The 57,671-nt window shown below is 67.4% G+C and carries 49 protein-coding genes and 1 pseudogene (1 of these 50 running past the window's edge); 22 read left to right on the forward strand and 28 right to left on the reverse strand.

Features of this window, described 5'->3' with window-relative positions; all coding sequences use genetic code 11:
* Positions 1-2 carry a 2-nt sliver of a CidA/LrgA family protein gene (locus BME24068_RS16305; RefSeq protein ID WP_096508618.1) on the reverse strand. Its footprint begins 370 nt before the window's first position, so only 2 of the gene's 372 nt are visible here; its start codon straddles the left edge of the window (only 2 of its three bases are visible, at positions 1-2); the stop codon falls past the left edge of the window.
* A 300-nt stretch (positions 3-302) separates the two neighbouring features.
* Here BME24068_RS16305 and BME24068_RS16310 point away from each other — a divergent pair, with 300 nt between their 5' ends.
* From BME24068_RS16310 to BME24068_RS16320, 3 genes are all read left to right on the forward strand, one after another.
* A complete protein-coding gene (locus BME24068_RS16310; protein WP_174926667.1) occupies positions 303-2,147 on the forward strand; it encodes an ABC transporter ATP-binding protein in 1,845 nt (614 codons plus the stop codon).
* 54 nt (positions 2,148-2,201) lie between these two features.
* Complete coding sequence (locus BME24068_RS16315) at positions 2,202-2,714, forward strand: DUF4262 domain-containing protein (protein ID WP_096508574.1); 513 nt, start codon at positions 2,202-2,204, stop codon at positions 2,712-2,714.
* Between the two features lie 145 nt (positions 2,715-2,859).
* On the forward strand, positions 2,860-4,032 hold the full coding sequence (locus BME24068_RS16320; protein WP_174926668.1) for a porin: 1,173 nt from the start codon (positions 2,860-2,862) through the stop codon (positions 4,030-4,032).
* A gap of 78 nt (positions 4,033-4,110) precedes the next feature.
* Here BME24068_RS16320 and BME24068_RS16325 read toward each other — a convergent pair whose 3' ends face one another.
* The 4 genes from BME24068_RS16325 to BME24068_RS16340 all read right to left on the reverse strand — a co-directional run bounded on the left by BME24068_RS16325 (position 4,111) and on the right by BME24068_RS16340 (position 7,061).
* Positions 4,111-4,557 (reverse strand): hypothetical protein, encoded by a 447-nt coding sequence (locus tag BME24068_RS16325; protein ID WP_096508617.1) that lies wholly within the window; start codon positions 4,555-4,557, stop codon positions 4,111-4,113.
* Positions 4,558-4,715: 158 nt separating this feature from the next.
* A complete protein-coding gene (locus BME24068_RS16330) occupies positions 4,716-5,183 on the reverse strand; it encodes a sodium:proline symporter (protein WP_096508572.1) in 468 nt (155 codons plus the stop codon).
* Between the two features lie 61 nt (positions 5,184-5,244).
* On the reverse strand, positions 5,245-5,901 hold the full coding sequence (locus tag BME24068_RS16335) for a nitroreductase (RefSeq protein ID WP_096508571.1): 657 nt from the start codon (positions 5,899-5,901) through the stop codon (positions 5,245-5,247).
* A gap of 170 nt (positions 5,902-6,071) precedes the next feature.
* Positions 6,072-7,061: a LysR substrate-binding domain-containing protein gene (locus BME24068_RS16340; RefSeq protein WP_115531480.1), complete on the reverse strand. Its 990-nt coding sequence runs from the start codon at positions 7,059-7,061 to the stop codon at positions 6,072-6,074.
* Positions 7,062-7,118: 57 nt separating this feature from the next.
* Here BME24068_RS16340 and BME24068_RS16345 point away from each other — a divergent pair, with 57 nt between their 5' ends.
* The 3 genes from BME24068_RS16345 to BME24068_RS16355 all read left to right on the forward strand — a co-directional run bounded on the left by BME24068_RS16345 (position 7,119) and on the right by BME24068_RS16355 (position 10,175).
* Positions 7,119-8,018, forward strand: coding sequence for a DMT family transporter (locus BME24068_RS16345; protein WP_115531481.1), 900 nt, complete (start codon positions 7,119-7,121; stop codon positions 8,016-8,018).
* A gap of 609 nt (positions 8,019-8,627) precedes the next feature.
* On the forward strand, positions 8,628-9,782 hold the full coding sequence (locus BME24068_RS16350; protein ID WP_096508062.1) for a branched-chain amino acid ABC transporter substrate-binding protein: 1,155 nt from the start codon (positions 8,628-8,630) through the stop codon (positions 9,780-9,782).
* Between the two features lie 87 nt (positions 9,783-9,869).
* Positions 9,870-10,175 (forward strand): XRE family transcriptional regulator, encoded by a 306-nt coding sequence (locus BME24068_RS16355; RefSeq protein WP_174926669.1) that lies wholly within the window; start codon positions 9,870-9,872, stop codon positions 10,173-10,175.
* A 454-nt stretch (positions 10,176-10,629) separates the two neighbouring features.
* On the opposite strand, the gene BME24068_RS16360 is transcribed toward BME24068_RS16355, so the two are convergent.
* The 6 genes from BME24068_RS16360 to ydiJ form a co-directional block, all read right to left on the reverse strand.
* Entirely contained in the window at positions 10,630-11,406 is a 777-nt protein-coding gene (locus BME24068_RS16360; RefSeq protein ID WP_174926670.1) for an IclR family transcriptional regulator, read from the reverse strand.
* Positions 11,407-11,451: 45 nt separating this feature from the next.
* Entirely contained in the window at positions 11,452-13,065 is a 1,614-nt protein-coding gene (locus BME24068_RS16365; RefSeq protein WP_096508059.1) for a GMC family oxidoreductase, read from the reverse strand.
* A 6-nt stretch (positions 13,066-13,071) separates the two neighbouring features.
* Positions 13,072-14,322: a mandelate racemase/muconate lactonizing enzyme family protein gene (locus BME24068_RS16370; protein WP_096508058.1), complete on the reverse strand. Its 1,251-nt coding sequence runs from the start codon at positions 14,320-14,322 to the stop codon at positions 13,072-13,074.
* 52 nt (positions 14,323-14,374) lie between these two features.
* Positions 14,375-15,679: an MFS transporter gene (locus BME24068_RS16375; protein ID WP_096508057.1), complete on the reverse strand. Its 1,305-nt coding sequence runs from the start codon at positions 15,677-15,679 to the stop codon at positions 14,375-14,377.
* A 212-nt stretch (positions 15,680-15,891) separates the two neighbouring features.
* The gene (gene aldA / locus BME24068_RS16380) at positions 15,892-17,316 is read right to left on the reverse strand and encodes an aldehyde dehydrogenase (RefSeq protein ID WP_174926671.1); all 1,425 of its coding nucleotides are present in this window, start codon (positions 17,314-17,316) and stop codon (positions 15,892-15,894) included.
* A 303-nt stretch (positions 17,317-17,619) separates the two neighbouring features.
* On the reverse strand, positions 17,620-20,676 hold the full coding sequence (gene ydiJ, locus BME24068_RS16385; RefSeq protein ID WP_174926672.1) for a D-2-hydroxyglutarate dehydrogenase YdiJ: 3,057 nt from the start codon (positions 20,674-20,676) through the stop codon (positions 17,620-17,622).
* A gap of 152 nt (positions 20,677-20,828) precedes the next feature.
* On the opposite strand from ydiJ, the gene BME24068_RS16390 reads away from it, so the two are divergent.
* A complete protein-coding gene (locus BME24068_RS16390; RefSeq protein WP_174926673.1) occupies positions 20,829-21,719 on the forward strand; it encodes a LysR substrate-binding domain-containing protein in 891 nt (296 codons plus the stop codon).
* 43 nt (positions 21,720-21,762) lie between these two features.
* On the opposite strand, the gene BME24068_RS16395 is transcribed toward BME24068_RS16390, so the two are convergent.
* Positions 21,763-22,614 carry a LysR substrate-binding domain-containing protein gene (locus BME24068_RS16395; RefSeq protein WP_174926674.1) on the reverse strand — a complete coding sequence of 284 codons (852 nt, stop codon included), beginning with the start codon at positions 22,612-22,614 and terminating at the stop codon, positions 21,763-21,765.
* A 106-nt stretch (positions 22,615-22,720) separates the two neighbouring features.
* Here BME24068_RS16395 and BME24068_RS16400 point away from each other — a divergent pair, with 106 nt between their 5' ends.
* A complete protein-coding gene (locus BME24068_RS16400; RefSeq protein WP_174926675.1) occupies positions 22,721-23,368 on the forward strand; it encodes a LysE family translocator in 648 nt (215 codons plus the stop codon).
* A 179-nt stretch (positions 23,369-23,547) separates the two neighbouring features.
* Here BME24068_RS16400 and sfnG read toward each other — a convergent pair whose 3' ends face one another.
* Positions 23,548-24,651: a dimethylsulfone monooxygenase SfnG gene (gene sfnG, locus BME24068_RS16405; RefSeq protein WP_096508051.1), complete on the reverse strand. Its 1,104-nt coding sequence runs from the start codon at positions 24,649-24,651 to the stop codon at positions 23,548-23,550.
* 35 nt (positions 24,652-24,686) lie between these two features.
* Complete coding sequence (msuE, locus tag BME24068_RS16410; RefSeq protein ID WP_174926676.1) at positions 24,687-25,247, reverse strand: FMN reductase; 561 nt, start codon at positions 25,245-25,247, stop codon at positions 24,687-24,689.
* A 539-nt stretch (positions 25,248-25,786) separates the two neighbouring features.
* On the opposite strand from msuE, the pseudogene BME24068_RS16420 reads away from it, so the two are divergent.
* Positions 25,787-26,133: pseudogene (locus BME24068_RS16420) on the forward strand (sigma-54-dependent Fis family transcriptional regulator); the annotation flags it as partial.
* 682 nt (positions 26,134-26,815) lie between these two features.
* Positions 26,816-28,525 (forward strand): dihydroxyacetone kinase family protein, encoded by a 1,710-nt coding sequence (locus tag BME24068_RS16425; RefSeq protein ID WP_174926679.1) that lies wholly within the window; start codon positions 26,816-26,818, stop codon positions 28,523-28,525.
* A gap of 83 nt (positions 28,526-28,608) precedes the next feature.
* Here BME24068_RS16425 and BME24068_RS16430 read toward each other — a convergent pair whose 3' ends face one another.
* From BME24068_RS16430 to BME24068_RS16445, 4 genes are all read right to left on the reverse strand, one after another.
* Positions 28,609-29,928 carry an MFS transporter gene (locus tag BME24068_RS16430; RefSeq protein WP_174926680.1) on the reverse strand — a complete coding sequence of 440 codons (1,320 nt, stop codon included), beginning with the start codon at positions 29,926-29,928 and terminating at the stop codon, positions 28,609-28,611.
* A gap of 85 nt (positions 29,929-30,013) precedes the next feature.
* Positions 30,014-30,901: an isocitrate lyase/PEP mutase family protein gene (locus BME24068_RS16435; RefSeq protein ID WP_174926681.1), complete on the reverse strand. Its 888-nt coding sequence runs from the start codon at positions 30,899-30,901 to the stop codon at positions 30,014-30,016.
* A 7-nt stretch (positions 30,902-30,908) separates the two neighbouring features.
* Positions 30,909-31,799 (reverse strand): amidohydrolase family protein, encoded by an 891-nt coding sequence (locus BME24068_RS16440; protein WP_174926682.1) that lies wholly within the window; start codon positions 31,797-31,799, stop codon positions 30,909-30,911.
* A gap of 129 nt (positions 31,800-31,928) precedes the next feature.
* Entirely contained in the window at positions 31,929-33,269 is a 1,341-nt protein-coding gene (locus BME24068_RS16445; RefSeq protein ID WP_239007683.1) for an MFS transporter, read from the reverse strand.
* Positions 33,270-33,379: 110 nt separating this feature from the next.
* Here BME24068_RS16445 and BME24068_RS16450 point away from each other — a divergent pair, with 110 nt between their 5' ends.
* The 4 genes from BME24068_RS16450 to BME24068_RS16465 all read left to right on the forward strand — a co-directional run bounded on the left by BME24068_RS16450 (position 33,380) and on the right by BME24068_RS16465 (position 37,663).
* On the forward strand, positions 33,380-34,276 hold the full coding sequence (locus BME24068_RS16450) for a LysR family transcriptional regulator (RefSeq protein ID WP_174926684.1): 897 nt from the start codon (positions 33,380-33,382) through the stop codon (positions 34,274-34,276).
* Between the two features lie 162 nt (positions 34,277-34,438).
* Positions 34,439-35,824 (forward strand): MFS transporter, encoded by a 1,386-nt coding sequence (locus BME24068_RS16455; RefSeq protein ID WP_174926685.1) that lies wholly within the window; start codon positions 34,439-34,441, stop codon positions 35,822-35,824.
* A gap of 289 nt (positions 35,825-36,113) precedes the next feature.
* Entirely contained in the window at positions 36,114-36,728 is a 615-nt protein-coding gene (locus tag BME24068_RS16460) for a hypothetical protein (RefSeq protein WP_174926686.1), read from the forward strand.
* Positions 36,729-36,967: 239 nt separating this feature from the next.
* On the forward strand, positions 36,968-37,663 hold the full coding sequence (locus tag BME24068_RS16465; protein ID WP_174926687.1) for a hypothetical protein: 696 nt from the start codon (positions 36,968-36,970) through the stop codon (positions 37,661-37,663).
* Positions 37,664-37,850: 187 nt separating this feature from the next.
* Here the strand turns inward: BME24068_RS16465 and BME24068_RS16470 are convergent, their stop codons facing one another.
* The 8 genes from BME24068_RS16470 to ehuR all read right to left on the reverse strand — a co-directional run bounded on the left by BME24068_RS16470 (position 37,851) and on the right by ehuR (position 47,108).
* Positions 37,851-39,245 (reverse strand): aspartate aminotransferase family protein, encoded by a 1,395-nt coding sequence (locus BME24068_RS16470; protein WP_174926688.1) that lies wholly within the window; start codon positions 39,243-39,245, stop codon positions 37,851-37,853.
* 20 nt (positions 39,246-39,265) lie between these two features.
* Positions 39,266-40,744, reverse strand: coding sequence for an NAD-dependent succinate-semialdehyde dehydrogenase (locus BME24068_RS16475; protein ID WP_174926689.1), 1,479 nt, complete (start codon positions 40,742-40,744; stop codon positions 39,266-39,268).
* Between the two features lie 123 nt (positions 40,745-40,867).
* Complete coding sequence (locus BME24068_RS16480; RefSeq protein ID WP_174926690.1) at positions 40,868-41,338, reverse strand: Lrp/AsnC family transcriptional regulator; 471 nt, start codon at positions 41,336-41,338, stop codon at positions 40,868-40,870.
* Between the two features lie 13 nt (positions 41,339-41,351).
* Complete coding sequence (gene doeB, locus BME24068_RS16485; protein WP_174926691.1) at positions 41,352-42,389, reverse strand: N(2)-acetyl-L-2,4-diaminobutanoate deacetylase DoeB; 1,038 nt, start codon at positions 42,387-42,389, stop codon at positions 41,352-41,354.
* A gap of 4 nt (positions 42,390-42,393) precedes the next feature.
* Positions 42,394-43,602 (reverse strand): ectoine hydrolase DoeA, encoded by a 1,209-nt coding sequence (doeA, locus tag BME24068_RS16490; RefSeq protein WP_174926692.1) that lies wholly within the window; start codon positions 43,600-43,602, stop codon positions 42,394-42,396.
* A 10-nt stretch (positions 43,603-43,612) separates the two neighbouring features.
* A complete protein-coding gene (locus BME24068_RS16495; protein ID WP_174926693.1) occupies positions 43,613-44,617 on the reverse strand; it encodes a cyclodeaminase in 1,005 nt (334 codons plus the stop codon).
* Position 44,618: 1 nt separating this feature from the next.
* Positions 44,619-45,590, reverse strand: coding sequence for a hydroxyectoine utilization dehydratase EutB (gene eutB, locus BME24068_RS16500; RefSeq protein ID WP_174926694.1), 972 nt, complete (start codon positions 45,588-45,590; stop codon positions 44,619-44,621).
* Positions 45,591-45,695: 105 nt separating this feature from the next.
* A complete protein-coding gene (gene ehuR, locus BME24068_RS16505; protein ID WP_174926695.1) occupies positions 45,696-47,108 on the reverse strand; it encodes a MocR-like ectoine utilization transcription factor EhuR in 1,413 nt (470 codons plus the stop codon).
* A 375-nt stretch (positions 47,109-47,483) separates the two neighbouring features.
* Between ehuR and BME24068_RS16510 the strand changes: the two genes are divergently transcribed.
* The 8 genes from BME24068_RS16510 (at position 47,484) to BME24068_RS16545 (ending at position 54,658) form a co-directional block, all read left to right on the forward strand.
* Entirely contained in the window at positions 47,484-47,963 is a 480-nt protein-coding gene (locus BME24068_RS16510) for a MarR family winged helix-turn-helix transcriptional regulator (protein WP_174926696.1), read from the forward strand.
* Positions 47,960-50,092, forward strand: coding sequence for an FUSC family protein (locus BME24068_RS16515; protein ID WP_174926697.1), 2,133 nt, complete (start codon positions 47,960-47,962; stop codon positions 50,090-50,092). Before BME24068_RS16510 ends, BME24068_RS16515 begins: the two co-directional genes overlap by 4 nt.
* Before the next feature lie 34 nt (positions 50,093-50,126).
* Positions 50,127-50,345, forward strand: a complete 219-nt coding sequence (locus tag BME24068_RS16520; RefSeq protein WP_096508024.1) for a DUF1656 domain-containing protein — start codon at positions 50,127-50,129, stop codon at positions 50,343-50,345.
* Complete coding sequence (locus BME24068_RS16525) at positions 50,342-51,304, forward strand: efflux RND transporter periplasmic adaptor subunit (protein WP_174926698.1); 963 nt, start codon at positions 50,342-50,344, stop codon at positions 51,302-51,304. The genes BME24068_RS16520 and BME24068_RS16525 overlap by 4 nt, the downstream gene beginning before the upstream one ends.
* Entirely contained in the window at positions 51,301-52,803 is a 1,503-nt protein-coding gene (locus BME24068_RS16530) for an efflux transporter outer membrane subunit (protein WP_174926699.1), read from the forward strand. The genes BME24068_RS16525 and BME24068_RS16530 overlap by 4 nt, the downstream gene beginning before the upstream one ends.
* Before the next feature lie 270 nt (positions 52,804-53,073).
* Positions 53,074-53,499 (forward strand): TOBE domain-containing protein, encoded by a 426-nt coding sequence (locus tag BME24068_RS16535; RefSeq protein WP_174926700.1) that lies wholly within the window; start codon positions 53,074-53,076, stop codon positions 53,497-53,499.
* Positions 53,500-53,585: 86 nt separating this feature from the next.
* Positions 53,586-54,176, forward strand: coding sequence for a nitrogen fixation protein NifQ (locus BME24068_RS16540; RefSeq protein ID WP_174926701.1), 591 nt, complete (start codon positions 53,586-53,588; stop codon positions 54,174-54,176).
* Between the two features lie 116 nt (positions 54,177-54,292).
* Positions 54,293-54,658 (forward strand): bleomycin resistance protein, encoded by a 366-nt coding sequence (locus BME24068_RS16545; protein ID WP_096508019.1) that lies wholly within the window; start codon positions 54,293-54,295, stop codon positions 54,656-54,658.
* A gap of 116 nt (positions 54,659-54,774) precedes the next feature.
* Here BME24068_RS16545 and BME24068_RS16550 read toward each other — a convergent pair whose 3' ends face one another.
* Both BME24068_RS16550 and BME24068_RS16555 read right to left on the reverse strand, forming a co-directional pair.
* The gene (locus BME24068_RS16550) at positions 54,775-55,836 is read right to left on the reverse strand and encodes a DMT family transporter (RefSeq protein WP_174926702.1); all 1,062 of its coding nucleotides are present in this window, start codon (positions 55,834-55,836) and stop codon (positions 54,775-54,777) included.
* Between the two features lie 659 nt (positions 55,837-56,495).
* The gene (locus tag BME24068_RS16555; protein ID WP_174926730.1) at positions 56,496-57,158 is read right to left on the reverse strand and encodes a ProQ/FinO family protein; all 663 of its coding nucleotides are present in this window, start codon (positions 57,156-57,158) and stop codon (positions 56,496-56,498) included.
* Positions 57,159-57,671: the final 513 nt, after the last annotated feature.

The following is a 57,671-nucleotide window of genomic DNA, read 5'->3' on the forward strand; positions in this document are numbered from 1 at the left end:
ATGAACCGCTTCTCCCGAACGTGGCCGCGCGGGTCGGGCAGCCGCGCGGCCGATGAGCCGGCGGCATGCGACGCCGGCGTGGACGATACGCGCGATCGTACCAACAATAGGGGCGGCGCGGCTGTGGCGGCGTCCGGCGCGGCCATTCGGGCAACCGGCATGCAGCCGAAACGAATCGATGCGACACTCGCAGCCGAACCGCGCGAGATCGCCGAGCCGCACCGGCACATCTCGCGCCGCTTCGCGAACACACGCAAGACCGGCCGGCCCGATAGCCCATGCCGCATCAAGGAGAAGTTTCAATGTATTCGTGGTTTGAACGGCGCCTGCCGACATTCCCGCTCGAAGATCCCGCCACGCCGCCAAAGGGATTCTTTTCGTTCGTCTGGGCGTGCACGAAAGGCGCGCGCAGCTGGATCCTGCTGATCGCGCTGACGTCGGCCGCGCTCGCCGGATACGAGGCCGCGCTGTTCGCGATGATGGGGCGCGTGGTCGACTGGCTGTCGTCGTCGACGCCGGCCGATTTCGGCGGCCGCCACTTCGGCACGCTCGCCGGCTTCGCGGCGATCCTCGCCGGCAGCGCGCTGCTGATCGTGCTGCACACGATGGTCAAGCACCAGGTGCTCGCGATCAACTTCCCGATGCGGCTGCGCTGGCTGTTTCACCGGCTGATGCTCGACCAGAGCCTGTCGTTCTACGCGAACGAGTTCGCGGGTCGCGTGACGACCAAGATCATGCAGACCGCGCTCGCGGTGCGCGACGCGCTGTTCATGTCGGTCGACGTCGTGATCGGCGTCGCCGCGTACCTGATCGGCATTCTCGCGCTCGCGGCCAGCTTCGACTGGCGGCTGATGATTCCGCTCGTGCTGTGGGCGCTCGGCTACGGCGTCGCCTGCGCGTTCTTCGTGCCGCGCCTCGGCCGTGTCGGCAGCCAGCAGGCGGATGCGCGCGCGCTGATGACGGGCCGCATCACCGACGCGTATTCGAACATCACGACGGTGAAACTGTTCTCGCATACGCGGCGCGAAGCCGATCATGCGCGGCGTGCGATGGAAGCGTTCAAGGCGACCGGCGACGCGCAGATGCGGCTCGTCAGCGCGTTCGAGATCGTCAATCATCTGCTGTCGACGTTGCTGCTGGTCGGCTCGACCGGCCTTGCGCTCTATCTGTGGATGCACGGCGAGGCGAGCGCGGGCGTCGTCGCGGCCGTGATCGCGATGGCGCTGCGCCTGTCGAGCTATTCGCACTGGATCATGTGGGAAATGACCGAGCTGTTCGAGAACGTCGGCACGATCCAGGACGGCATCAACACGCTGACCAAGGTGCGCAGCGTGGTCGACGCGCCGGACGCGAAGGCGCTCGCCGTGCAGCGCGGCGGCATCGTGTTCGACAATGTGCGCTTCGCGCACGACGACAACGACACGCCGGTGTTCGACGGGCTGAACCTGACGATCCGGCCTGGCGAGCGGATCGGCCTGATCGGCCGCTCCGGCGCCGGCAAGTCGACGCTCGTGAACCTGCTGCTGCGCTTCTACGACGTGGACGACGGCACGATCCGCATCGACGGGCAGGACATCGCGCACGTGACGCAGGACAGCCTGCGCGCCGCGATCGGGATGGTCACGCAGGATACGTCGCTGCTGCACCGGACGATGCGCGAGAACATCCTGTACGGCCGCCCCGACGCGACCGAGCGCGAGATGCACGACGCGGCCGTGCGCGCGGAAGCGTCCGACTTCGTCGAGCGGCTGCGCGACCGGCACGGACGCAGCGGTTACGACGTCGAGGTCGGCGAGCGCGGCGTGAAGCTGTCGGGCGGCCAGCGGCAGCGTGTCGCGATCGCGCGCGTGATGCTCAAGGACGCGCCGATCCTCGTGCTCGACGAAGCGACCAGCGCACTCGACTCCGAAGTCGAAGTGGCGATCCAGCGCAGTCTCGACAGCCTGATGAGCGGCAAGACGGTGATCGCGATCGCGCACCGGCTGTCGACGATCGCGGCGATGGACCGGCTGATCGTGCTCGACGAAGGGCGCATCGTCGAGGAAGGCACGCACGCCGAACTGCTGCAGGCCGGCGGCATCTATGCGGCACTGTGGGCGCATCAGAGCGGCGGGTTCCTCGGCGAGACGGTGGATGCCGTGCAATAGGCGCACGACATCGCCCACTTTCGTATCGACCGAAACGAAATCCACGGAGTCCATATGACCACTCGACCGGATATCGCCACCGCGCTGGACGCACCCGATTCGGTGCTCGCGGAAGACGAGCAGCGATTCGTGAATCAGATTCGCAAGCACGGCTGGTTCCGCACGGAAGTGTTCGCGGAAGGCGGCGAACCGGGTTTCTCGTTCACGACCGGGCTCTGGGTCAACCACGGCTTCCCGGAGATCATCGTGTTTTCGCTGCCGGCGCGCGTCGTTCATGACGTGCTGTGGGACGTCTACCGGATGGTCGCGGCCGGCACGCCGCCGCCGGTCGGAGAAGTCACGGCATCGGTCTACGGCAACGCGAATGCGCTGCTCATGCCGGTGGAAAAGGTGCACTACGAGGATCATCTCGGCTGGAACCGCTGGTTCTACGGCAACGACGACTTCCCGTGCGTTCAGTTGCTGTGGCCCGATCGCGACGGGATTTTTCCCGGCGAGCCGCAAGCGGACGACGCGTTGAACGCCGCGCAGCCGCGCCTGTTCGGATCCCGCAACGATCGCCACTGACGTGCATCGGCCGCCTGAACGTTGCACGCACACCCATCACCGCGCCACCTCATAACGATTCGACAATTTATTGGTTCCCTCGACGATGCGCAGCCCGTATCGTTCACCGACTCGTCAGACCTACCGACCAACGGGGAATCCAACAATGAAACGAATCCGTTCCTTCGCACTGCTCGCGCTGCCGGCCGCGCTCTACACCACCGGCGCGCACGCGCAAAGCAGCGTCACGCTGTACGGCATCGCCGATGCGGGCATCGCGTACGTGCACAACGCACAGAACGCCAACGGCACCAACGCGTCCAGCCTCGTGAAGTTCGGCAGCGGCAACCTGTCGGGCAGCCGCTGGGGCCTGCGCGGCGTCGAGGATCTCGGCGGCGGCCTGTCCGCGCTGTTCCAGCTCGAGAACGGCTTCAACATCGGCACCGGCGCGCTCGGCCAGGGCAATCGCGAATTCGGCCGCAAGGCCATCGTCGGCCTCGGCAGCAGCACGTACGGCACCGTGACGCTCGGCCGCCAGTACGATCCGGTCGTCGATCTCGTGCAGGGCCTCACCGAGGACAACTACTTCGGCGGCGTCTTCGCGACGCCGGGCGACCTCGACAACTACGACAACAGCCTGCGCGTGAGCAACTCGGTGAAGTACACGAGCCCGCTGATCTCCGGCTTCCAGTTCGCCGCGCTGTACGGCTTCGGCGGCGTCGCGGGCGCGACCGGCAACGGCCGCACGTACAGCTTCGGCCTGAGCTACGCGAACGGCCCGCTGTCGCTCGGCGCCGGCTACTTCTTCGCGAACGGCGGCACGACGGTGGCAGGCGGCGTGCGCACGTGGTCGAGCAGTTCGGACACGCTGTTCAACACCGTGATCAACCAGGGCTTCTCGAGCGCGAAGTCGATCCAGATCGTGCGCGTGGCCGGCCAGTACGTGGCCGGGCCGGCCACCTTCGGCCTCGCGTATTCGAACACGCAGTATGGCGCGGACACGCTGTCGGCCTTCACGCAGAACGCGAAGTTCAACAACGGCTCGGCGTTCTTCAACTGGCAGTTCACGTCGGCACTGCGCGCGGGCGTCGGCTACAACTACACGTCGCTGACGGGCCCGAGCTCCGCGCACTACAACCAGGTGAACCTCGGCGCCGACTACGCGCTGTCGAAGCGCACCGACGTGTACGCGCTGTTCGGCTACCAGAAGGCGAGCGGCAACACGCTGAACGCGAGCGGCGCGATCGTGAAGGCCGCGGCTTCGGTCGGCTCGTACGGCGTGAACTCGGGCACCGATACGCAGGAACTCGCGATCGTCGGCATTCGCCACAAGTTCTGACGACACCCGTCGCATCGCGACGACCCGGCGGACGCATGTCGGTGTGTGCGTCCGCCGCCGCGCGCCACGCGCGCAGGTCTAACGCCGTCGCATGCCGCCGACGAAGGCCGGGCCATGGTGAAAACCCGTGCCCATCGGAACGCCGATGCGGCCGTGCCCGACTCCGTCGAAATGGCCGAAGTGATCGAAGTGACGGCGATGGTGGAAGCGGTCGATGAAGACGAAACTCACGCCCGTGCCGACGAAAACCGCCGGCCCCCAGTACCACGGGTCGGCGTACGGATAGGCGGTGTCCGGATACCACACGATGCTGCCATCGAGGCTCTGCTCCATCTGCCAGGTGCCGTCGCTTTGTCGGCACGCCCGGCCAACGACCTGCTGCTCCGTGCCGTCGATTTCCGCTTGCGCGACGACCGCACGGCAACGAACGCTTTCGTCCGGCGGGCCGTCGTATGTTTGCGCCAGCACGCACACCGAACATCCGAGACAGGCGACGCCCATCCCGAACCGAAACACGTTGCACATGATCGGCTCCTGCATGGTTGCCCCCGACCATTCGACCCTTGGCATCACGGACGGCGCCTGGCTTCGTATAGGGTCACCCGACCATGAAACGATAGAACAAGCCGGGTTATTCCAAGGGTCGTGATGCAAAAGAGCGGCGGCGCGGCAACCGCCGACGGTCATGCGCGCGGCGCGCGGCGGACGATGCGGTAAACGGCTGCGGCCATGATCCCGAATACCAGATGGGCGATCAACGTGATCCCGCCGCGGACCTGAACGAACCACGGGAAAATCGCGGTGAATCCGTACAGATTGACGCCGTACAGCACGAGCCCGAACACGCCGCCCACGACGAGCGCGGGCCCGGGCGACAGGCCGCGAATCGTTTTCGCCAGCACGGCCGCATAGGCCAGCGACAGCGCGGCATGCACCAGCGTCGCAACCCCCATGATGACTGGATCGAAGCCGGTGGACGAACCGAGGGCACGGCGGCCCATCGCGATGGCGGCCGTCAGGCGCGCATCGCGCAGCAGGTTGTGAATGGCGTCGTCGCCGACGATCCACCACAGCAGCAATTCGACGACGGTCGAGCCGACCGCCGCGCCGAACGCTGCCCACAGAATCGGAATCGGACCAGTTGGCTTCAATTGCCCTTCACCCTTCACCGTGACGATCGGCGGTGCGTGACGGAGCCGCGGCGGCGCAGTATTACAAAGGCCGGTCGCAATCCGTCCAGTACGCGAACGGATCGCGATGCTTCGGGTAGTGCTCGTCGAGCCACTTCAGCAACGTCGCGCGCGCATTGTCGAGATCGGCCTTCGACGACGACGTCCGCAGCTCGTGCACTTCGACCGATTTTTCCCGATCCATCACGTAGCAGTTCCAGTCGGGGCCATCCAGATCCGGATCGTCGGAGGCCTTCGACGACTTGCTCCACCCGAACCCTTTGCGCGCATCGATGTAATAGCGCGGATGTACTTTCAGATACGACAGTTCGCCGCCCTGCAGGCTGCTTTCCGCGCGCACGATATCGCGCCCGTCGACGACCTGCGTGACTTCCGGCAGGCGGCGCGAACGCCACCCCGAGGGCAGCGTCGCCAGCGCCTGAACGCTGTCGTACGTGCCCCAGTCGAGGCCCCACGCTTCGGCCATGCGCTTCATGAACGCATCCGCGCTCGGATAGCCGCGCAGCTGGATTCGGGTCGACAGCTTGACTTCGTACCGGCCGTCGGCACCCGTCGCATCGTCAGCCGCTTCGAACGGATTGCCCGGACGCGACGCGCGCTGCGCGTCCGCGGGCGCCATGCCCGAAAACAGCTGATCGAGCGCCGCACGCGCTTTCGACGACTTGTCTGGTCTATTCATTACTCATTTCCTGTGCATCCACACGGCTGCAAAAAGTCTCGATTCTCGTTCGTCTCTTGGATCTCGCGCATTGTCTCGCGGATTTCCGCGGTCGCATTGTCGACGATCCGGCGGCCACGGTCGAGCGGCAACCGCATCCGGCGGCTCGTCGAGCCACTCGGTAGCAGACGTCATGCCGCCGGTCCTGCCGTTTCCAGCGCCGCCCGCATCCGCTCCATCAACGCGAGCACTTCCGGTCGATTCTCCCCCTTCGCATGCACGAAGTGATACCGGAGCAACGAATCGACCTCGTGACGGCTCACCCGCACCAGCGCGCTGCGCCCGAGATACGCGTCCGCGAGCGGCGTGCGCGCCAGCGCCACACCGAGCCCCGCTTCGGCCGCCGCGAGCACGAGGTTGTAATCCTCGAAACGGCGATCCTGCGCACGCGGCTTGAACGCGATGCCGAGCGCGTCGAACCACGTGCGCCACCCGGTCACGTCGGAGTCGTGCAGCAACGGCATCTCGAGCAGCGCGGCATCGCCGCCCCGACGGCGCAGTGTAGCCAGTTGCGCGGCGAGCCGCGGATGCGCGACCGGGTACAGCGTCTCGGGCATGAACGGGCGCGTGTCGAGCTGACGCCAGTTGCCGCGCCCGTACCGGATCGACAGGTCCGCTTCGCCGCCGGCGATATCCACGTTGCGCAGGCCGATATGCAGATCGATCTGCAACGCCGGCTCCGCACGCTCGAGCACGTGCTGTCGCTCGAACAGCCACAGCTGCGCGAACGCCGGCACCACGCTCATCCGCACAAGGCGCGGCGTACGCGGCGAGCGCCACTGGTCGGCCGCGCTGTCGATGATCGCGAACGCCTGCTCGATCCGGCCGACGAAGCGCTGCCCGTCCGGCGTCAGGCGCACGCCGCGCGCGTGACGCTCGAACAGCGCGAGGCCCAGCCAGTTCTCGACGGCGGCCACGCGCCGGCTGATTGCGCCGTGCGTGACGCCGGACACCTCGGCGGCCGCGAGAAACGAACCCTGGCGCGCGACCGTGCAGACCGTCTCAAGACTCGCGAGCGGCGGTCTCGGCCCCGGGGCCGAGACCGACAATGCATCCGCAACCTGGCGGAGATGCGCTGCGTCGCCGGCTCGCCGCCGAACCGAGCTGTGAGCCATATTCACACTCGCATGTTGATCTGTGCGCTAGCTTAGCATCTCGCCACGCCGCACCATGGGCGCATGAATACGATTTCCTCTTCGTCGTCGCGCAGCGCGCGACTACCGCTCGTCGCGGCTGGCGCGGTCGCTTTCACGATCCTCTCGTGGGCATCCGCATTCCCGTTCATCCGGATCGGCCTGCACGGGCTCGCCCCGCTGCAGCTCGCGGCCGCGCGCTTCGCGACCGCGGCTGTGCTCGTGATCGCGTGGCTTGCGTGGCGACGGCCGCCAATACCCGCGAAAGGCGATGCGCTGCGCTTTCTCGCGTGCGGCTTCCTCGGCATCGCGCTCTATAACGCGCTACTCAATACCGGCGAGCAGACCGTGTCGGCCGGCGCTGCGAGCTTCATCGTGAACACGCTGCCGATCTTCACGGCGCTGCTCGCCGCGGTGTTCCTGCACGAACGCTTCAATCGCTGGGGCTGGCTCGGATCGCTGGTCAGCCTCGCCGGCATTGCGGTGATCGCGCACGGTCAGCCGGGCGGCCTCGTCCTCGGCTCGGGCAGCACGCTGATACTCGGCGCGGCGCTGTGCTCGGCCAGCTATTTCGTCCTGCAGCGGCGCATGATCCCCGTGTACGGCGCGCTGCCCTGCGCCGCCTACACGCTGCTGGCCGGCGCGCTGCTGCTCACGCCGTGGTTGCCCGGCGCGCTGGCGGCGCTCGGCGGCGCGTCGCGCGATACGGGGTTCGCGGTGCTGGTGCTCGGCGTGTTTCCCGCCGCGCTCGGCTACGCGACGTGGACCTTCGCGCTCGGCCACTTCGGCGCGGCACGCGCCGCCAACTTCCTCTATCTGACGCCGGCGGTCGCGACGGTGTTGTCGATGGCGCTGACGGGCGAGCGGCCCGGTATCGAAACGGTGTGCGGCGGCCTGCTGGCGATTGCGGGCGTGATCTTCGTGGCCTTGCGCGGACGGACCTAGGCGTGCGGCTTCGCTGGCTTGGCCGGAGAGCGATGCCGGCTCGAACGCTCCGGCAGCGGAAAACCGATCAAGGCCCCGCATCTGCAAAGCGGAAATATACACGCTGTGCGGCCCGCCCCGCACCCATTTGCGGATGCTGTCGGACTTGACCGTTAGTTGCATAAACTGCACAACGATCGCACGAACAATCAGGAACTGTGCAGACAAATCAACCGAACAGTTCGCGATTGATTGCATCGCACTGTGCATGGTCATCGACATCGGCCCGGTCGAATAATCGAAGCCATCGACGGTGCAACACGGTGGCGCGCGTGCGCAACGGGCGACGAAACGGCCGCGCCATCGCGTCACATTTGCGCAAGGCCGCGCAATTCGCCGACGCGTGCGGAAACAGGTTCGGATATATTCATACCAATTGCATGTCGTCTGACGAAACGGCCCGCTCGCCCGGGCATGCTCGACGCCGGCGTTTTCGCCGCATTCGACGGCCGGCGACATGCAAGCCGAACCCGTCATGGGTCATGGAGACTCGTCCGGCAAACCGACCGCCTCACAAGGGTTTCCGGCTGGCCGGACGTCAGTAGAAATATCAATCAACGGAGATGGCAGATGGAACGAAGCACTGTCGGCATGCGCTGCAAACCCCTGGTTACCGTCGCACTGGCTGCCGCCGCGTTCGCGGCCGCGTCGGGCGCGATGGCCGACCAGGTCGTGAAGATCGGCAGCGTCGAACCGACGACGGGCGGCATTTCGCACCTCGGCAAGGACAACGAGAACGGTGCGCGCCTCGCAGTCGAGGAAATCAACGCGAAGGGGCTCACGATCGGCGGCCAGAAGATCACGCTGCAACTGGACGCGCAGGATGACGCCGCCGACCCGCGCCAGGCCACGCAGGTTGCGCAGAAGCTCGTCGACGACAAGGTCGTCGCCGTCATCGGCCATCTGAACTCGGGCACGTCGATCCCGGCCTCGAAGATCTACAGCGATGCGGGCATCGTGCAGATCTCGCCGTCGGCCACGAACCCGACCTATACGCAGCAAGGGTTCAAGACCACCTACCGCGTGGTCGCGACCGACGCGCAGCAAGGCCCGGCGCTCGCGAGCTACGCGCAGTCGAAGGGCGTGAAGAGCGTGGCGGTGGTCGACGATTCGACCGCGTACGGCCAGGGTCTCGCGAACGAGTTCGAGAAGAAGGCGAAGGCGCTCGGCCTGAAGGTGCTGTCGCACGACGCGACCAACGACAAGGCCGTCGACTTCCGCGCGATTCTCACGAAGATCAAGGGCGAGAACCCCGACGCGATCATGTACGGCGGCATGGACGCAACCGGCGGCCCGCTCGCGAAGCAGGCGAAGCAGCTGGGCCTGCGCGCGCGGATCCTGTCCGGCGACGGCGTGTGCACCGACTCGCTGGCCGATCTGGCCGGCCCCGCAGCCGACAACGTGCTGTGCTCGCAGGCCGGCGCGGCGCTCGAGAAGATGCCGGGCGGCGCGGCCTTCCTCGCCAAGTACCAGAAGCGCTTCAACCAGGGCATCAAGTTCGATGCGCCGTTCGCGTACGACGCGGTCTACATCGCGGTCGACGCGATGAAGCGCGCGAATTCGACCGATCCGGCGAAGATCCTCGCCGCGATGCCGTCGACGAAGTACGACGGCGTGATCGGCACGACGACGTTCGACTCGAAGGGCGACCTGACGCACGGGATCATCTCGATCTACGGCTACAAGGGCGGCAAGAAGACCTTCCTCGACCAGGTGAAGATGTAACTCCCCGCGACGCCGGCACGACGGGAACGCCGCCCGTCGGCGCCGGCGCCGCGCGGGCCGATGCAAGTTTTGCGGAGAGGAAGCAACATGTGCGCAATGGCGTATGCGGAATTTCAACAGGAGTTGAAGAAAGCGCAGTTGACGGCGCGGGAGTTTGCCCGCCTGATCAGGATGAACGAAAGTTCCATCACCAACTATTCGAGCAAGGGCACGGTTCCGTCGCACCTCGCGGTCATCGCGACGCTGATCGGCGCGCTGGCGGCCCACGAAATCGATTTTCGCAAGGTCATCCGGCGCACGAAGATCGAGCCGAAACGGCCGCGCGGGGTCGGGGCGTTTCCGGCGGCGGGCAACGGCCCTCGTGCCGGGAAAGACGAAGACCCCGAGTCGTAGGCAAGCCGCTGCGGGCGCCGGTGGCCGCGCGCCAGCTCGGGCCCGGATCCATCAGGTCGGGCCACGAGTGCCGGCATAACGCAGCGAAATGCAGCACCACACAGACGGCGCGGCTTGCGCATTCCCCTTATCTGCGTCAGTCAAGACCTGACCTCTCAGTCATCCACCGCGTCGCTTACTTCCCCCGTCCGGTTCGCGCCTCCCGCCCGAATCTTGCCCGCCCCTCCTTGCTCTGCCGGCACCTCGTTGAACCGCCCTTATCCGAAGCGACCGTCTTGATCGACCGTTAGTTGCAACTTTCAGGATCGGGGCGCGCCCGGTATCTTCTCGCAAGACCGGCACGGGGCCTCGCGGCCCGCACGGCGGCCGCCACGCCCGGCGGGCCCGTCCCGGCAAGCGCGGCCTGGGCGCCGTATCTCACTGCCGGTCGCGGCTTCCCCAGGCGGGACGGCCGCTATCCGAGCCGTGCGGAAAGCTGCCACGTCGCCTGGATCAGCGGCGTGACATACGGGCGAATGTCGTGCTGCACGGCAAGGGAAACGCCGATCGCCGCCAGCGGCTCGCCGCGACGATTGAGTACCGGCGCCGCGAGATGGCATACGCCGGAACCCGCTTCCGGGCGGCTCAGCGCATAGCCGACGCGCTTGATCTCCGCGAGCTCATTCATCCACTCCGTGCTACCGGCCGCAGGGGACACGGCTCTCGCGCCCCGCCCCGCCATGAACTCGGCCCAGTAGTGCTGCTGCACGCTGGCGGGCAGCATGCTCATCATCGCCTTGCCGGCCGCGCACTGGTGCAGCGCATCGGACAGGCCCACGTAGACACCGAACGGGTCAGCGAACGGCCACGCGACGTGCGCGACCACGAGTGCATGGGAACCCGCCTGCACGCTCAGGTTCACGCTCTGGTGCAGTTCGTTCTTCAGCACATCGGCGATCGGGTGGAACAGCGGCACGATCGGCTGCTGCAGATAGGCGACGGACGCCATCTGAAAAAGCCGCGCGCCGGCGCAATAGGCTTTCCGACGGCGCAGGTCGCGCACCACCATCCCCCTCTGGAGCAGCGTACCGATGATGCGGTGGCAACTCGTCACCGGGAGATTCACGCGCTCGGCGATCTCGGTCAGCGTGAGCGGCCAGGTCGACTGAACCAGCGTTTCCAGAATGTCCAGCGCCCCGTCCACTGCCGGGGTCCTGGATTTCGCTTCGGGAAGTGGATCGGGTGCATTCATAGGCGATCATTCTATCGGCTTTGCCTTCGTCTCCGTCGAGCCGCTTCAGTCGGCGGCGCTTGCCAGGATCCATGCCGCCGCCCTTTCGGCGACCATCATCGTGGGCGCGTTGATGTTGCCCGACGTGATGTTCGGAAACACCGACGCGTCCACCACCCTCAGGTTCGCGACGCCGTGCACCTGCAGCCGGCTGTTCACGACCGTGCGCTCCACGTCGCGACCCATCGCGCACGATCCGCACAGGTGGTACACCGATCCGCTTTGCTCGCGAAAGAACCGCAGCATGCTCTCGTCGTCGGACACGGCTCCCGCCGGGCGCACTTCTTCCGCCGTCACCTGCCTGAGCCAAGGCGTTGCAGTCAGCTCGCGCACCAGCCGGCTGCCCGCGACGGCCTCGCGGCGATCGTGTTCGGTCGACAGGTAATTCGGATCGATCCGGGGCGCCTCACGCGCGTCGGCACTGGTGAGCTCGACGGAGCCGCGGCTCGTCGGCCGGCACGGCGAGAAAAAGATCGTATAGCCCGAGTACGGCTCGACGCGCGGCATGCCGCCCGACTCCGGCAGCACGTACGAAAGCGGATTGAAGTAGAGCTGCATGTTGGGCACGGGTTCCGCGTCGCTGGTGCGCAGGAAACCGCCGGCCTTCGCCGTCGTCGCGAAGATCCCTTTGCGTCGGAACAGGTACTGGAGCATGGCCCCTGCCTGCCGGGTCAGGCCGCGCACCTCGTCGTTCACAGTCGGACGGGTGGCGCGGAAGTAATACGATGCGCACAGATGGTCCTGCAGATTCCGGCCGACCGCCGGGCTATGGTGGACCACGGGAATCTGATGCCGCATCAGCAGCGCCGCATCCCCGACACCCGAGCACTGCAGCAGTTTCGGCGTCTCCACGGCGCCGGCGGAAAGGATCACCTCGCGGCGCGCGGCAAAGCGCTGACGGTGGCCGCCGATCAGGGCCTCGACGCCGGTCGCCGTGCGCGTGTCGTCGAACAGCACGCGCTCCACGAGCGCATCCGTGTACACCACGACATTCGCGCGCTTCCTGGCGGGATGCAGGTAGGCCGTACACGACGAATCCCGTTGCCCGTCGCGCGTGTTGATGTCGTAGACGCCGACGCCCTCGAGGCGCTCGCCGTTGAAATCGTCGTTGAAGCGATAGCCGAGCAGCGTGCACGCATCGAAGAACGACTCGCAGATCGGATGCACCGGATCGCGCGTGATGCGGATCTTGCCACTGCCGCTGTGCCATTCGGTATCGCCCGCATGGTGGGATTCCAGCCGCTTGAACCAGGGCAGCACATCGCCCCAGCCCCAGCCCGGATTACCCTGGGCGACCCAGTCGTCGAAATCCCGCCGCTGGCCGCGCACGTAGATCATTGCGTTGATCGCACCCGAGCCGCCCAGCACCTTGCCGCGCGGCGTGTAGACGCGCTGCCCCGCCAGCTCCGACTGCGGCGACGTCTGATAACGCCAGTTGTACTTGCGGTGATGAAACAGCTTCGCGAATCCGAGCGGCATGCGCAGCCAGATCGATTTGTCCTCGCCGCCCGCTTCGAGCAGCAGCACCCGGAACCGGCCCGATTCGCTCAGGCGATCGGCGAGGATGCAGCCTGCGGAACCGGCGCCCACGATGATGTAGTCAAAACTTGTCGCCTCCACCGGTGCCTACTCCTTGTCGACTGCGTAGCGCGCCTTCCAGCTGTCCGACGGGCCCGCCTTCACGTCGAACGGCTGCGTGGATACGGTCAGGTGCAGGCGGCGGCTCGTATACGGCATGTGAGCGCGGACGACGTCCATGTCGAGCTCGACGCCGAGGCCCGGCGCCGTCGGCGGAATGATGTAGCCGTCCTCCCATGCGATCGGCTGCTTCAGGATCTCGGCATGGAAGCCTTCCCAGCGCATGATGCTCTCCTGGATCAGGAAATTGGGCGACGCCACGCCGAGCTGGATGCTCGCGGCGGCGCCGATCGGGCCGTTGTAGAGATGCGGGGCGATCTGCGCGTAATGCACTTCGGCCAGGCTCGCGATCTTCTTCGCCTCCAGGATGCCGCCCACGCGGCCGAGATTCATCTGCAGGATCGATGCCGCGTTGTTGCGCAGCACGTCGAAGAATTCGTACTTGGTGGTAAGCCGCTCGCCCGTCGCCACCGGGATGCTGGTTTTCTGCGCAACCCGCGCCATCGCTTCCGACTGGCCCGGCGGAACCGGCTCCTCGAACCACAGCGGGTCGTACGGCTCGATGTAGCGGGCGAGCCGCACGGCAGCCGACGGCGTCATCTGCCCGTGGGTGCCGAAGATCAGGTCGCAGCGGGTGCCGACCGCCTCGCGCAGCCGCCGGCAGAACGTCGCCGACAGTTCCAGCAGGTCGAGGCTGAGCTGGTGGCCGCAGTACGCGGTGTAGGGGCCGGCCGGATCGAACTTGATCGCGGTGAAGCCCTGCTTCACGTATTCCTCGGCGCAGCGCACGGACAGTTCGACATCCTCGTAGTCGTGGCTGTACTCGCCGTCGGCCGTCTTCGGATAAAGGTAGGTATACGAGCGCAGCCGCTCGTTCACCTTGCCGCCGATCAGTTCGTAGACAGGCTTGTTCGCCGCCTTGCCGATGATGTCCCAGCACGCCATCTCGAGGCCGCTCACGATCCCCATCATGCTCGGGTCGGGCCGCTGCGTGAAGCCGCTCGAATAGGCCTCGCGGAAAAAGCGCTCGATGTGGTGCGGATCGTGATTCTCGAGGTAGCGCTGGTAGACGTCGGCGATCGCGGCCTCCATCACGTCCGGATGGAAGCTGGCCGCGTAGACTTCGCCCACCCCCTCGATGCCGCATGCCGTCTTCAGCTTGACGAAGATCCAGTAGCGGCCGCCGATGTACGGGGGCGGCACGGCGACGACATAGGTTTCAAGCGAGGTGATTTTCATGTGATTGCCTAGTAACGTGCGATGGTTGAACCGTCATGCGGGGCAGCACCGGTCAGCGGCCCGGAAAACGGTAATGCGCGGTGCGTTTCTTGAAGACGTACACGAGCCCGCTGCCCGCCAGGCAGCACACGGCGATGTACGTGAAGTAGAGCTGGGTGCCGAACACGCCCGGAAACCGGCGCGAAATCGCCGAGCTGATCATCGGCAGGAACACGTCCGGCGAGAGGCCGACCATCGAAATGATCCCGATCGCCAGCCCGGTCACGCGCGCCGGCACGTGGCAGCGGTCGACGATGGCCCAGTACAGCCCGTGCACCGAATAGGTCATCAGCCCGAGCACGACGATGCAGCCGGCCAGCAGCCACACCGGAACCGATCCGGGCACCAGCACGAACAGCATCCACGCGATCGCGGCCGCGAACATGCCGCCGCCGAGCACGTCGACGTTGGAGAAACGATCGCCGAGAAAGCCGCCGCCGATCGCGCCGATCGGGCGCATCCACAGCTTGATGACCGTCAGTTCGCCGGCGAGCACGGCCGACGCCGAGAAGTGCGCCTGGATATAGCTGGAGAACGAGAACGTGGCCCACAGCAGCTGGTAGCCCGACAGCACGATCAGGCTGACGAGCCAGATTTCCGGTATCCGGATCAGCATGAGAAAGTCGCCGAACGCGGACGGCCCGCCCTGCCGCGCGGCGCCGGATTCGCGGGCCCGGTTGCGGTCGTTCGGCAGAATCAGCCCGGCGAGCACGCCGATGCCGAGGCAGGTATACGCGTACATGTGGATCACCGGGCGCAGCGCGAGCTGCGGCGCGAGACTTGCGTAGTGGGCGAAGATGGCCACCGCGATCGACGCGAGGACGGCCTCGGTGAGGCCGCGTCCGCCGTCGAGGATGCCGAAGAAGCGGCCCTGTTCGCGATCGGTCGCCAGCAGCTTGACGGCGCGCAGGATCGCCGACCAGAACGTCAGCCCGCCGGCAACACCCCAGCCGAGATAGATCCAGCGCAGCATCGACGCGTCGGGATAGGTGGCGAACCACAGGCCGAGCAGGCCCACGGCGCCCAGCGAGAACAGGACCAGCCAGCGCGAGCTCACGCGGTCGGCCAGCCATCCGCTGGGGATATAGGTCACCACATACGCGATGCCGAGTATCGAATAGAGTTCGCCGAGCTGATCGGGCGTGATGTGGAACGCTTGCAGCAGCGTGTTTTCGAAGTTCTGGCGCAGGTACAGCAGCGGATACAGCGCGCCCGCTGCAAGCGTGAGCACGGCCAGCTGAAAATAGCGGACCAGCCTGGAACCGGCGCCGGACGCCTCGGCCAGCGCCCGTTCGGGGGAATCGATTGATACTGTCATGACGTCTCCATTTTTTTTACTGCGTCGTATCCGGTCCGCCGGACCGGTATTGCATGACAACCTCGACAATCTGCGCTACGTCTACGGTGCTTCACTCTCCAATTGATCAGTAGTCCGGAAAACATCGGTTGCTTCCCGGCTCCGGTCCATGCGGCCCGGGCGACGCTGCGTGCAGCACGCCCCGACCGGTGCCTCGATAGGCCGTTACGCGATCAGTACGGCACGACCACCAGCCGCGTCTGCGTGAACGCGAGCATCCCGTGCTGGCCATCGTCGCCGCCGATGCCCGAGCGCTTCCAGCCGCCGTGATGGCCCTGGTACGGATCGTCGGGCACGCGATTCACGTAGCACTCGCCCGCCTCGATCTCGTTCGCGACCCGCATGATCGTGCGGTGGTTCTCGCTGTAGATCATCGACGCCAAGCCGAACTGGTGATCGTTCGCCATCTCCAGCGCGTCGTCGAGCGTCCGGTAGGTCACCACGCCCAGCACCGGCCCGAAGGTTTCTTCCTGGATGATTTCCATGTCCTGGCGGCATCCGGTGAGCAGCGTCGGCGGATAGAAGAAGCCCTTGCCCGCCGGAATCGCCCCACCGCACTCGAGCACCGCGCCGTCGTCGATCGCCCGTTCCACCATCTGGTGAATATGGAGGCGCGCGTTGTCGTGGATCAGCGGCCCCATCCAGTCGTGATGCTGGCTGCGGTCGCCCCACTGGCGCTCCCGCATGCGGTTGCGCAACAGCGCGATCAGCTTCGGGGCGACCTCCTCGTGCACATAGACACGCTCGACCGCGGTACAGAGCTGCCCGCAGTTGGTGGTCTTGGAGCGCACGATATCGGCCGCCGCCTGCTCGAGATTGGCATCCGGCTCGACGATCGCGGGCGTCTTGCCGCCTAGCTCCAGCGCCACTTTCGCGATATTGACCTGCGAATATTCGAGCACCTTGCGGCCGGCACCGACGCTCCCGGTCAGCGTGATCATGCCCACGGCGGGATGGGTGCAGATCTGCTCGGCCACCACATGGCTCATGGCCATGATGTTGACGACGCCGGCCGGGACGTTCGCGTCCTGCACCGCACGCGCGATCTCCAGCGCGGAACACGGCGTGTAGCTGCTGGGCCGGACCACCACCGTGTTGCCGGTGATGAGCGCCGGCGCGAGCTTGCGCATCAGCGTGTAGACCGGTGAATTGAACGGAATCAGGCAGACCACGACGCCGATCGGCTCGCGGAACAGCATCAGGTTCTCGCCCGCGTTGTCGCTCGGGATGATCTCGCCCGTGATGCGGCGCGCCCACTCCGCGTGGTAGCGGGTGACTTCCGCCGCGTACTGGACCTCGGCACGCGCATGCTGCGGACTCTTGCCGGATTCGAGCGCAAGCGCGTGGCCAATGGCATCGGCACGCGCCATCAGCGCATCGGCCAGCCGGTACAGGACTTTCGCGCGTTCGATGGCCGGCAGGCGCCGCCACTTTTTCTGCGCGGCCGCGGCGGCCTGAACGGCCAGGTCCGCGTCTTCCGGGCTGGTGCTGTCGACGGTGGCCACGATGTCGCCGGTGGCCGGATTGCAGACTTCGATCGAAGGCGTTCGGGCCGACTCGTTGAAGTGGTTGTCGGCAAAATTCTGATAGTGGCGCACGTTGACATCCCGGTTCGTTGAGGTCCTCGCGGACCTGCAGAGTTCACCGGGACTATAAGTGCGCGTTTCGGAGGGGGTCAATCGATCCCCATAGGCCGGAATTTTTTTCCATATATGGAAATATGCGCGTCGTGGGTGCGATGCGGTTCATTCCGGACGGCCCCGCGACATGCGGGTTCCTGTCGTGCGCCGGCCTGGCGCACGTGTGCGCGGCAGCAATCCAGCCCGTGCACGACGCTCACGCGTCGCGGCGTGATGCAGCGGCTACCGGGCGGGCGAACCGACGTTTCGTCCGTTCCGCGCTCATCCCTGGCCCGCCCGCACATGATCGAGCAACGCCTGCAACGGATGCCGGACCTGCTTCGACGACAGCCGCTTCACCTGGCTGCGGCATGAATACCCCGTCGCCAGCGCTTCGCCATGTTCTTCCGGCGCATCCACCTGCGCGCGCCACGACTGCGCGTAGATCACCTTCGACGTCGCCAGATTCCGCGCCTCGTGCCCGTACGTCCCCGACATCCCGCAGCACCCGGTCGCCTGCACCTGCAGCCGCAGCCCGCGACGCGCGAACACCTGCGCCCACTGCTTGCCGCTGTCGGGCGCATTGGTCTTCTCGGTGCAGTGCGGCAGCAACCGGTACGACGCCCCGCCCACTTCCGCGTCCGCGCCGGCTTCCGGCAGCGCGTGCAGCAACCACTCCTGCGGCAGCGCGACCTTCGGCACATCGGCGAGCCTCGTCACCTTCAGATACTCCTGACGATACGTGAGCGTCATCGCCGGATCGAGGCCGACGAGCGCGACGCCCGATCGCGCCAGCGCGGCCAGTTGCGTCGCGTTGCGGATCGCCGCTTTCTCGAATGCGCGGAGAAAGCCCTGTACGTGCAGCGCCTTGCCGTTCGGCGCGAGCGGCGCGAGCCACACCTGGAAGCCCGCGCGCGCCGCCAGCTCGATCAGCGTCGCCAGCTGCTCGGTATCGAAATAGCGCGTGAACGTGTCCTGCACGATGACGACGCTGCGTTCGCGTTGCGCATCGGTCAGCGCCGCGAGCGCCTGCGGCTCGGCGGGCCGCACGCGCCACTGGCGAATCACGGCCGCGAGATCGAAGCGGCTCAAGAGCGGACTGTCGACCATGCCGACGTGCCGTTCCAGCAGCGTGCGCACCCAGCCGGCACGCATCAGCCCGTTGTACAGCGCAGGCACGCGCGCCATCCACGGCATCGTGTATTCGAGCGAGCCGATCAGGTAGTCGCGCACCGGCCGCAGATAACGCTGGTGATACAGCTCGAGAAAACGCGAGCGGAACTCGGGCACGTTGACCTTGACCGGGCACTGCCCCGCGCACGATTTGCACGCGAGGCAGCCGGCCATCGCGTCGTACACCTCGTGCGAAAAATCGGCTTCGCCGTTGCGCGCCGCGCGGCTGTTGCGCCAGCGGGTCGCGAGGCCGCTCAGCCACGGCTGCCGCGCGCGCGCCGCGGCGACCACATCCACGCCGGCCTGCCCTTGCAGACGCAACCATTCGCGCATCAGCGACGCACGCCCCTTCGGCGAATGCACGCGTTCGCGGGTCGCCTTCCACGACGGGCACATCGCGTCGTCCGGGTCGAAGTTGTAGCACGCGCCGTTGCCGTTGCAGTGCATCGCCGTGCCGTAGCTCTGCCACACGCGCTCGTCGATCTGCCGGTCGTGGTCGCCGCGCGTGGGCACCTCGTCGATCTTCAGCAGCCGCAGCGTATTGTCCGGCGGCGTCGCGATCTTGCCGGGGTTGAACTGGTTGTGCGGATCGAACGCGGCCTTCAGTTGCTGCAGCGACGGATACAGCTCGCCGAAGAACGCCGGCGCATATTCGGAGCGCACGCCCTTGCCGTGCTCGCCCCATAACAGGCCACCATGGCGCTGCGTGAGCGCGGCCACCGCATCCGACACCGGACGCACCAGCGCCGCCTGCTTCGGGTCCTTCATGTCCAGCGCCGGGCGCACGTGCAGCACGCCCGCGTCGACGTGGCCGAACATCCCGTACTGCAGCCCGTGGCCGTCGAGCAGCGCGCGGAATTCGGCGATGTACGCGGCCAGGTTTTCGGGCGGCACCGCGGTGTCCTCGACGAACGGCTGCGGGCGCGCTTCGCCCTGCACGTTGCCGAGCAAGCCGACCGCGCGCTTGCGCATCGCATACACGCGCTTCACCGCGTCGTCGCCGCTCGCGAGCGTATGGCCGAGCCGCTCGACGCGCGTATCGGTGCGCAGATGATCGACGAACGCGCGCACCCGCGCATCGACGTCTTGCGCGTCGTCGCCGCTGAATTCGATCAGGTTGATGCCGAGCGTCGGACGCGGGTCGTCCTGCGGGAAATACTCGGCGACGCTGCTCCACACGAAGTCCTTCATCGCGAGCATCAGCACCTTCGAGTCGACCGTCTCGATCGACAGCGGTTTCAGTTCGAGCAGCGCGCGCGCATCGCGCAGCGCATCCATGAAGCTCGCGTAGCGCACGTTCACCAGCACCGAATACTTCGGGATCGGCAACACGTTGAGGCGCGCCTCGACGACGAAGCCGAGCGAGCCTTCGGCGCCGCACAGCACGCTGTTCAGGTTGAAGCGGCCGTCCGCCTCGCGCAGGTGCGCGAGATCGTAGCCGGTCAGGCAGCGATTGAGCTTCGGAAATTTCGCATCGATCAGCGCGGCCTTTTCATCGGCGATGCGGCGCGCAGTGCGATACACCTTGCCGATCCGGTCCTGCCGCGCGCAGCGGCGCGCCAGTTCGTCGTCCGCGAGCGCGTCGCTGTGCAGTTGCTCGCCGCCCATCAGCACGAAGTCGAGCGCGAGCACGTGGTCGCGCGTCTTGCCGTACGTGCAGCTGCCCTGCCCGCTCGCGTCGGTGTTGATCATCCCGCCGACCGTCGCGCGGTTCGACGTCGACAGCTCCGGCGCGAAAAATAGGCCGTGCGGCTTCAGCGCGGCATTGAGCTGATCCTTGACGACGCCCGCCTGCACGCGCACCCAGCGCTCGGCGACGTTGATCTCCAGGATCCGGTTCATGTTGCGCGACAGGTCGACGACCACGCCGTCGGTCAGCGACTGCCCGTTGGTGCCGGTGCCGCCGCCGCGCGCGGCTACCGCGACGTCGCGATGCGCGGGTTCGGCGAGCAACCGCGCGACGAGCCGCACGTCGTCCGCATGCGCGGGACAGATCACCGCCTGCGGCAGCCGCTGGTAGATCGAGTTGTCCGTGGCCTGCACGGTCCGGTTCGCGTGATCTGCACGGATGTCCCCGGCGAAGCCGGCGGCCCGGAGGGCAGCGAGAAAATCGCGGTAACGGCTTTCGGGCGGGCTGGCGGGACGGGGCAACGGAGCGATCGACATGGGATAAACGCGAAAGGTAGGTGGAGCCGGTGCGCCGTCAGGTCAGAAACATGAGTTTTGAGCAAGATTCCATACACGCCGGAAATCCAGTATCTTGCTAATCCGCACGAGAAACAAACGAATTCTCCCCCGGCAAAACTTGCATAAAACTCATGAATTATCGTCGTCTGACCCCGTCCATGTCGCTGCTGCTCGTGTTCGAGGCGGCCGCCCGGCACGAGAGCTATACGCGCGCGGCCGATGAGCTGTCGCTGAGCCAGAGCGCGATCAGCCGGCAGGTCCAGACGCTGGAGGATCAGCTCGGCGTGCCGCTGTTCCGGCGCGAGGGCCGCTCCGTGAAGCTGACGGAGGTCGGGCGCCGCTACTTCATCGAGCTGAGCGGCGCGCTGGGGCGCATCCGCGGCGCGACGCTGCAGGCCATGTCGCACCACGCCGGGGCCGGCACGCTGCGGCTGGCCACGTTGCCGACCTTCGGCTCGAAATGGCTGCTGCCGCACCTGCACGACTTCTACGCCGCCCATCCGGGCGTGACCGTGCACCTGCACTCGCGGATCGGCAGCATCGATTTCCATACCGACGATCTCGACGCGGCCATTACCGTCGGCGCGGGCGACTGGCCCGGCCTGCACGCGCACCGGCTGTACAACGAGTTCCTGATCGCGATCGCGAGCCCCGACGCGGACGGCGGCCGCGAGGCCGGTCCGCATGCGCCGGCGTGGGCGGCCGGGCAAACGCTGCTCGGGGTGACGAGCAATCAGCATGCGTGGGCGGAATGGTTCTCGCATTTCGGGCTCGATCATCGCGAGATGCGGATCGGCCCGAGCTTCGAGCTGACGTCGCACCTGATCCAGGCCGTGCGCGCGGGGATGGGGATCGGCCTCGTGCCGAAGGTGCTGGTGGAAGACGAGCTGGGCCGCAACGAGCTCGTGTCGGTCGGCGACGCGATCACGAGCCAGCGCAGCTACTACCTCGTGTATCCGCCGGAAAACGACACGTTGCCGTCGCTGGCGGCATTCAGGGAATGGCTGCTGAAGTCGTGCTGAATCTCGACAGCGGGCAACGCCGCGGCTGCGCGCCGCCGCGCGGTCATGCACGCCATTCGTCGAGAATCTGCTCGGCAAGGTAGTCGCACGGCGGGCGCGCCGACTGCGCGCTGCGCGCCAGCACGACTTCAAGCTCGCCCAGCGGCGGCAGCCCTTCGTTCTGCGACAGCTGGACGAGATGCGCGGGAATGCTGCATCGCGCGAGCGGCGCGACGGCAAGGCCGGCCTCGACCATGCTCAGGAGGCCGAGAAAGCTCGGGCTTTCGTACGACATCCGGTACGGGATGTGCTGCCGGTTCAGCGCCTTGACCGCATGGTCGCGCGCCATGCTGCCGCCGTGCGTGAAGAACGCGACCGGCAACGGCCGCTCCTCCCATACGTTGCGTTTCGCCGAGCCCGTCCACACGATCGGCTCGAGCCGAACCCGTTCGCCGGTCACGCCCTTGATGCGCGTGAGGCAGGCGAGATCGACGGTGTTGTCCTTGAGCATCGGCACGAGCGCGCTGCTCGGCTGGCCGATCACGCGCACTTCCACGCGCGGATGCATCGCGGCGAACTTCCCCAGCACCTGCGGCAGCAGCGACGAGATGTAGTCGTCGGGCACGCCGATCGTCACGCGGCCGCTGATCTCCGGGCGCACGACCGACGCCCACGCCTCGTCGCGCATCGCCAGCATCCGGCGGCCGTACTCGGCGAGCATGCGGCCGTCGTCGGTCGCCGTGACGTTGCGCGTATCGCGGATGAACAGCGGCTTGCCGAGCGCGTCTTCCAGCGCCTTGATCTGCATGCTCACCGCCGACGGCGACCGGTGCACGGCTTGCGCGCCCTGCGCGAACGAACCGGACTCCGTCACGGCCACCACCATCGCCAGCACATCGAGATCGAGCTTTTTCATTTTCCTCAGAAAATCTGATCAATCGATTCAGTTTATCCCGTTTTACTGGGCACCTCCACGGTCGGACAATGAATGCCATCGACGTTCATCGCAGGAAACGACAACCATGCATACCACCGGCTCGCTTTACGGATTTCTGGTCATCGGCGGGATGCTCGCGGTCACGCCGGGGCCGAACATGGTCTACGTGATGTCGCGCTCGATCGCGCAGGGGCGCACCGCCGGGCTGATTTCGCTGGCGGGCGTGATGGTGGGCTACCTGTTCTACATGTTCGGTGCGGCGTTCGGGATCACCACGCTGTTCCTGAGCGTGCCGTACGCGGGCACCGTGCTCGGCGTGGTCGGCGCCGCGTACCTGCTGTACCTCGCGTGGCAGGCGGTCCGCCCCGGCGGCCGTTCGCCGTTCGAGGTGAAGGCGCTGCCGAGCGAGCAGCCGCTGCGGCTGCTCGCGATGGGCGCGACGACCAGCGTGCTCAATCCGAAGCTCGCGATGCTGTTCGTGTCGCTGCTGCCGCAGTTCATCGACTACCGGCAAGGCAGCGTGTTCGGCCAGTCGCTCTTTCTCGGCTCGCTGCTGATCGCCGCGTTCGCGTCGGCCAACGGGATGGTCGCGATTTGCTCGAGCCGCATCGCGAAGTTCCTGCATGGGCGTCCGACGCTGCTGCTGGCGCAGCGCTGGGCGATGGGGATGGTGCTGGGCGGCCTCGGTGTGGAGATGCTCGTCGATGCTGCGCGGATGGCGGGCGCGGCGTGAGGCGCTCCGTGAGGTGCGTCGTGGGGTGCGGCAGAGCGCGGATGACGTGACGCGCGGGTCGCACTGCCCGTCGCGAAGCACCGCTTTGTCGTGGCCAGCGACACGCATCGCCGGCCATCGCGTTCACCCGATCATGCAACCGTTCGCGGTCGCATCGCGTCCCGGCCCGTCGTCGCGCATCAAGCGGCCACCGCCTGCTGCTGCGCCTCGAGTTCGCGCACGAGCGGCAGCACGCGCTTGCCGAAGTACTCGACTTCCTCGATGAAATGCAGGAAACCGGCCAGCACGAGATCGACGCCGATCGCCTTCAGCGCGACGATCCGCTCGGCGATCTGTTGCGGCGTGCCGATCAGGTTCGTGCGGAACCCGTCGTTGTACTGCACCAGATCCTCGAACGTGGATTTCGCCCAGTTGCCCTCGCCTTCCGGCGACGCGCTGCCCGCCTGCTTCACCGCATCGCCGAACGCATGCACGGCCTCGACGTGCGCGTGCCGGATGATGTCGTCGAGCACGGCCCGCGCCTCTTCCTCGGTGTCGCGCGCGATCACGAACGCGTTGACGCCGATCCGCACGCGATGGTTGTTCGCCGCCGCCTTCGCGCGAATGTCGTCGATCTGCGCCTTCAGGTTCTCCGGCGTATTGCCGTTCGTGAAGTACCAGTCCGACACGCTCGCCGCGTTGTCGCGCGCCGCGCGCGAGCTGCCGCCCTGGAAGATCTCCGGATGCGGCTTCTGCACGGGCTTCGGGCTCAGCGTGTAATCGTTGAAGCGGTAGAAGTCGCCCTTGAACGTGAAGTTGTCCTGCGTCCAGATGCCCTTGAGCGCCTGGATGAATTCCTTCGAACGCCGATAGCGCTCGTCGTGTTCGAGCCACGGCTCGCCGATCGCGGTGAACTCGCCCTTGAACCAGCCGCTGACGACGTTGATCGCGATGCGTCCGTTCGAAATATGGTCGATCGTCGCGAGCTGCTTCGCGACCACCGCCGGATGCCACGGCCCCGGCAAGATCGCGGCGAGCACCTTGAGCTTCGTCGTCGCATGCAGCAGCGCCTGGCTGAACGACACCGACTCGTGCTGGTATTCGGCGCCGTAGCCGGCCGTGAAGCGGATCTGGCTCAGCGCGTAGTCGAAGCCGGCCGCCTCGGCCGTGCGCGCGAGCTTCTGGTTGTATTCGAGGCTCCAGTCGGTACGCTGCTCGATCGTGCTGACGACGAGTCCGCCGCTGACGTTCGGCACCCAGTACGCGAATTTGACGCCGTCGGCCGAAGGTTCTTGAATGCTCATGACACTATCCTGATCGAAGGAGAAAACGAAAGGCGTTACGCCGCGACGGCGGGCAGCGCGCGCGGGCGCAGTTGCGGCACCGCGCGATCCACGGCGAGCGCGATGCGCGCGCGCAAGGCGGGATTCGCAATCTCGTAGCGGTCGAAATCGCTTTCGGATGCATACACGCCGATCGGCAGCGTGCGCGCCTGGAAGAAGCTGAACAACGGCCGGAGCTGGTGATCGATCACGAGCGCATGACGCTCGCTGCCGCCGGTGGCGGCGAGCAGCACCGGCACATCGATCAGCGACGCGTGATGCACGAGGTCGAACAGGTGCTTGAAGATGCCGGTGTACGACGCACGATACACGGGGCTCGCGACGACGAGCGCATCGGCCGTCTCGATCGCGCGGATCAGCACCTCGAGATCCGGCGGCACCTGCGTGCGCGTGAGCGCGCCGGCCAGCCGGTTGCCGATCTCGCCGAGTTCGATCCGCTGCGTGTCGATCGGCAGTGCGTCGCCGAGCGCGCCGACGATTGCGTCGGTCAGCGCCAGCGTGCGGGACGGCCGTTGCAGGCCGCCCGATATTGCGACTACGTTGATTGCGTTGCTCATGCCTTGCGTTCCCGTCGTCGAGCCGCGCGTCGCCGCGCCGATACCGTTTCGGGTTTGCAAGGAACGTGCCATTTCCCATGCGGGCAGCAGCGCAAAGTAATCTGCATCACGAAATTTCGACCAATCGCCCGCCTGACGGTGCATCCGGGCCAAATACACGAATCGGGCAAGCGTTCCCGAACGCACATCACATCGATATGCCGCATCGAGATGAACCTGAGCCAACAGCGCTGCTGATGCGGTGCTGCTCGATCAGCAGCATTGCAGCGCGGCTTGCGCGATCGCGACGGCAGCGCGGCTGCCGCATCGAACGCGATGACGTCGAATTCGACGTCATCGCGTCGCTGTCCGGCACCGCTGCATGCTGTGCAGCAATCCCGCTTTGGTTATCGGAAATCGATGTTTCCCGCGCGACGCAAAACGCTGAACACGCTGCTGATCAGGCAGCAACCGAAACGCGCCGCCCGTCGGCGCGCGTCCGGTCCGTTCGACCGATCCACGCCCTCATCGTCATGACATCCCTTATTGCCTCGTCGCGTCCGGTCAATCTTCATGTCGTCGCGGCGTGCCGGCTCGAAGCGCATGCGTGGTCCGGCAATATCCGCGAGCTGGGGAACATGATTCGTCATGCGCACCGGTGGCCGCCGCGCGCGTGACGGCGCCGGCGGACCGGGGGCCGGCCGATGAAGCGCTCGAACAGGTGCTGCGCGCGCTGTTCGACGAAGAACACGAGCATTTGTTCGAGCGGATCGAGGACATCGTGATGCGCGTCGCGTTCGACTTCAGTCACCGCAACCAGATCCAGGCCGCTCGGTTGCTCGGCATCAGCCGCAATGTGTTGCGGGCGTGGTTGATTCGCGCGAAGGCGATCGCGGCGGTCAAGTAATCAGGCACGCACGCTGGCGCAATGCGGAGAGCGGCGACGCAGGCTCGCCGGAATCCGCTTTCGTTGTCGGCTGAGGCCGATCGAGAAAGAGAAGCCGATCCCGCATGGCGCGAAGCACGCCCGGCGGCAAGCAGCGCCCCTGACGCTCGCCGCACCGTGCACGGCTATTTCGCGACGCCGCCCGACACCCCGCCGAGCAGCGACGTCACCGGCGCAAGCGGATTCGCGGCAGCACCCGCTCCCGCCCACTACACCGCCCAGCGTGCCGGTCACCGAACCGGGCGGTGTCGACCCGAGCGCCGACAACATGCCGCCGAGCGCGCCAGCCCGCCGCCCACAGCACACCGCGACCTGTCCGGGCAGGTCGGCCGCCGGGTTCCCGAGGCCCGCATGTTCCGAACAGGGCCGCAGAGCAATCCGCACTTTCCATGCCATTGCCTCGCACGAACCGGCCTCTCGCCCGCCAGGCAAGCCTCCACGCGTTCGCACGGGGGCTTTCCCGCCGTTCGAGCGGCGTTTTTCGCTCCCATGAGCCCTGCGGTTTTCGTTACATTCGTGCTACGAATGTCGGGATGTCGCGTAACGCCGACTGTGCGGCGTGCCGTTCCCGGGTCACGCCGCCTGCCATTCACAGTACGTCGCGCGGCCGTGCCGCCGTCTCACCGTCAGGAAAACCGCTGCCATGAAAAAGCTTGTGAATCGCCCGTCCGATGTCGTGCGCGAAATGCTGGAAGGCATCGCGCGGCAGTCGCCGCATCTCGCGATCCTCGGCGACGAGCACGTGCTCGTCCGCCAGCCGCTGCCCGATCCGGCACAGCGCCCCGTCGCGATCCTGTCCGGCGGCGGCAGCGGCCACGAACCCGCGCACGGCGGCTATGTCGGCGAAGGCATGCTGAGCGCGGCCGTCTGCGGCGAAGTCTTCACGTCGCCGTCGACCGACGCGGTGCTGGCCGCGATCCGCGCGAGCGCCGGCCCGAACGGCGCGCTGCTCGTCGTGAAGAACTACACTGGCGACCGCCTCAATTTCGGGCTGGCCGCCGAACTCGCACGCGCGGAAGGCATTCCGGTCGAGACGGTGATCGTCGCCGACGACGTATCGCTGCGCGGCCGCGTCGAGCGCGGGCAGCGACGCGGAATCGCCGGCACCGTGCTGATCCACAAGCTGGCCGGCGCGGCTGCCGCGCGCGGGCTGTCGCTGGCCCGCGTCGCGGCGATCGCGCGCGACGCGGCGGCCGACCTCGGCACGATGGGCGTCGCGCTCGACGGCTGCACGATCCCCGGCGCCGACAAGGCAGGCTTCAGCCTCGCCGATCACGAGATCGAGCTCGGCCTCGGCATCCACGGCGAGAAAGGCGTCGAACGCACCGCGCCGCAGCCCGCCGACGCGCTCGTCGACACGCTGCTGTCGAGCATCGTCGCCGATCTCGTGCTCGATCGCGGCGAACGCGTCGCCCTGTTCGTCAACGGCCTCGGCGCGACACCCGACATGGAACTGGCGATCGTGCTGCGCGCCGCGCACGACAACCTGAGCCGGCGCGGCATCGCCGTCGCGCGTGCGTGGGCCGGCACGTTCCTGTCGGCGCTGAACATGCCCGGGTGCTCGATCTCGTTGCTGCGGCTGAACGAGGAACGGGCCGCGCTGCTCGACGCGCCGACGCAGGCACGCGCGTGGCCGGGCGGCGGCGCGGTCAACACGCGGATTCGCGCGGCCGCGGCCGCCGTGCACGAGCAACCGCTGCCGCCGCTCGATGCGGCCGGCCGCGCGTGGGCGGCGCGGCTGCAACCGGCGCTGCATGCGGTCGCGCAAGCGTTGATCGAGCACGAAGCGACGCTGACCGAACTCGATACGGCTGCCGGCGACGGCGATCTCGGTGCGAGCATGCGGCGCGCCGCGCACGCGATCCTCGACTTGCCGGAAGCCGCTTACGGCACGCCGGCCGGTACGCTCGCGGCGCTGGGCGCCGCGTTGCGCCGCGCGATCGCGGGCAGTTCGGGGCCGTTCTATGCCACCGCGCTGCTGCGTGCGGCGCGGCGTCTCGGCGAGGCCGCCGACGTTGCCGAGCCGTCCGCGCGCGACTGGGCCGCCGCGTTTCGCAACGCGGTGGATGCCATCAGCGAACTGGGCGGCGCGCACGCCGGCGACCGCACGATGCTCGATGCGCTGGTGCCGGCCGCCGTCGCGTTCGACCGCGCACTCGACGACGACCGCGATCACGCGAGCGCATGGGCGGCGGCCGTCGAAGCCGCGGAACACGGCGCGCAGCAAACGGCCGGCATGACGCCGCGCGCGGGCCGGGCGAGCTATCTCGGCAAGCGTGCGATCGGCACGCCGGATGGCGGCGCGGTGGCGGTCGCGTACTGGCTGCGTGCATTGCTGCCGCACGTGCGGTAAGCGGCGCTGCACGGCGGCGCCGGATCGAACCGGCGCCGCCGCATCACTTCAGCGTCGCGCGCGATGCCGACCGGCGCGACCGCCTACATCGCACGCGCGACCTCCGCCGTCGCGCGCTCGCGCTTCGCCGGATGCGTCTCCGGCATCCGCCAGTACACGATCAGCGAAATCGCCGCGCAGCCTGCGACGTACCAGAAGAACATCGACTCGTTGCCGGCCGCCTTCAACCGCAGCGCGACGAATTCGGTCGTCCCGCCGAGGATCGCCGTCGTCAGCGCATACGGCAGCCCGACCGCCAGCGCGCGGATCTGCGGCGGAAACAGTTCGGCCTTGACGAGCATGTGCACCGACGTGAATCCGCTCAGCACGACGAGCCCCGCGAACACCAGCGCGAACGCCGCGAGCGGCCCGTGCACGTGGCCGAGCGCCGTGAAGATCGGCACCGACAGCAGCGCGCCGCCGATCCCGAACCACAGCAGCACGGGCCGGCGCCCGACGAGATCGGACACGAGGCCGAACAGCGGCTGCAGCGGCATGTAGAGCAGCAGCGCGATCGTGCAGATCCAGGTCGCCGTTTCCTTTGGCAGTCCGACGGAATTGACGAGGTATTTCTGCATGTAGACGGTGTACGTATAGAACGCGACGGTGCCGCCGATCGTGATGCCGATCGCGAGCAGCAGTTCGCGCCAGTGGGCCGCGAGGTCGGCCGACACGCGCGTCTTCGCCGCCCGCGCGCGGCTCGCGATGAACGCATCGCTCTCGACGACATTGCGGCGCATGTAGAGCGCGAACAGCGCGAGCACGCCGCCGACGAAGAACGGAATCCGCCAGCCCCAGCGCTCGATGTCGTGCGTACCGGCAAAGATCCGCTGCATCGCGAGCATCAGGCCGAGCGCGACGAGCTGGCCGGCGACCACGCTCACCTGCAGGAAGCCGACATAGAAACCGCGTCGGTTCGGCGGCGCGATCTCGCTCAGGTAGGTCGCGCTGGTGCCGTATTCGCCGCCCATGCTGAGCCCCTGCAGCAGCCGCGCGGCAACCAGCAATGCCGGCGCGAGCACGCCGATCGTCGCGTAGCCGGGCGTGACGGCGATCAGCATCGAGCCCGCGCACATCGCGAGCACGGATTTCGTCAGCGCGGCCTTGCGCCCGCGCCGGTCCGCATAGAGCCCGACGAGCCAGCTGCCCGCCGGTCGCGCGACATAACCGACGGCGGCGATCGCCGCCGTGTTCATCAACTGCACGGTCGGCCGGTCGGCGGGAAAGAACGACGGCGCGAAATAGATCGAGAAGATGCTGTACGCGAGGAAGTCGTACCACTCGATCAGGTTGCCGGCCAGTCCGCCGACGATCGAACCGATGCGCGGCGGCGCGCCGGCCGCCTCGGGTGAGGAAGGTGTCACGGTCGTCTCCTGTTTATCGTGTGTCGGGCGCGGCGATGCGTCGTGGCGAGGGGCGGCAGGCGGCTACCCTTCGCCGCATCGCCGCTTACGATTGCGCGGCCGCGTAGCGCGCGTCGAGCGCGTCGAAGCGCGCCTTGTCGACGAGCCGCTGCCGTTCGGCGAACGGCGCGACGAGCGCCGGATCCTCGTCGAGCCGGCCCGTTTCGCGCAGCGTCGACAGCGCGGCCTGCATGCCGTGCACCGCGCCCTGCAGCGCCGCGTTCGCATACAGCACCGCGCCGTAGCCGAGCTGCGCGAGCGCGTCGCGTGAACGGGTCGGCGTCTTGCCGCCGATCACGATGTTGATGAGCTGCGGCGTATCGAACAGCGCGGGCAGCCGCTCGACGTCCTCCGGCGCCTCCATCGCCTCGATGAACAGCACGTCGGCGCCGGCCGCGGCATAGCGGTGCGCGCGCTCGATCGCGTCGTCGATGCCGTGCACGGCCGCCGCATCGGTGCGCGCGACGATCAGCAGGTTCGGATCGACGCGCGCGTCCACGGCCGCCTTCAGCTTGCCGACCATTTCCTCGGCGGGAATCACTTCCTTGCCCGCGAAGTGGCCGCACTTCTTCGGCAACACCTGGTCCTCGAGCTGGATCGCATCCGCGCCGCTGCGCTCGAGCGTGCGTACCGTATGCAGCACGTTCAGCGCATTGCCGAAGCCCGTGTCGGCATCGACCATCAGCGGCAGGTCGACCGCGTCGCGCACGCGCGCCGTGTGCTCGGCCAGCTCGCCGAGCCCGACGAAGCCGAGATCCGGCAGCCCGAGCGACATGTTGGTGACGCCCGCGCCGCTCAGGTACAGCGCGCCGAAGCCGACGTCGGCTGCTATGCGCGCGCTCAGCGCATTGAACGTGCCGGCGACGAGCAGCCCCTGGCGGGCGGCGATGCCGCGCCGGAACGCGGCGCGACGAAGTGCGGTGTGATCGGTCATGCGGTCCTCACTGGTCGAAACGAAAGAGCGTGCGGGGCGAGTCGCGCAGCACGCGCAGGCGCTCGCCGGGATCGGGCAGCCAGCGCGCGAGCGCCGCATAGGCGGCATCGAAGTCGACGCGCTCGCGATGCTGCGTGTGCGGCCAGTCGCTGCCCCACACGAGCCGCTCGGCCGTGAACGCGGTGCGCAGCGCATGCGCGACATCGAGTGCGTCGATCGTGCCGTCGCCGCTCATGCTGTTGCGATACGCGGCCGACAGCTTGACCCACACGCGGCCGGTATCCGCGAGCGACAGCAGCTCGCGGAAGCTCGGCGCGCACGCGCCGAGCGCGGGCGACGGACGGCCGAAATGGTCGATCACCAGCGTGCACGACTGCGCGAGCAGCGGCGTGGCGATCGCGCGCAGATCCTCGATGCCGCGATGGATCTCGACATGCCAGCCGAGCGCGTTGATGCGGGCGAACAGCGCTCGCCATGCGCGCGCGCCGAAATCCGGGATCGGCAGCCCGACGAGGTTCAGCCGCATGCCGACCACGCCCGCCCGGTCGAGCGCGTCGAGATCGCGGTCGGAGATCGCCGGATCGACCATCGCGACGCCGCGAAAGCGGCGCGGGTAGCGACGCAGCACGTCGACGAAGAACGTGTTGTCGGTACCGAGAAAGCTCGGCTGCACCAGCACCGCGTGCGTGATGCCGTGCGCGGCGAGATGCGCGACATAGGTGTCGAGCGACGCGTCGTAGTCGGGCGCATGACGCACGACCGGCGCCAGCGGCAGGCCGCGTGCGAACACGTGCGCATGCGCATCGACGGCGGCCACGGCGGGGCCGGCTGCATACCACGCGTCGACCGTCGGGGCGGTCCCGGCCTGTTCGGCGAAGTGCTTGACGGCTCGATCCATGATGAGTCTGCAAGAAGCGCCCGACCGATGCGGCCGGCGCGATTGAGCGATGAAACGGCGCAACGAAGCGGTGTCGCCGGGCGACGCAGCCACGCAGCGTGAAGAAACGGGATGAAAGCGCGGCGGCCGCTACAGCGACGCCCCGGCGCGCGGGCGGCCCTCGGCGTCGACGTCGCTGCTTGCCGCCGTGTCGACCGGCCGGCGTCCGCGCGTTTCCGGCAGGAACCACACCGCGATCACGACCAGCCCGTACGCGATGCCCGCATCGATGCCGAGCGCCGTGCCGAGCGGCAGCGATTCGCCCATGCGTCCGACCAGCACCGGAAAACCGGCCGATACGATGCGGCCGAAGTTGTAGCAAAAGCCGACGCCGCGCCCGCGCACGTTCCGCGGATACAGCTCGTTGAACAGCGTGCCGAGCGTCGCCGGAATGCCGGCCGAGAACAGGCCGAGCGGGAAGCCGAGCAGCAGCATCGCGATGTCGTTCAGCGGCAGGAACACGTACAGGTTCACCGTCACCGCGCAGCACACGGCGAACAGCATCACGTTGCGGCGCCGCCCGATCCGGTCCTGCAGATACGCGCTGACGAAGCAGCCGCAGATGAACGCGACGATCACGACCGCGAGATACGCGCCCGTGCCGAGCACCGACAGGTGGCGCTCGGTCTTCAGGTAGGTCGGCAGCCAGACCGTGATCGCGTGATAGCCGCCGTGCGCGCCGACGCCGATCAGGCCGCCGACCACCGTCGCACGCAGGACGGTCCGGTCGAAGATGCCGACCGTCGGCGTATCGTCGGCGTTCGCATTCGCGTTCATGCTCGCAGGCGCCAGCGCCGGTGCCGCCCGCGACGGCTCCGGAATCGCGCGGCGGATATACAGCACCAGCAGCGCGGGCAGCGCGCCGATCGCGAACAGCACGCGCCATGCCCACGCCTGCGGCAGCCACGCGAACACGATGATGTACAGCAGCACCGCCGCGCCCCAGCCGAAGCCCCACGCACTCTGCACGATCCCCATCGCCTTGCCGCGATGGCGCGCGCCCACCGTCTCCGCGAGCAGCACCGCGCCCGCGGTCCATTCGCCGCCGAAGCCGAGCCCCTGCAGCGCCTTCAGCACCAGCAGCTGTTCGAAGTTCTGCGCGAACGCGCTCAGGAACGTGAATGCGGAGAACCAGCAGACGGTGATCTGCAACGCGCGCACGCGGCCGTAGCGGTCGGCGATCGCGCCGGCCAGCAGGCCGCCGAGCGCGCCCGCCACGAGCGTCGCGCCGCCGATCAGGCCGGCCTGCCCCTTGCCGATGCTCCAGGTCGCCAGCAGCGCCGGGATCACGAGGCTGAACATCTGGGTGTCGAGGCCGTCGAGCGCCCAGCCCGCGAAGCAGCCGCGCAGCGTGCGCCGTTCGGTCGTCGATAGTTCGCGCGTCCAGTTCAACGAAGGTCTCCTCGTGCCGCAGCCGTTGCGCCGCGTCATTGCGCCGCCGGGGTCGCCGCCATCATCGGCGACGCGTCTCGATGTGCATCCTATGAATCATTGGGATAATTCGCTACCATGTTTCGAATAATTATTCATAACGTTAGCTTATGGAAATCAGGCACGTCCGCTACTTCCTCGCGATCGCGGATTCCGGCAGCTTCACGCGCGCGGCCAGCGAGCTCGGCATCGCGCAGCCGGCCCTCAGCCAGGCGCTGAACCGGATGGAGAAGGAACTGGGAGTCCGGCTGTTCGACCGGTCCCGGCGCGGTGCGACCCTGACGCCCGCCGGGCTCGCGATGGTCGACGATCTGCGCCTGAGCGTGGCGCGGCTCGACGCGGCCGCGCACCGGGCCGGCGAGATCGGCGCGCAGCGCGCCGGGCGGCTGACGATCGGCTTCGTCAGCGCCGCGCTGTTCGATACGCTGCCGCGCGCGATCCGTGCGCTGCGTGAAAACGCGCCCGACGTCGAACTCGTGATGCGCGAGATGAGCAACGCCGAGCAGGCGATCGCGCTCGAGCGCGGCGAGATCGACATCGGGCTGCTGCATACGCCGGTCGCGGTCAACGGCCGGATGCGCGAGAAGCTGATCCGGCACGACCCGCTCGTCGCCGTGTTGCCGAAGGATTTTCCGCGTCAGCCTGACGGCACCGTGACGCTCGCCGATCTCGCCGCGGCCGGACTCGTATGGTTTCCTCACGATCAACTGCCGCTGATCCGCGCGGGCATCCTGAGCGCGTTCCGCCAGGCTGGTCATCCGGTCGACATCGTGCTCGACGTGAACCGCACGCTGACCGTGGTCGCGTGTGTTGCCGCCGGCTGCGGCGTGTCGCTGCTGCCGCGCTCGATCCACGCGTTCGCGTTCGACGGCGTCGCATACAGCCCCGTGCGCGACGGCGGCGCGCTGCCGAACTTCGAGCTGAGCGCGATCTGGCCCGCACGATCGCGGCCGACGCTCGCGGACCGCTTCGCCGCGCTGCTGCCGTCCGCCGACGTGCGTGCGTGACGTTCGCTTCCGGGCAACCGCCACGCCGTCGAATCGCGCGCTCCGGCACGGGAAAACCCCGATCCCCACATCGTCCTATGACATCGGGCATCGCTAATTGGCGGGATTACTTTGATCCTCGTCGGCGCCCGCCCGGGCGCATGCTGATAGCGAGGATCCCTCATGCGATACGTGCCATCGTGGACTTCCGTTTCTGCCGCCGCGTCCGTTCCGGACGAGGCGGCCTCCCCCGGCGACGCGCCGCATAGTTTGCCGCGGGTCGCGATCGCGGCCGCCGCCCTCGGCAATGCGACCGAATGGTTCGATTACGGCATTTACGCGTACGGGCTCGCCTATATCTCCGCCGCGCTGTTTCCCGGCAGCACCGCCAGCGCGACGCTGTTCGCGCTCGGCACGTTCGCGATCTCGTTCCTGATCCGCCCGCTCGGCGGCCTGTTCTGGGGCCCGCTCGGCGACCGCCTCGGCCGCAAGCGCGTGCTCGCGCTCACCGTGCTCACGATGTCGGGCGCGACCCTGCTCGTCGGCGTGCTGCCGACCTACGCGAGCGCCGGCTGGCTCGCCCCCGCCGCGCTGATCGTGCTGCGCATGGTGCAGGGCTTCTCGACCGGCGGCGAATACGGGGGCGCCGCGACCTTCATCGCCGAATATGCGCCCGACTCGCGGCGCGGCCTGTGCGGCAGTTTCCTCGAATTCGCGACGCTCGCCGGGTTCTCGTTGGGCGCGCTGCTGATGCTCGGCTTCGCGCTGCTGCTCGGCGATACGTCGATGCACGCCTGGGGCTGGCGCCTGCCGTTCCTCGTCGCCGCACCGCTCGGGCTGATCGGCTTCTACCTGCGTTCCCGTCTCGAAGAAACGCCGGTGTTCCGCGAACTCGAGGAGCAGGCCCAGCGGCGCGAGCAGGGCACCGCCACCACCGCGCTGCCGGTCGGCCAGTTGCTGGTTCGCTATGCGCGGCCGCTGCTGCTGCTCGGCGGCCTCGTCGTCGCGCTGAACGTCGTCAACTATGTGCTGCTCGCGTACATGCCGACTTACATGCACAAGGAGATCGGCGTCGGCGAGAACATGTCGCTGCTGATTCCGCTGATCGGCATGCTCGTGATGATGGTGCTGCTGCCGTTCGCCGGCTGGCTGTCGGATCGCGTCGGCCGCAAGACGATGTGGTGGATCTCGCTCGTCGGGCTATTCGTCGCAGCCGTGCCGATGTTCACGCTGATGACGCACGGCGCGCTCGGCGCGTTCGTCGGCTTCGCGGTGCTCGGGTTGCTGTACGTGCCGCAGCTCGCGACCATTTCCGCGATGTTCCCGGCGATGTTCCCGACCCATGTGCGGTATGCGGGCATGGCGATCGCGTACAACGTGTCGACCTCGCTGTTCGGCGGCACCGCGCCGATCGTCAACGACTGGCTGATCGGCAAGACCGGCAATACGATGATTCCCGCGTACTACATGATGGCCGCCTGCGCGATCGGGCTGGTCGCGCTGGCGGGCGTTATCGAAACGCGCGGGTGCTCACTGCGCGGGGAAACGGTGCCGGGGAAGGCGGGCTGATGCGCGGTTGATCGGTTTCGTCTTCCCATAAACGGCATCCCCTGCATCGCCCGCCGTCCGGCAACGGACGGCGGGCGATGTGCGTTTTGGGGGTTGCGATGCCGAACGGTGTACGCACGTTACCCAATGCCGTCGCTTTCGACCGCTCGCCGAAGCTACGGCGCGATGCGTGTGCCGGTCAATAGACGCGTGGGGACGAGGACTCGAATTGGCTCCGAAGATCGCCAACAATCCAACGTCGATTGCCAGCAGGCCATGAAGTCCCGAGCGATGCCTCCCATGCGAGAGCGTGACTCGCGCTTCAGGAGTTATGCGAGGTGCCGATAAACAGGCTACCGACAAACTCTTCGCAGGAGCCTATGTGCCCGGAAACAATAAACCGAAACGGGTTTTCAGAATATTTAACGCAGACCGTGACGTATTGGAATTCAAGTTTTCGTACAACGACGAAGAAACTGCAGCGCTTCACGCTCGCTTGAACGGCTCCACGACCATCACGGAGCACGATCTTCGTCGGGTATCGCTATGGAAGTCAGACAGAGTGCTAGGTGTGTCTGGCGAGACCCTGGCCAAACTCAACGAACTCTCGGCGATCGAAGAATTGACGCTCACGGACAGCCGAGTCAAGGACGTGATCGATGATCTCGTGCTTTCACAAGGCATCGGCTTCCCCATGGCGAGCGCGATTCTGAAGTTCATCCGGCCGGCCATCTTCCCCATCATGGACGTTCGAGCATATCGAGCGCTCACGGGTATTCAACCGAGCTACGCGACCTATAGTTACGAGAAATACATCAGCTATGCGCAGAAAGTGACGAATATCGCCAGACAGCTCAATCGGCCTCTTCGCGAGATTGACGAACAGTTGTACTGCTATGACAAGCTGCGCAATGGCAAGATCTGAGCGGCTATTGGAAGATGAGGGGACGGGCGACATCGTGTACTAGGGCGATGAACCGGGTCGGGGATCGACGCCGCCGACGGGGGATCCGACGCAAGTCGAAGCTTGGCGCTCAGGGCGACTGCAATCGGCCAATAGCCGCCATCTGCATGACCTGTTCCCAAAGGGGACGTGACGTTGTCCGTATGATTACAAACAAGATAGTTTTTCTTCTGAATAACCATTAGGCGCTTGGAGGTGTCATGACAAGATACAGATCGCTCCGTGATGCTGCACCGGAGATTCCGGCTGGCCATGAAATGGACGAGCTAATGAAGGCACGAATGTCCCTTGGTCACCCTATGAACGACACGCATCCACTTTCAGGACACGACTACGAACTGATCGGAAAGTTTGTTCAGACCTATTGCATCGCCGATCTCGAGGCGCGGCACATGATCAATTGTCTTACTCATATCAGGCTTGGAACGGCAACAACATTTGCATTGAAACTCAACGACAAGGATGCGCTAGCTCATCTTATTGCTTGCGCTGATAGCTGTGTTTGGAATATTGATCTCGCTGAGGGGATCCGCAAAGCGGCTGAGATCTTCGAGCAGCATCGTCACATACGTCACATGTTCGCACACTGGGCAGGCCGCAGAATTCCTGGTCATAACTCCTTTATCTTTTTTACGGCTAGCTTTGGCATGCAAAAATTGCCTCAGGGAGCGGTCATGATTGAGGAGGAGGAGGATGCGAACGTTCGGTACGGGCTCGTGCCAATTTCTAAACTTCTCGAAGAGCAGAAGAAGCTTGAAGGACATGTACAGTACATAACGAACATAGGTCGCCAGCTAGAGGCAAAAACGATACAGATTGCGGAGCAGTTCGCGCAGGATGTCGCTGACGGCAAGCTTACTCCCAAGCCTTACATAGTCGCAGGCGGCGGCGCCTAACATCTCAGTCCCCCCGGGCAAGCTAACGCGCGCCGGTTACTTCAACGGTTGAACGTCCGTTTTCCCGAGTCGCGAATTTCCGCTTTGGGTCGATAAGAGCCCCCCATCGCAATCCGCGAAAAACGCCAAAAATGACGCCGCCGCTCCCCGTGCGGCGGCATCACCTCTCACATCAGCCCCCCACAACTCACGCGACGGTCGAAATATTCCGCTCCGCCACCTCGTCCACCGCAGCCTTCACGATACCGACTATTTCATCCGCCTCCTCCCGCGTCATCACGAGCGGCGGCGCAAACCCGAGAATGTCGCCGTGCGGCATCGCCCGCGCGATCACGCCGCGCTGCAGCGCCGCGGCCGACACCTGCGCGCCGATTTTCAGCGCAGGATCGAACGGCGTGCGTGCGTCCTTGTCGGCCATGAACTCCAGCGCGGCCAGCATCCCGACGCTGCGCACCTCGCCGACGAGCGGATGCGCACCGAATGCGTCCCGCAGCTTCGCGCCGAAATACGCACCCACGTCCGCCGCATTGCCGACCAGGTTCTCGCGCTCGAGGATCGCGAGGTTCGCGAGCGCGGCGGCCGCGCACACCGGATGGCCCGAATAGGTCCAGCCGTGCCCCATCGGCCCGTGCTCCTGCGAACCGCGCGCGATCACGTCCCACACCTTCTCGCCGACGATCACGCCCGACAGCGGCGCATACGCGCTCGTCAGCCCCTTCGCGACCGTGATCAGATCGGGTTCGATCCCGAAGTGCTGCGCGCCCATCTTCGAGCCGAGACGTCCGAACCCGCACACCACTTCATCCGAGATCAGCAGGATGTCGTGCTTGCGCAGCACGGCCTGCATCGCGGGCCAGTATCCGACCGGCGGCTCGATGATGCCGCCCGTGCCCATCACGGGTTCCGCGATGAACGCCGCGATCGTGTCGGCGCCTTCACGCGCGATGAGTTTTTCGAGCTCGTCGACGCAGTACGCGACGAACTGCGTTTCGCTCATGCCGGCCGGCGCCTTGCGATACCAGTGCGGACACACCGTATGCTTCACGCGGTCGATCGGCAGGTCGAAATGCTGATGAAAGCTCGGCAGGCCCGTGAGACTGCCCGTCACGATGCCCGAGCCGTGATAGCCGCGCTCGCGCGAAATGATCTTCTTCTTGTTCGGGCGGCCAAGCACGTTGTTGTAGTACCAGACGATCTTGACCTGCGTTTCGTTCGCGTCGGAACCCGACATCCCGTAATAGACCTTCTTCATCCCGGCCGGCGCCCAGTCGATGATGCGCGACGACAGCTCGATGATCGCGTCCGACGAGTGGCCGACATACGTGTGGTAATACGCGAGCTGCTTCGCCTGCGCGTACATCGCGTCGGCCACCTCGGTGCGGCCATAGCCGATGTTCACGCAGTAGAGGCCGGCGAACGCGTCGATATAGCGCTTGCCCTGGTGATCCTCGATGCGGATGCCTTCGGCGCCGCGCACGATCTTGCCCGGCAGCGCGCCGGTCTCGTGGTCGTACGCGTGCGTCGACGGGTGCATGAAGTGGGCGCGGTCCTCGCGCAGCAGTGCGTCGGTCGAGTGTTTCATGATGAGCTCCTTTGAATGAGTCAGGCCGTCGCCGCGACGGGCAGGCCGAGATTGCCGAGGCAGAAGTACTTGGTTTCGGTGAACGGCTCGAAGCCTTCGGCGCCGCCTTCGCGCCCGAGGCCCGACGCCTTCATCCCGCCGAACGGAATCGGCGCACCGGTGAATTTCACGCCGTTGACCGACACCATCGCGAAGTCGAGCCGCCGCACAAGCTGAAAGATCGTGTCGATGCGCGTCGCGCACACGTAGGCAGCCAGGCCGTACTCGGTGTCGTTGGCCTGTTCGACGACTTCGTCGAGCGTGTCGAACGCACACACCGCCGAGATCGGCGCGAAGTTTTCCTCGTCGTACACGCGCATGCCGGGCGCGGCATCCGCGATCACGGTCGGTTCGTAGAACCAGCCGCCGAGTGCGTGCGGCCGGCCGCCGGCCACGATGCGTGCGCCGCGCGCGCGCGCGTCGTCGACGCGCGCCGCCGTCGCATCGAACGCCGCCTGATGCATCAGCGGGCCGACGTCGACACCCGGCTCGAACGCGGGGCCCGTCTTCAGTTCGCGCACCGCGTTCGCATAGCGGCCGACGAATGCGTCATAGAGCGGGCGCGCGACGAAGATCCGGTTCGCCGCGCAGCAGTCCTGCCCGGAGGTCTGGAACTTCGCGCCGACGGCGATCCGCACCGCGTGGTCGAGCTCCGCGTCCTCGGTCACGATGAACGGCGCGTTGCCGCCCAGTTCGAGCGCGACCTTGCGAATGCCGGCCTTCGCGGCGGTTTCGGTGACCAACCGCCCGACGCGCGTCGACCCGGTGAAGCTCACCGCGCGCACGCGCGCATCGCCGACCAGCGTTTCCATCGCCATCTGCGGTTCGCCGAGCACGACGTTGAACACGCCGGCCGGGAAGCCGGCCTCGTCGGCGAGCTGCGCGAGCGCGAGCGCCGAGAACGGGGTCTCGTGCGCGGGCTTCACCACCACCGCGCAGCCGGCCGCGATCGCGGCGGCGGCCTTGCGCGTGATCATCGCGGCCGGGAAATTCCACGGCGTGATCAAGGCCGCGACGCCGACCGGTTCCATCACCGTGCCCAGATGCGCGCCGTCGATATGCGTCGGGATCGTGCGGCCCGCGACACGTTTCGCCTCGTTCGCGAACCATTCGACGAAGCTCGCCGCATAGCGGATCTCGCCGCGCGATTCGGCGAGCGGCTTGCCCTGCTCGAGCGACAGCAACGCGGCCAGATCGTCGAGATGGCGCAGGATCAGCGCATGCCAGCGCAGCAACGCGGCGCTGCGGACAGCTTGCGGCGTCCAGCGCCATGTATCGAACGCGCGCTGCGCGGCGTCGACGGCCGCGACGATCTGCGCGCGCTCGAGCATCGGCACGTGGCCGATCACGGCCTGGTCGGCGGGGTTCACGACGGCGACCGTCGCGGCACTGTCGCTGTGAATCCAGCGACCGTCGACATAGCAGGTCGACTTGAACAGAACGGGGTGTCCGGGCAGCATGCTGCGTCTCCTCGTTTGGGTGGGCACGAACTTCATTCTGGCGTGCCGGCGCGCGCGGAAATTTCGGTTTCGGCGCCCGCTTCTTGCGGTTTTTTCCGTATTGCCGCGCGTTCGCGCGAAGTTTCAGTGCCAGTCCGGCGCGCCGCCGGATTCGCACTTCACGACCTTCGTCACGATGTACGTGAAGTAGCGCTCGATGCCGAGGTCGTCCATCAGCAACGCGTCGATGAAACGCTGGTAGTGATCGATGTCGCGTGCAACCACATGCAGCACGTAGTCGACGCCACCGCCCGTCGCGAAGCACTGCGCGACTTCGGGCGCTGCGGTAATGCGCGTCTCGAAGCGCCGCATGTCGGGCGCGGTATGGCGCGACAGCGTCACCTCGACGACGATGCGGCTGCCCGAGAACGCGCCGATCCAGTCGACGTCCGCGCGATAGCCGCGGATCACGCCGCTTTCCTCGAGCTTGCGCACGCGCTCCCACGCCGGCGAGATCGACAGGTTCACGGCCTCCGCGAGCTTCGACTTCGTGATGCGTCCGTCGCGCTCGAGGATGCGCAGGATCGCCAGGTCGTATCGGTCGAGCTTGATCACGTCGTGCGCGCCCCTATGCGGCCACCGGGATGTTGCGCTCGACGATGTCGGCCACCACAGCGATCGTGTCGCCGGCCTGCACGATGCCCGGGAAGTGCCGCGCGGCAAGCAGCCCGCTCCGCCGTGCGACGTATTCGACCGGTGCGACGCCCGTGCGGTCGATGTCGTGCACGCGCGCGAGCACGTCGCCGGCCGCGACCTCGCTGCCGAGATCGCGGCACATCTCGAGCAGCCCGCCATGCTCGCTGGTCGTGAAGCACGAGCCGTCCGGCATGTCGAGCAGCGTCGTCGTGCGTTGCACGGTGCGTGTGGCGCCGCGCGCGCCGTCATCCTTCGCGATCACGCCCGCATGCGCGAGAAAACCGCGCACGCCGCGCTCGGCGACGGCGACGCTCTCGGCCGTCGACGAGCCGCCGCCGCCCAGTTCGGTCGACACGAACACCTTGCCAGCCGCCTCCGCCGCGCTGTCGTAGAGCCCCACGCTGTCGAGCTCCAGCATGCGCATCGAATACGGAGCGCCGAACGCGCGCATCGCGCGCTCGCAGCGTGCTTGCTGGTCGCCGTCCTCCAGCACGTGGATCGCCGCGAACGGCACGAAGTCGAGTGTGCGGCCGCCCGCATGAATGTCGAGCACGTGCGTCGCGAGCGGCAGCAGGTGGCGCTGGAAGTAATCGGCGATCTTCTCGGTGACGGTGCCGTCCGGCCGGCCCGGAAAGCTGCGGTTCAGGTTGCCCGCATCGATCGGTGACGTGCGGCGCGCAGCCCGGAACGCCGGATAGTTCATGAACGGCACGACGATCACGCGGCCGTTCACGTCGGCCGCCTTCAGCGACCCGGCGAGCTTCGACAGCGCGACCGGGCCTTCGTATTCGTCGCCGTGATTGCCGCCGGTCAGCAACACCGTCGGCCCGTCGCCGCGCTTCACGACGGTTACCGGAATCATGATCGCGCCCCACGCGGAATCGTCGCGCGAGCAAGGCAGCTTCAGGAAGCCATGCTGTTCGCCGTCCGCGTCGAAATCGACGGTCGGCGTGATCGGAGAAGTACGCATCGTCCTACTCCTTCACGAACAGCTTGCGCGGCGTGTTGCAGAAGGTCTCGACGCCGGTATCGGTGATCAGGATGCTCTCCGTGATCTCCAGCCCCCAGTCGTCGAGCCACAGCCCCGGCATGAAATGGAACGTCATGCCGGGTTCGAGCACCGTGCGGTCGCCCGGACGCAGGCTCATCGTGCGCTCGCCCCAGTCCGGCGGATAGCTCGCGCCGATCGGGTAGCCGCAGCGGCTGTCCTTCTCGATGCCCGCGCGGCGCAGGACCGCGAAGAACGCGTTCGCGATGTCCTCGCACACGTTGCCGGGCTTCGCGGCCGCGAGCCCCGCCTCGATTCCTTCGATCACCGCGCGCTCGCCTTCGATGAAGTGCGCGGGCGGCTTACCGAGATAGACGGTGCGCGACAGCGGGCAGTGATAGCGGCGGTAGCAGCCCGCAATCTCGAAGAACGTGCCCGCGCCGCGCGCGAACACCGTGTCGTCCCAGGTCAGGTGCGGCGCGGCCGCGTCGGCACCGGTCGGCAGCAGCGGCACGATCGCCGGATAGTCGCCGCCGAAGCCGTCCGTGCCGCCGATCCCGGTCGCATAGATCTGCGCGACCAGATCGCTCTTCTTCATGCCCGGCTCGATCGTGTCGACGATGTGCGCATGCATCCGCTCGACGATGCGGGCGGCCACGCGCATGTACTCGATCTCGCGCGGCGACTTCACCGCGCGCTGCCAGTTGACGAGCGCCGTCGCATCGACCCAGCGCGCGGCCGGCAGATGCCGCTGCAGCGACGCGTAGGCCGCCGCGCTGAAGTAATAGTTGTCGAGCTCGACCCCGATGCGCAGCGCGCCCCAGCCGCGCGCCGCGATCACTTCGGTCGACAGGTAGTCCATCGGGTGACGGGCCGTCGACTGCACGTAGTGGTCGGGATAGCCGACGATGCTCTCGTGCGCCATGAACGCGGTGCGCTTCGCGCCGTTCGCGTCCTGGCCGCGGCCGTACCAGACGGGCTCGCCGTCCATCGGCAGCAGCACGCACTGGTGCACGTAGAACGACCAGCCGTCATAGCCGGTGAGCCAGGCCATGTTGGTCGGGTCGGTGACGATCAGCAGATCGATGCCGGCCCGCTGCATCGCCGTGCGCGTCTTCGCGATGCGCGCAGCGTATTCGCTGCGATCGAACGCGAGGCGCGGCACGGCTTCGTAGGTTTCGATGACTGCGGACATCTGTCTCCTCTCAAGTCGTGAGGTCGTTGTGGAAAATCGTGCCCGCCCCTGCCGCGCGCGCGCGCTGCAGCGCGAGCACGGCAATGGCGGTGTCCTGCGCGCCGGTTCCGGTCAGGTCGCAGATCGTGATGTCGTCGCGCTGCGTGCGGCCGTCGCGATGGCCGGCGATCACTTCGCCGAGTTCGGGGAAAACGGCATCGGCCGCGACCGCGCCGGCCGCGATCGCATGCGCGAGTTCGCCCGCCACGCGGGTCTGTTGCAGCCGGTCGCAGAAATAACGCGCGGCGCCGAACACCGACGGCGCGAGTTCGGTCTTGTAGTCGGCATCGGAGCCCATCGCCGTCACGTGCAGCCCGGGATGCAGATCCTCCGCGTGCACGAGCGGCGCGCGGCTGGGGGTCGTCGTCACCGCGATATCGGCGTCGGCCAATGCCGCATGCACCGATCGCGCGACCGCGGCGTCGATGCCGTGTGCCGCGCGCACGTCGGCCGCGAACCGCGCGGCGCGCACGGTGTCGCGTGCCCAGACCGTCACGTGCGTGATCGCTCGCACGAGCGTCAGCGCATCGAGCTGCAGCCGCGCCTGTTCGCCCGCGCCGACGATCGCCACGCGATGCGCGTCGGCACGCGCGAGCCGGCGCGCCGCCACCGCGCCGGCCGCCGCGGTGCGCACGGCCGTCAGGTAGCCGTTGTCGAGCAGCACGGCCTCGGTCAGCCCGGTGCGGGCGGACAGCACGAGCATCAACCCGTTCAGGCTCGGCAGGCCGAGCGACGGATTGTCGAAAAAGCCGGGGCTGACCTTGATCGCGAAGCTGTCGAAGCGCGGCAGGTATGCGGTCTTCACGTCGACTTCGCCGTGACGCGCCGGCAGCGCGAGATTGAGGATCGGCGGCATCGCGACCGCATCGGTCGCAAGCGACGCGAACGCGGCCTCGACCTGGTCGATCGCGGCGATATCGAGCGGGACCAGCGCGCGCAATTGCGCCTGTCCGAGCAGCGTGACGGGATGGGTCATATCAGTTCTCCGAAACGATCCGGCGATGCACGTCCATGTCGATGTTCGCGCCGCTCACCACCACCACGATCGGGCCGGCCGGATCGCGACGCGCGATCCGCTCGTCGAGCAGCGCGGCGATGCCGACCCCACCCGCGCCTTCGACGACGATGCGCTCTTCGCGATACGCGTGTGCGATGCCGCGCGCGATCGCCGGCTCGTCGAGCAGCACGACGTCGTCGGCCAGCGCGCGCGTCATGTCGAACGTGTAACGGTTGTCGAGGCCGATGCCGCCGCCGAGCGAATCGGCGAGGGTCGGCTGCTCGTCGACGTCGACCGGTCGCCCGGCCGCGAGGCTCGCGTGCATCGCGGCGCCGCGCGTCATCGACACGCCGACCACCTCGATCGCGGGCCGGATCGCCTTCGCGGCGAACGCGACGCCGCTGAAGAGTCCGCCACCCGACAGCGGCACGACGAGCGTGCCCGCATCGGGCAACGCCTCGAGCATCTCGATGCCGATCGTCGCCTGCCCCGCGATGATGCGGGGATCGTCGAACGGCGGCACGTAGGCGTAGCCTTCGTCGCGCACGAGACGCCGCGCCTCGGCCTGCGCGTCGTCCTGGCTGTTGCCGGCGATCACGACCCGCGCGCCGAGCGCGGCCACCGCGTCGACCTTGTTCGCCGGCACGAGCGACGACATGCAGACGGCGGCCTCGATGCCGAACGCGCGCGCCGCATGCGCCACCGCGCGGCCGTGATTGCCGGTCGACGCGGTGACGACGCGCGTCACCCGCTGCTCCGCGAGTTCGGCAAGCGCGTTGGTCGCGCCGCGCAGCTTGAAACTGCCCGTCGGCTGCAGCGTTTCGAGTTTCAGATGAACCGGCGCGCCGACCCGCGCGGACAGCGCGGCGGACGCGACGAGCGGCGTGACACGCGCATGCCCGGCGATGCGTCGGCGCGCGCGGTAGACGTCGGACAGCGACAGGAAGGACATGGAACGCGCGCCTCATTGATGTGGTGCGATCCAGTCTAATGTTCCAAATTGCGCTTTCGAATGTCCTGATACATTGTGCGTCGCCGCCGCGACGCCGGCTTCGTTTCAGTGAAAATCGTGCACGTGCGGATACTGCTCGAACACGCCCGCGATCGTCTCGAGCGCGGCGTTGCACGCGGCATCCGTCGTCTCCGCGCCGATGCACACGCGCACCGCATTGGGCCGCTCCGTACTGCCGACGAGGAACGGGTCGGGCGACGTCACCGCGATCTTGCGGGTGCGCAGTTCGCGCACGAGCCGGTCCGCCTGCCAGTAGTCGGGCACGCGCAGCCACGTCGACAGCGCGTTCGGGTGCGCACCGAGCACATACGGGCCGAGCGCGGCCTTCACCATGTCCTGGCGCACCGCGAGCCGCTGGCGCTGCAGCTCGACCAGCCGTCGCGCGGTGCCGTCGGCGATCCAGCGTGTCGCGATCTCCGCGATCGGCGACGTCGCCATCCAGCTGCTCACGCGCAGCACGCTCTCGACCCGCAGCGCGAGCCGTCTCGGCATCGCGAGATAGCCGGTGCGCAGCCCCGTCAGCACGGATTTCGTCATGCTCGTGCAATAGAAGCCGAGCTCCGGAATCAGGCTCGCGATCGGCGTGGCCGTCTTCGCGGGCAGCGGGCCGTACACATCGTCCTCGATCACGTACACGCCGTAGCGCGACGCGATGCGCGCGATCGACTTGCGCCGCGAATCGGACATCATCGACACCGTCGGATTATTGAGGGTCGGCGTGCACACGAGCGCGCTGATGCGCTCGCCGTCGCACATTTCCTCGAAATGTTCGGGACGGATGCCGTGCTCGTCCATCTCCAGCCCCTTCAGCGTAAACCCGAGCACGTTCGCGGAGCCGATCACGCCATGGTCGGTCAGGCTTTCGCACAGCACCGTGTCGCCCGGCCCGACGATCGACGCGAGCGCGAGAAAGATGCCGTGCGCCGCGCCGTTCGTGATCAGCAGCGATTCGGGATGCACCGGCATGTTCAGCGACGCGAGCCACGCGGCACCGGCCTCGCGATGCGCGTCCAGGCCGGCGATCGGCCGGAACGAGCGGATCCACGGCTGGTCGTCCGCGCCGGCCAGCGCCGCGCAGACGGCGCGCCACGCGGCATCGTGCTCGGGCGTGTGCACGATGCGCGCGATCGAGAAATCGACCAGTTCGCGCTCGGCCGTATCGAGCATGTAGTTCGACATCGATTCGGTCACGCGCGCGGCCACGAAGCTGCCGCGCCCGACCTCGCAACGGATCAGGCCCTGCCTTTCGAGTTCCTTGTAGGCATTGGTGACGGTCTGCACGCTGACGCCGAGGCTCGCCGCGACGTCGCGCTGCGGCGCAAGCCGCGCGCCCGGTGCGAGCGCGCCGCTTTCGATGTCGGTGGCGATCGCCTTCACGAGCCGCTTGTATTTCGACTCGATGCCGTGCACCGCGCCGATCGCGTCGTGCCAGCGCGCCGATACCTCGGTCCGTCCCATCTCGATGTCTCCGTCGTAGCTTCCGCATGGTCGCTCAGAAAGACACCCCGAAAATATTGTCCTAGTGCAATCGTGCGCGGAAAGCAGGATGGTGCGGCGCATCCGGCGCGGCCGGGACACGATCGGCCGGTGTTCCGGCCGGGTTCGCTGCGCCGACACCCTGACGCCCTGACACCCTGACGCACGGCACAGGCCGCCGGCTGCGCTGCCGCGGTGCATCACAAGAGGCGGCCGCCCCCACCTTACAGCTTGACCATCCCCGGCGCCCCGCCTAAATTGCTCGTTGCAGGTCGGCATACCGGCATACCGCATGACATCCGGGTGACAAAAAACGATAGTTTGCTATCGAATAATTTTGCCCCTATCATCTCGCCCATGACCAATCTGCACGACCTCCGCCTCGCCGTCAGCAGCCTGCTCGTGCTCACTGCCCGCAAGTGGCGCCGCACGAGCGACGACGTGCTGACCGCCTACAACGTGTCCGAAGCCTGCGCGACGCCGCTGCTGATCGCCGGCCGCCTCGGTGAAGGCGTGCGCCAGGGCACGCTCGCCGAACACGTCGGCATCGAGGGGCCGTCGCTCGTGCGCCTGCTCGACCAGCTGTGCGCAGCCGGTCTCGCGCGCCGCGACGAGGATCCGCACGATCGCCGCGCGAAAACGATCTCGCTCACCGCCGCCGGCCGCGCGGTCACCGCCCGGATGGAAGAAGACCTGCGCGTGCTGCGCGCCCAGGTGCTCAAGGGCATTACGCGCGCCGATCTCGAAGCGACGCTGCGCGTGCTCGACGCATTCAACGCGGCCGATGTGCACCATCCGGCGTCGCGCCCGCCCCACACCGCCGATTCCGCGTCATGACCTATCCGAGCCTTCGCGACTGGCTGTTCTCGGGCAAGACGTTCGCCGCGTCGATGCTGGCGCTGTACCTCGGCCTGTATTTCCAGCTGCCGCGCCCGTACTGGGCGATGGCGAGCGTCTATATCGTGTCGAACCCGTTCGTCGGCGCGACGCGTTCGAAGGCGCTGTATCGCGCGCTCGGCACCGCGCTCGGCGCGGCCGCCGCGATTCTGTTCGTGCCGCCGTTCGTCGAGACGCCGCTCCTGTTCAGCATCATCGTCGCGACGTGGTGCGGCACGCTGCTCTACCTCGCGATCTCCGACCGCACCGCGCGCAGCTACGTGTTCATGCTCGCCGGCTATACGATGCCGCTCGTCGCACTGCCGACCGTGACCGATCCGTCGACGATCTTCGACGTCGCGATCGCGCGGACCGAGGAAATCGTGCTCGGCATCGTGTGCGCGAGCGTGGTCGGCAGCGCCGTGTTCCCGAACCGGCTCGCGCCGGCGCTGATCGAGCGCACCGACGCGTGGTTCCGGGACGCCGCGTTCTACGGCCGCGAGACGCTGTCCGGGCATCTCGCCGGCAAGGCGCTGTCCGCGTGCCGGCAACGCCTCGCCGCCACCATCACGGGCCTCGAATTCCTGCTGAGCCAGCTCAGCTACGACCACGCGCACCCGCGCGTGCTGGCCCGCGCGCAGGCGCTCGCGGGCCGGATGCAGCTGTTCCTGCCGCTGATGTCGTCGCTCGCCGATCCGCTGATCGCGCTGATGCGCGACCTGCACGTGCGCCCCGCCGCGCTCGACGCGCTGCTCGCCGACGCCGCGAAGTGGTTCGACGCGCCGCTGCCGGCCGTCACCGGCGGTGCCGACGGCGAGATGACCGACGATCCGGTCGCGGACAACCTGCGCGCGCGCATCGCGTCGCTGCAGCCGCCCGACACCGCGCTGACGAGCTGGGACGGCGCGCTGCTGTCGAACGCGCTGTGGCGGCTGCGCCAGGTCATCGACATCTGGCAGGACTGCCGCTCGCTGCGCGCGCTGATCGCGAACGAGTCGGGCATCTGGCAGCCGCGCTACCGGCACTGGCGGCTCGGCGGCACCGAGCGCTTCTTCGATCGCGGAATGATGCTGTTCTCGACGCTGACCGTGGTCGGCGCGATCGTGTTCGCGTGCTGGCTGTGGATCGAGTCCGGCTGGCACGACGGCGCGGGCGCCGTCACGCTCGTGGCCGTCGCCTGCAGCTTCTTCGCCGCGCTCGACGAGCCTGCGCCGCTGGTGTTCAAGTTCTTCCTCGCCACCGCCGCGAGCGTCGTGTTTGCGGGCCTGTACCTGTTCGCCGTGCTGCCGCACGTGCACGACTTCCCGATGCTGGTGCTGATGTTCGCGGGGCCGTTCATCCTGATCGGCACATTGCTGCCGCGCCCGCAGTTCAACATGGTGACGATGCTCGTCGCGGTGAACACGGCCACCTTCATCAGCATCCAGGGCGCATACGAAGCCGACTTCTTCGTGTTCCTGAACAGCAACCTCGCGGGTGTCGCCGGGCTGTTGTTCGCGTATGTCTGGACGCGTGCGACGCGGCCGTTCGGCGCGGAACTCGCGGTGCGGCGCCTGCTGCGCTCGGGCTGGGAGGACGTCGCGCGTTCCGCGTCGACGCAGCCGCTCGACGACCAGCGCAACCATGCGTCGCGGATGCTCGATCGCGTCACGCAACTGCTGCCGCGCCTGGGCGCCTCCGACGATCACCGCCACCCGTCGATCGAAAGCTTCCGCGACCTGCGCATCGCGCTGAACGCGCTCGACCTGCGCCGCACACGCCGCAAGCTGTCGGGCGACGTGCCCGATGCGATCGACCGCGTGCTGGCCGGCGTGACCGATCACTACACCCGCTGCGCGGCCGCGAACGCGCGCCAGCCCGCGCCGCCGGCACTGCTCGCGTCGATCGACGACGCGCTGCAGCGCGTGGCCGGCCGCAACCTGCCGGGCACCGCAACGCCGGACGACGGCGCGACGCCACTTCCGGCCGCACCGGCAACGCATCGCTGGCTGCGTGACACGTTGCACGCGCTCGTCGGCCTGCGCCTGTCGCTGTATCCGGCCGCGTCCGCGCAGCCGCCGCACGCATCGCCGGACGGAGCCCGCGCATGACCCCGCTTTCCAACCTGTCTTTCCGACCGCGACCATGATCGGCGAAATCGACATCTTCGGCGTATTCGTGCCGGCTCCGCTCGTGCTGATGCTGATCGCCTACCTGATCAACATCGTCGTGCGCGCGGTGCTCGAGCGCGTCGGCTTTTACCGCCTCGTCTGGCACCGTTCGATCTTCGACCTCGGCATCTACGTCTTCGTGTTTGCCGCAGTCGTGATCGTGTCTCACCATCTCGTGGCTACTTCATCGTGAAAAAAACCTGGCTCTCGGCAGGGCAGATCCTGCTCACCCTGATCGTCGTCGTCGTGGCGGCCCTCGTGCTGTGGCGAATCATCAACTACTACATGTTCTCGCCGTGGACCCGCGACGGGCACGTGCGCGCCGACGTGATCCAGGTCGCGCCCGACGTGTCCGGGCTCATCACCGCCGTGCAGGTCGTGGACAACCAGGAAGTCCGGCGCGGCCAGGTGCTGTTCGTGATCGACCAGGCGCGCTACACGCTCGCGGAGCGGCTCGCCGAAGCGACGCTCGCGCAACGCACCGCGACGCTCGCGCAGGCCAAACGCGAATACGCGCGCAACCTGCAGCTCGGCAACCTCGTGGCAAGCGAGCAGGTCGAGGAAAGCCGCACGCGTGTCGAGCAGGACGAAGCCGCCGTCGCCGATGCGCAGGTATCGCTCGACACCGCGAAGCTGAACCTGCGGCGCACGACGATCGTGAGCCCCGTCGACGGCTACCTGAACGACCGCGCGCCGCGCGTCGGCGAATACGTGCCGGCCGGCCGCGCGGTACTGTCGGTCGTCGACCGCAATTCGTTCCGCGTCGATGGCTACTTCGAGGAAACCAAGCTGCGCGGCATCCATATCGGCCAGCCCGTCGACATCGTCGTGATGGGCGAACCGCATCCGTTGCGCGGCCACGTGCAGAGCATCGTCGCCGCGATCGAGGATCGCGACCGCACGCAGGGCGCGAACCTGCTGCCGAACGTGAACCCCGCATTCAGCTGGGTGCGGCTCGCGCAGCGCGTGCCGGTGCGGGTCGCGCTCGACGAGGTGCCCGACGACTTCCGGATGATTGCCGGCCGCACCGCGACCGTCGCGATGCGCACCGACACGCGCCGCGACGATCACGCGAAGCCGGCCGCCGGCGCTTCGACCGCCGCGGCGGCGGCGGCGCCCGCGCCCGCAAGCGCAGCGGGGGCCTCGCAATGAAGCGACACGGCCTGCGCCTCGCGGCGGCGCTCGCGCCGCTCGCGCTCGCACTCGGCGCGTGCAAATCCGTCGGCCCCGACTACTCGCTGCCGCAGCAGGCGTATGTGAACGCGCCGCTCGCGAATCATGCGCTCGACGACGCGAACGGCACGCTCGTGTCGCGCGACGCGGTGCCCGGCAACTGGTGGCAGCTGTATGACGACCCCGTCCTCGACGATCTCGTGCGCAGCGCGCTGAAATCGAACACCGACCTGCGCGTCGCCGCGGCCAACCTCGCGCGCTCGCGTGCGGCGCTGGAAGTCGCGAACCAGCAGGGCGGCTTCTCCGGCAGCGCGGAAGCCGCCGTGCAGCGCGCGCAGGAATCGGCCGAGCAATATCTGCTCGAAAACAAGCTGCCGGTCGTGAACGAAGGCACGGTCGGCATCAGCGTGTCGTACGAGCTCGACCTGTTCGGCAAGCTGCGACGCGGCGTCGAGGCCGCGCGCGCGGACAGCGACGCCGTCAAGGCCGCCGCCGACCTGGCGCGCATCACGGTCGTCGCCGATGTCGTGCGCGCGTACGTCGAATCGTGCTCCGCCGGCGACGAGCTCGCGATCGCGAAGCAGTCGCTCGCGCTGCAGCAGCAGCGCGTGACGCTGTCGCGGCGGCTGCGCGATGCCGGGCGCGGCAACCAGACCGACGTGACGCGCGGCGTCACGCAGGTGCGCACGCTGGCCGCCGACATTCCGCGTTTCGAAGGCCGTCGCAAGATCGCGCAATACCAGCTCGCCGCGCTGCTCGCGCGTTCGCCCGCCGATCTGCCGAAGGCGGTCGGCGAATGCGAGCGCCTGCCGAAGCTGCGCCAGCCGATTCCGATCGGCGACGGCGCCGCACTGCTGCGCCGCCGCCCCGATGTCCGCGAAGCGGAGCGCCAGCTCGCCGCCGCGACCGCGCGCATCGGCGTCGCGACCGCCGCGCTGTACCCATCGATCAGCATCGGCGCGTCGGCCGGGTCGGTCGGTATCGCCGGCGATCTCTTCTCGTCGACCACCAACCGCTGGTCGTTCGGACCGCTGATCAGCTGGTCGTTCCCGGTCAACGGCCAGCGTGCCCGCGTGCAGGAAGCCGAAGCCGCGACGGGCGGTGCGCTCGCGCATTTCGACGGCGTCGTACTGAACGCACTGCGCGAAACGCAGTCGAGCCTCGCGACTTACGCGGCCGACGTGCAGCGTACCGACGCACTGCGCACGGCATACGAATCGGCGCGCAGTTCCGCCGACGAAACGCACCGGCTCTATACGGCCGGCCGCGAATCGTTCATCTCCGATCTCGATGCGACGCGCACGCTGACCAGCGTGCACGCGCAGGTCGCCGCGGCCGAAGGGCAGGTCGCCGCGGACCAGGTGCGGTTGTTCCTCGCGCTCGGCGGCGGGTGGGAAGGCGATGCGGCGACCGCTGCCGCGCCGCAGACGCCGGCGACGGCGGATGCACCGGGCGCCGCATCCGCCAGCGCCGAGTGATCGTCCGGCGCGGCGCCTGAAACCGCGTCTATACCCACTCGAGCCAGCAGCCAGGTTGCCGTCCGCGCACGCAGCGCGCTGACTACCCGTCCCGCAGTGCAGCACCGCATGCGGGCGGTTGGCCGCCGCCCCGCACGACCGTTCGCGATCTCGCATGTCCGGTATGTCCACGCCGGCGTCGCGCTTCTCAGCCGTTGCCGGTACACTCGTCCGCAGTTTCCGTCATTCGCCCGCCGCCCGCCGGGCGGCCCATTTCCCCGGAGAGTCATCATGCGAACCAGCGCCCGCAATCAATTCGTCGGCCAGATCGGCGCCGTCAAGCCCGGTGCCGTCAACGACGAAATCACGCTGCGCACCCAGGACGGCCTCGACATCGTCGCCGTGATCACGCACGGCAGCGCCGCGTCGCTCGGCCTCGCGGCCGGCACGAAGGCGTTCGCGCTCGTGAAGGCGTCGTCGGTCATCGTGATGGTCGACGTCGACAGCAGCAAGGTATCGGCCCGCAACTGCGTCGCGGGCACCGTGTCGTCGGTCGCGAAAGGCGCGGTCAATTCGGAAGTCGTGATCAAGGCGGCAGGCGGTACCGAAATCGTCGCGATCGTCACCAACGACAGCGTCGAGCGTCTCGGCCTCGCGAGCGGCAGCGCCGCGTCCGCGATCTTCAAGGCGTCGAGCGTGATCGTCGGCGTCGAGTAAGTGTCCGACCCGGTGGCAATGACGCTGCGTCGCTCGCCGCGTCTTCGCGCGGGCTACCGCGCTCGTCGAACGTGCGGGCGCGCACGATGACGTCCGCGCTCGACCACGCGCATGAACGCGTATTGCAATCGCTGCTCGCCGGGGCGGCCGACGCCGACTCCCCGGACGCGCATCTGTTTGGCGCACTCGTTGCGGCACGCGCGTGCCGCAACGAACTGGCGCTACTCGGCCTGTCTCCCGCTCGGTTGAGCGGCCTGCTTGCCCGCCAGTTTCCGCACCTGCCTCCCGCCGATGCGTCGGCGCTCGTGTCGATCGACACCGTCGCGCCGCTGCCGCCCTCACATGCGCAATTCGTCGCGACGCTGCACACGCTGCTGATGCGCGACGCGCATCCTGCCGTCGCGCACGACGATGCCGACTGCGTCGCCGCAATCATCGCGCATGCGTGCCTGCGCCCCGACCACCTGTGGCGCGATCTCGGCCTCGACGGACGCGGCGCGGTATCCGCGATGCTCGACCGCTATTTTCCCGCGCTCGCCGCGCGCAACGTCGCGAATCTCCGGTGGAAGAAATTCCTCGCCCTGGAAGTGGCCGTATCGCTCGGCCTGCCGCCGGGGCCAGCCCCCGGATGTCCGGGCTGCGAGGATTTCGGGTTCTGTTTTCCTCGCGGAAGATAATCATGCGGGCGGCCTGCACGGCTTGCCTGTCCGTATCGTTTGACCGACCATGCGCACCCGTCCGCATCCTTTCCCGTCGATGCATCCGATCGCAACACCCCACCGGAGAAACCGTCTTGGCCGACCTCGCAAGCCCTAACCTGCCGTCACGCGATTTCGAAACGACGTCGCTGTTTTACGCGAAGCTCGGTTTCGCCGAAACCTGGCGCGACGACGGCTGGATGATCCTGAAGCGCGACGGGCTACTGCTGGAGTTCTTCCCGCACCCCGGTCTCGATCCTGCCACGAGCTGGTTCAGCTGCTGCTTCCGGCTCGCCGACGTCGGCGCGTTTTTCGACGAGGTGCTCGCTGCCGGCATTCCGGAGCAAGCGACCGGCTGGCCGCGTGCGCATCGGCCGAAACGCGAAGCATGGGGCGGTACCGTCGGTGCGCTGATCGATCCGGACGGTTCGCTGATTCGGCTGATCCAGACCAACGACTGAAACGGCTGAAGCCGGCTGCCGATCACCCGCCGCACACAAGGTTCGACGTCCCCATAAACGGTTACTTTGCGATGCATGCCGCACGCGGCAGGCGCCGTTCTTCGTTCGCCGCGCGATCAGTGTCGATGGCGGTGATGAATGTCCGGGAAATGCGCGTGACTGTGCGTGATCGGCAGATGCACATGCGGATGCGTGTGCGGTTCGTCGCCGTCGTACGGAAAGTCGTGCGCGTGCTGATGATGTTCGTCGTGCCGATGCCGATGCGTGTGCTCGAGCCGTTCGTGCGCATGCGCGTGTTCGTGCCGTTCGCGCACATGCAGCCAGATACCCAGCGCCATCAACGCCGCCGCGATCCAGAACGTGGCCGACGGCAGCGCCGGCCAGATCAGCAGCGACAGCACGACGCCGAACAGCGGCGCGACGGAAAAATACGCGCCCGTTCGTGCACTGCCCAGATGACGCAGCGCGACGACGAACAACACGAGGCTGATCCCGTAGCCGCCGAAACCGGTCAGCATCGCGGCGGCCGTGGCCGGAACAGCAGGGAGCGCCGCGCCGGTCGCGAGCGCGATGCCGATATTCACCGGCCCGGCGATCAGGCCTTTCGCGCACGCGATGACCATCGCATCGTTCGCGGCGACCTTGCGGGTCAGGTTGTTGTCGATCGCCCAGCACAGACACGCGCCGGCGATCAACAGCGCGCCGATCGGCACGTTCGCGCGCCCCGGCACCCACGACAGCAGCGTGCCGCCCGCGACGATCGCCACCATGCCGAGAAACACCTGGAAATCCACGTTCTCGCGAAACACGACCCACGCGATGACGGCCGTCAGCACGCCTTCGAGATTGAGCAGCAGCGCACTCGTCGCGGCCGGCGTGCTCGACAGCCCGAGCATCAACAGCGCCGGGCCCGCCACGCCGCCGGCCGCGATCGCGCCGGCCAGCCACGGCAGGTCGGTCCGTTGCAGCGGCGCGGCAGCGTCGGCCGGCGTGCGGCGACTGCGCAGTCCGCGCAGCAGGATTCCGATACCCAGGCCGATCCCGCTGCCGAGATAGAACAGGCCGGCGACCATGAACGGCGACATCGCGCCGATCAATGCCTTGGCGAGCGGCGTCGCAGCGCCGAACAGCGCGGCGGCAACGAGCGCGACGAGAATCGCTGAGTGTCTGGGATTCATGATGCGGGCGTTGTGTCCGTGTAGGGAATCGGTGGGCTTCGCGTGACGCCGCAGCACATCCGGCTTGCCGAATACTTTCGATTGCGCGGAACCCGAGGTAAACCATGCAGGCTTTCACGTTCCTGTCGTGTCGGGCGTTCTCGGCAATGAGCGTCGGCACGCGAGATTATCGCGGTTGCTTCGCGGCTCGCCAACCGACTGGAGAACGGCGGCAACAATGTGCTAGTCCGTCTCGTCTCGTCGGTTCTGCAACGAAGTCGGCGTTTCGTGCCCGACATGCATAGACAAGTGCGAATCCGGCGCCTCCTTCGCGATGGGTCAAAGGAATCTATAGCCCGCTCATCATTATTTTAGGAAAACGAATCATTTAGGTGAAACGTCCATGAATTCGTCATACCCGGCGCTCGCAATCGATATCCGGTCTCGCTACTCGCGCGATAGGGACGACACAGTACGCAACCGACGTCCGTTCACGCGCTTTCGTCGTGCGGTCGTTGGCGGTTCAGTGGCGGAGGGGGAATGACCGGCGAACGGGCAGTGCTGCCGGCGAAGACAGCGCCGACCTGCCCGGGTAAGGGCAGATCGGTCCGTCCTGTGATTCGCTGCATGGCGGGGCATGCAGGTCGTCGCCGCGCAATCGCACGGCGACGCATCGCGCGTTACTCGCTCGCGGTGGCTTGCTGCTCGGCCTGCGGGGCTGCGTCGGCCGGTGCCTCGGTGTTGGCAGGTTGCGGCGCGGCGGCATCGGCCTGTACTTCGGCCTGCGGCTGCTGCGGTGCACCCTTCGCCGGTTGCCCGGCGCCCTTGCCCGGACGGCGCGACTTCAGGCGGCGCGCGCGCGCTGCGTCGTCGCGCGTCACGCGTCCTGCTTCGGTACCCTGCAGATCGACGCGCACCGCGTCTTCGACGAGGCACGACCAGTAGCGGTTGCCGCGGCACCACGTGGACATCGCATCGCGCAGTTCGGCTTCGTTCAGACCGACGGCCTGCGCCTCGCGGGCGAGGTCTTCCCAGATGCCGACCTTCAGCGGCACTTTCGGGGCCGGATTCTTCGGGAATGCGCGCGGGAACCGGCGCTGCAGTTTGCCGATCGCGACGATGACCGGATCGACCGGCGTCGACGGTTTCGCCGAAGCAGGCTTCGCGCCGGCCGCCGCTTTGGCGCCGGCACCGGCGCCCGATTTGGCCCCACGAGCCGGCCGGTCGCCGGACTTCGGCTTCGCGCCGGCGTCCGTCTGCGTAGCCGGACGCTTCGCGTTGCGCTCCTGCTTGGCCTTTGCTGCGAGCTGCGCCCGCAATTCGGCAAGTTGTTCAAAACCCATAAATTCAATCCACCAGGAATATAAGGTGTGGTTCGTGCAGCCATTCCGCACATCGGCGCTTCGCCGCATTGCCTGCGGCCCGTCTGCCGCCGACGCGGAACATACGCTGCGGGGCCGCATCGCACCCACCGCTGTTTCAGGCACCCGGCCACGATGCCGGAGAAGGCAGGAGTGGAAGTATACCGGTACGCGCGGCAGTCGGTTGACTCACCGGTTCGCATTCGACGGATTCCGGCAGCGGACAACGTGTCCACACGGTCGTGGTGCGCATTATGGCGGCGTTTTCGTGCGCGATCGATACACGCGTTACGTAGTGTCGTTTTCAGTGAGACCGGGCTTCGATATTCGGGCCGCGCCATACATACGTTATTCCACACTACGGGATGCGAGCGTCGGTACAGGGAACGAAGACGTTCGCGGCTGCGGACCTGCGCTATCCGGGGAGGCCGGATTTCACGGTGCGATGAATGCAACGCACCAGTGTGCACAGTGCTCGTTACCGGCATCCTATTG

The sequence above is a fragment of the Burkholderia anthina genome, assembly GCF_902498995.1.
GTDB classification, from domain to species: Bacteria; Pseudomonadota; Gammaproteobacteria; order Burkholderiales; family Burkholderiaceae; genus Burkholderia; species Burkholderia anthina.

Coding starts and splice junctions, on each gene's coding strand:
- BME24068_RS16335 (WP_096508571.1), bottom strand. CDS start 5,901: ATGAATAGACCAGACAAGTCGTCGAAAGCGCGTGCGGCGCTCGATCAG.
- BME24068_RS16400 (WP_174926675.1), top strand. CDS start 22,721: ATGCATACCACCGGCTCGCTTTACGGATTTCTGGTCATCGGCGGGATG.
- BME24068_RS16370 (WP_096508058.1), bottom strand. CDS start 14,322: ATGAAAATCACCTCGCTTGAAACCTATGTCGTCGCCGTGCCGCCCCCG.
- BME24068_RS16455 (WP_174926685.1), top strand. CDS start 34,439: ATGCGATACGTGCCATCGTGGACTTCCGTTTCTGCCGCCGCGTCCGTT.
- eutB (WP_174926694.1), bottom strand. CDS start 45,590: ATGTCCTTCCTGTCGCTGTCCGACGTCTACCGCGCGCGCCGACGCATC.
- BME24068_RS16510 (WP_174926696.1), top strand. CDS start 47,484: ATGACCAATCTGCACGACCTCCGCCTCGCCGTCAGCAGCCTGCTCGTG.
- BME24068_RS16395 (WP_174926674.1), bottom strand. CDS start 22,614: ATGAAAAAGCTCGATCTCGATGTGCTGGCGATGGTGGTGGCCGTGACG.
- BME24068_RS16450 (WP_174926684.1), top strand. CDS start 33,380: ATGGAAATCAGGCACGTCCGCTACTTCCTCGCGATCGCGGATTCCGGC.
- BME24068_RS16375 (WP_096508057.1), bottom strand. CDS start 15,679: ATGACAGTATCAATCGATTCCCCCGAACGGGCGCTGGCCGAGGCGTCC.
- BME24068_RS16540 (WP_174926701.1), top strand. CDS start 53,586: ATGACGTCCGCGCTCGACCACGCGCATGAACGCGTATTGCAATCGCTG.
- BME24068_RS16345 (WP_115531481.1), top strand. CDS start 7,119: ATGAATACGATTTCCTCTTCGTCGTCGCGCAGCGCGCGACTACCGCTC.
- BME24068_RS16495 (WP_174926693.1), bottom strand. CDS start 44,617: ATGACCCATCCCGTCACGCTGCTCGGACAGGCGCAATTGCGCGCGCTG.
- BME24068_RS16320 (WP_174926668.1), top strand. CDS start 2,860: ATGAAACGAATCCGTTCCTTCGCACTGCTCGCGCTGCCGGCCGCGCTC.
- BME24068_RS16555 (WP_174926730.1), bottom strand. CDS start 57,158: ATGGGTTTTGAACAACTTGCCGAATTGCGGGCGCAGCTCGCAGCAAAG.
- BME24068_RS16315 (WP_096508574.1), top strand. CDS start 2,202: ATGACCACTCGACCGGATATCGCCACCGCGCTGGACGCACCCGATTCG.
- BME24068_RS16425 (WP_174926679.1), top strand. CDS start 26,816: ATGAAAAAGCTTGTGAATCGCCCGTCCGATGTCGTGCGCGAAATGCTG.
- ydiJ (WP_174926672.1), bottom strand. CDS start 20,676: ATGTCGATCGCTCCGTTGCCCCGTCCCGCCAGCCCGCCCGAAAGCCGT.
- doeB (WP_174926691.1), bottom strand. CDS start 42,389: ATGCGTACTTCTCCGATCACGCCGACCGTCGATTTCGACGCGGACGGC.
- doeA (WP_174926692.1), bottom strand. CDS start 43,602: ATGTCCGCAGTCATCGAAACCTACGAAGCCGTGCCGCGCCTCGCGTTC.
- ehuR (WP_174926695.1), bottom strand. CDS start 47,108: ATGGGACGGACCGAGGTATCGGCGCGCTGGCACGACGCGATCGGCGCG.
- BME24068_RS16515 (WP_174926697.1), top strand. CDS start 47,960: ATGACCTATCCGAGCCTTCGCGACTGGCTGTTCTCGGGCAAGACGTTC.
- BME24068_RS16355 (WP_174926669.1), top strand. CDS start 9,870: ATGTGCGCAATGGCGTATGCGGAATTTCAACAGGAGTTGAAGAAAGCG.
- BME24068_RS16435 (WP_174926681.1), bottom strand. CDS start 30,901: ATGACCGATCACACCGCACTTCGTCGCGCCGCGTTCCGGCGCGGCATC.
- BME24068_RS16520 (WP_096508024.1), top strand. CDS start 50,127: ATGATCGGCGAAATCGACATCTTCGGCGTATTCGTGCCGGCTCCGCTC.
- BME24068_RS16310 (WP_174926667.1), top strand. CDS start 303: ATGTATTCGTGGTTTGAACGGCGCCTGCCGACATTCCCGCTCGAAGAT.
- BME24068_RS16530 (WP_174926699.1), top strand. CDS start 51,301: ATGAAGCGACACGGCCTGCGCCTCGCGGCGGCGCTCGCGCCGCTCGCG.
- BME24068_RS16445 (WP_239007683.1), bottom strand. CDS start 33,269: ATGACGCGGCGCAACGGCTGCGGCACGAGGAGACCTTCGTTGAACTGG.
- BME24068_RS16360 (WP_174926670.1), bottom strand. CDS start 11,406: ATGAATGCACCCGATCCACTTCCCGAAGCGAAATCCAGGACCCCGGCA.
- BME24068_RS16465 (WP_174926687.1), top strand. CDS start 36,968: ATGACAAGATACAGATCGCTCCGTGATGCTGCACCGGAGATTCCGGCT.
- sfnG (WP_096508051.1), bottom strand. CDS start 24,651: ATGAGCATTCAAGAACCTTCGGCCGACGGCGTCAAATTCGCGTACTGG.
- BME24068_RS16325 (WP_096508617.1), bottom strand. CDS start 4,557: ATGTGCAACGTGTTTCGGTTCGGGATGGGCGTCGCCTGTCTCGGATGT.
- BME24068_RS16535 (WP_174926700.1), top strand. CDS start 53,074: ATGCGAACCAGCGCCCGCAATCAATTCGTCGGCCAGATCGGCGCCGTC.
- BME24068_RS16470 (WP_174926688.1), bottom strand. CDS start 39,245: ATGAAACACTCGACCGACGCACTGCTGCGCGAGGACCGCGCCCACTTC.
- BME24068_RS16550 (WP_174926702.1), bottom strand. CDS start 55,836: ATGAATCCCAGACACTCAGCGATTCTCGTCGCGCTCGTTGCCGCCGCG.
- BME24068_RS16475 (WP_174926689.1), bottom strand. CDS start 40,744: ATGCTGCCCGGACACCCCGTTCTGTTCAAGTCGACCTGCTATGTCGAC.
- msuE (WP_174926676.1), bottom strand. CDS start 25,247: ATGAGCAACGCAATCAACGTAGTCGCAATATCGGGCGGCCTGCAACGG.
- BME24068_RS16390 (WP_174926673.1), top strand. CDS start 20,829: ATGAATTATCGTCGTCTGACCCCGTCCATGTCGCTGCTGCTCGTGTTC.
- BME24068_RS16440 (WP_174926682.1), bottom strand. CDS start 31,799: ATGGATCGAGCCGTCAAGCACTTCGCCGAACAGGCCGGGACCGCCCCG.
- BME24068_RS16350 (WP_096508062.1), top strand. CDS start 8,628: ATGGAACGAAGCACTGTCGGCATGCGCTGCAAACCCCTGGTTACCGTC.